We start from the raw sequence: 57,671 nt of genomic DNA, 5'->3' as shown, positions 1-57,671 counted from the left end.
ATCTGTCGCAAGGGTCAGCAGAATACTGTTGACGACCCACCCCCGGCAGATCCGCATGCGAGAGCGGGCATAGTCAGCTCGGGCCGCCAGTGCTGGTTCTTTCGCCAGCTCGAGCCTGGCCTGGGCGTAGGCACGGCTTGTTGCGAACGAAGCTACGCGCAGGCGCCGCCGCACAGGGGCAAGGGCACTGTCGGCGGCGCGGTCGACGACGATGCCGAGTGCGTAGGCGGCGGCGAGTGCAGCCCCGGCAGCTAGGCTGTTGCCGGCGACGCCTGCGATCTTTGCGGTGTTGTCAGGGCCAGCTGCGGCTGCGGCTAGGACTACGATCCCGCTGAGGAATCCAATGCCGACAACGAGGACCTCGATGAACATGGAGGTCGCAGCGACTAGGGCTGGCGGTTCGGGTTGTGGTGCGGTCACAGGGCGGTCCCCCAGATCTTTGCCATGTCTTTAAGCATGCTCTCGGGCAGAGCATTCTCCCAGGTGTCCTGGAGCAGGAAGCTGGCGTTGGCGAGCCTCTCGAATATGATCAAGCTTTCGGGTTGGCTCGCCAGCATGTATCGGCCCTCGTCGAGGAAGTGCTCGCTGGTCGGGCCGTAGTCCTGATAAGCGCTTTGGAGGCGGTCTCGCCAATCCTCGGCGAACTGCACCAGCTGGTCGCCGTAGCCGATGTCGTCCTCGATGGCCGCGAGCAGGACATCGACTACCTCTTCGGAGAGGTCTCTGTTGTAGGGATGGTCGGTGAAGGTGCGGTAGATGCGCTCTACTTCGGCCAGGAGTCGGTTGCTACGAGTGAAGTCCGGGTGCTCGTCCAACAGCTTGACCCCCCGTTCGACCTCCGAGTCGTACAGCTCCACCAGGGCGATCAGACGATATAGCGAGCGTCTGACATCACCGGGGACATCGGAAGTCCCGGACTTGTACATCAGTGCGTGGGACATCCGCGCCCAGACGTCTGCCGCCTCGGTGCGGATCTGCACCTCGCACTCGTACGGGTTACCGTCCGGATCCTTCTCTTCCCCGAAGGAGCGCACTTGAACATGGAGTCGGGGGTACTCCAAGCGCTCTTCGCGGCCGGGGGACGCACGGCCGTCTTTGACTCGCCCGACGATGAGGGACTGCTGGACCAGGTCCAGGGCTTGGTCCAGCAGTCCGGAGTGCGGGACAACAATGCGTATGCCCGCTTTGTCGCGAATCTGAGCCCAAGGATCCTCGTATCCCTTGTGATACGCCTTCTTGACGAAGCTACTGACATCCTTGGCGCGGTGAGAGATCTGGCAGCTGAGATGGCGGCGGGCGGCACGACGACGGAGATGCTCCGCCGTGAGGCGGGCGGCCGTGTCTATGCGGGCCCACTCGCTCTTGTAACGATGAAAGGCTTCATTCGTCGTCAGCGGCACAGTCGTCGGCGCTCTCGTGGTCAGGAACCAGCTTGAGGCTCGCCCTTGGTGCTGCCCTTCCCCGGAGGGCGACCGCCAGAGGCGAAGCTGCTCGTTGAGGTCACGGTTCCGGTCACGGTGACGCTGGTGTGGCCGCCACCCAGGTCTTCGATGGCGATCGTCTCGCCCACGGCGTCGACAGGGGCAACAAGGAAGACTCCGTTGGCGAACTCCACACGCAGCTTGCTCAGGCGGGTGTCAATGAGTTCGGTGTCCTTGTCGAACGTAGCCCGCGCAGGCAGACCCTGCTCTCTGAGGAAACTGGCGAAGTCCTCACGGTGGGGTAGCTTGAGGTGCGTGTTGATGAACACGGCGGGATCCAGGGTCGTGATAGTGCTCTGCAGTTCGACGAGGACTGCCATGAGGTAGTGAACACGGGTGTCCGGATCCGTGATGCGGCTGTTGATCCACTCGACCGCGGCGTCGTGGAAACGGCGGGTGACCTCGCGGGGTTCATCCTTGTGCCGGCAGCCCAAGAACTTCTTCAAGAAGAAGGCCGCCAGCGCCTTCCCGGTCATCTGCTTGTCGGCGGCCCAACCTTCCAGACCGTCCTCGCCGATGCCCTCCTCGGAGAACAGGGCGACCTTGTAGACGCGGGAGGCTTCGGTGAACAGGAGATTGGCGAAGTACTCGACGCTGAAGGTTCGTCGGCCGTCATCGGTAACGATCTGGTTGGCCTGCATGCCGGTTTCTTGCTCGAGCTTGACCATAAGCAGGGCCTTGTGGCCGTCAAGTCGTGCCGCGGCAACGAGCAGCAAGCCTGCAGGGCTGACACCGGATTGGCTATTGCGGAGCAGATGGGCAATCTCACCGGAGACCTCAACGAGGTCCATCCGGTCCTCCAAGAAGTCCTGTACGTATTCGGGAAGCTTCGACTTGGCCTCGGGGTCTTCAACGACTTCGCGACCCAGGCGGGCCATGACATCACGAAGCTTCCCCTGCAGTTCGGTGCGAACCTTCCCGGACAGCTCGCACACGGTGTCGCTGAGCTGTATCTCGGCTTCCACCGGGTCCGTCCTGCGGCTGCGCGGCACCAAGTGCACGATCGCCTCATCGATGGCAAGATCACCGAAGTCGTTGCGCATTCCCACCCCACTCGTGCCCAGTCTGTGCCTCAGTCATGACTACCCCGCAGTACTTGTCCGTCTGTGAGGGCCGCTGAGCACTCCGGTTGGCGGCCATTGTGCAGGGCGAGTCTTAGCGCCGGCTCCGCTCGCGTCACTCCGATGGCTATCGTAGCGGAACGTACAGGGCTGTCTCTGTGCGTAGCGAGGATAATCCGACCGGAACATCTGCCGTAGAGCATGACTGATGTGTTCTCAGGTGACGAGATCGAGCATCGCAGCGGCCGCGCCCAGCCCGCGACAAGATCATGGAAGCGCTGTTCTCCCATGTGCAGCTGGTACTACATGCCGCCGACACCTCGGCTGGGGCGAGTGCGGCTGACACGGCCCTATGGTCCCGCCCACGCCGAACGGTCCTGCCACCTGCCACCTGCCACCTGCCACCTGCCACCTGCCACCTGCCACCTGCCACGACTTCAGTCGAGCCGCCCGTCGTGGTCAATAGCTCGCACTGCCCCATGCCATGGCATTCATGATGCGGAAGGCAGATAACCCCCCGCCTCAAGGCAGCTCGCGCAGCTGGTGATCTACCGGGACAGTGGACGGCGGGAGGGTTGTGATGAGGAGTTCATCAGCATCGCGCTTGCCGGTCTTGCCGCTAGCGGTGTAACGCGTCTTCACCAACCGTTTAGTCAAGGGCCACGAGCGTACGCCGAGCGTCTCCCGGTCCACTCGGCTAGGAGTCATGCGAGCGTGCGCATAGAGCCAATTGCTTTCGGTCAGCATTGGGTTGTTGTCGTAGCTGAGCAGCCAGCGAAACTGCGCCTTGGTGCGCAGATATCCGGCGAGCTGCATGTGGAGCATGTGGTCATCTGATCCCGCCTTGCCACCCCTGTCGCCGCCGTATCCACCCCGGGGGTCGAAAGAGGTTCGGTACAAGTGCGAGGCTTTTTCGATGTAGGGCGGGTCGAGGTAGGCAACAACGCGAGACGGGATCAGCTGCGGGTAGTAATTGGGCACGTCATCGAGTGTCTGCTGCCAGTCCTTGTGCCAGACATCGACGATTCGGCCGGTATCGTACAGGTGACCGACGTATCGAAGCCGTTCCTCTATGGCTTCCGGATTCCACCGGCATCCGATGCCGTACGGGCTCGCTTGCTTGCGTCCACCGATCGGGCCTGCCTTACCATGAAGGATTCCAGAAAAAGTTGTGCGGTTTAGAAATAGGCACTGTGTCGCCAGCTCCAGTCGGACCGTGGCAGGCTTTGCTTTCTGAGTGGGCGCCCAGGAACGCCAATAGTCCCACCGCTCGACAGCGGCTACTCCGCCCAGCTTGACGTATCGGGCCCATTCGTCATGCATACGATCGATCAGCGCCTCTGTATCGGCGGCCGCGGTCTGCCAGAAGGCAGTCACCAACGGATCCACGTCAGCGAGCAGCACTCGGTCGACGAGCCCTTGACCAACGAGTCGCAAGGACGCCGATGCTCCACCAGCGAAAGGCTCGACCAGCAGGTTGATTTCTGGAACGGCCCTCGAACCCTTGGCGGCATCCAAGATTCGGGCGATCACCGGCGCGAGGGACGATTTTGCTCCTGGGTAGCGCAGGGGCGACTGGTACCTGCTCATCATGAGCGCGTGGTCAACGACACCGAGGGGTGAAATGAGTGGGCGGGGGTTGTCGAGGATGTGCGTCGGGATTGCCAGCGGAGCAACATGCGCAGCGTGAGCATCACGGAGGGGGGCGACCGGCAGCACAGCCACATTCTCGATCATGGGGCAAACCGTACCGGAGCCGTTTGTCCACCGGACGAGTCGAGGCCGAGACGCTTGGTGGCTACGAGGCGGAGCACATCGGTGCCCACGCCGATCGGGAACGCGGCCTTCCCGTGCGCGGCCGCCACCGGGATGATGCCATCGACGTACATCGAGGAACCGGTGCGGTCGATCACGTCGAGGATTGCCGGCAGCGTCGGGTAGGCCACCGGGTCGGCTTGGCCGCCGTTAGCATCATACGGTGCACCCGTCGGTGGTGGCACAGTCGGGACGACGACTCGTCCATCGAGCGCGCGATACACGAACTTGCGGCCCCAGTATGTCTCCTTTCCGTAAGCGCGGGCATTGTTGGCGTTTACGACTCGCGCGATGATCTGTTCGTCGCACACCAATAGGTCACCCGGTTCGAGAATGTCGTGCCGGGCCAGCTGGCGCGCGTAGTCAACCAGAACTCCGGACTTCTCAATCCCGCAGATGTATGGCGCGTTGCCCGGAGTAGTGCTGCCCATCGCTTGGAAATATTCAAGGGCTCGCCCGCGCAGCTTTGCTGGTGTGCCGAACACGGCCAGCGGGCCATCGACGATGAACAGCGTCGTAGGCAGGGCCTTCTGGCGCGACTGCTCCCACAGCAGCGTCGCCAGCCCGACCAGCACCAACAGCTCGATCACCGACATGAGCCGTCCGAGAGCGGACTGGTTCGTACCCTCCTCTCCAACCTCCTCGTGGATACGGAGTACGTCGGTGGGAAAAAGGTGCACGCCGCACGCGTCGCAGTCGGCACCAGCGGGCGGCACAGGAATGTCCTTCTTGCAGCCCTGCGTCGGGCAGTTAACCGGCACTGTAGCCGCTGGCGACCCGGGAACGCCGTGGAGAAGGAAGAGCAGGTCCAGCAGCGGTTGGTCGAGGCGATTGACGTCGATCTTCTTCTGCCGAAACAGCTCATTGATGACCTCTCGCCACGAGGTCACGATGTCGGCGTCGGCGCGTGTATACGCGCCGGAGACAGGTAGATCTAGCGTCACGAGGGCGGTGTTGACCGCACGCTCGATCTTGTACGGGTCGACAAACCGCTCGGCCCGCTGCGATTCCAGAACTCCGAGGTCCACGTACGCTGCGGCGGCCTGCGCAAACCCATACAGGACCGATGGCAGGCCGTCACGAACTTGCTCAACGACGTGTGAACCGTCGATCGCCAGCGCGGCGGTGAGTCGCTCCGGTGCAGACGGGGCGGCGAAGTCGCTCCGCGAACGGATTCGCTCGCGGATCGAATCCAAGTCCTGGATCGCCTCCGCCGGAACATGAAAGGTACGCTGGTCCGCGATCGCCCGGATGGCGGCCGCCGAATGCCCCAGTCGCGAGGCGATCTCGTGGGCCCCACCGACAGTCTCGTACGGCATCAGAGCGCCGTCCCGTTCAGCACCAACGGCGGGTCACCAGCCGCTGCTCGTGCTTCGTTGACGAGCGCGATGTCGTATCGATTGATTTGGACGGGAACGATGTACGGCGAGGACAGTGTCTTGAGCCGCACATACCCGCGGTCCTCGGAGGCGATGATCGCATCTGAGAACGCCCCGAAGTCATAGAATTTGGCCAGTTCCCGCACCTCTGTCGTGTTATTCAAGTGGGCGACAACCCAGTTGGCAGTATTCGCCTTGACTTGGTGCGCCACTCCCGAGACCTCCTGCGTTGCATAGGTCATTCCGAGATTGAGCTTGCTCGCTTCTTTGGCGAGCTTGACCCATACATCGAGCTCGTCCTTGTAGCGGTCGGACGAAAATAGGTTGTGCGCCTCCTCAAGCATTACCTGGATGTGCGGAGGCTCCTTCCCGGACGTAAATACCTCTGTCTGCCTAAAAAGCAGACGTCGGGTAATGGACTCACTAAGCGCCTTGGTGATCGCCTCGGCACCAACGTGAAGATCGACGATGACTACTCGGCCCTCGACGAGCTCGTTGTAGATCTCCAGAGCAGGATCTTGCTGTGTGAACGGGCTATGGAACGGGCGCAACGGGTTCAGGTTCTTCCAGCCGCGGACGTTGCGCTTGTCGCTCTTCGTGGTGAAGATCGGCTCAACGCTCTTCCAACGCACGTCTTTTGTAAAGTCGATCGCGTCGGTATCGCCAGCTTCGCGCAATTCGATAATCTTATCCACAACTGCCTCAATATTATCGGCAGCTACGGTCACCAGGTTGGCAGTCTTGCCAGCTTGGCTGAATGGGTTTCGACCTAGGCCTTCCACGGAATTCGGCGCTTGAATTCCTTGCTCGACCTTCAGTTGCAATGCGGAACTGATGTTGGTACGCGCGGCAAACTTCGAAGGAACAGGGAAGCCTGCGCGAATCAAGGCACCATAGAGAACCATCCGGGCGCGACCTGGATTCGGGTTAAACTTATTGACTGGATCATCGGCATACGATGCGCCAGCGAAGTCCTTTACATACCCAGATTCTTCGCCACTCAATTGGTTGGCAATGAGCCCCTGGACGGCATCGATCTGGTTCTCTGCATAAAAATTGACACTGAGCGGCTTAACGTGGGGCTGTGATCCGTCAGCACCAAACTTGAAGATGCGGACATGGTTCGCACCGATTGCCGCAATCTCTGTACCATCCTGCGTATTTGGATTGGCATACTCCCCCTGCGGGTCGAAGATCAGCTGACCGATGGGGCGTCCGCCAGCGGCGCGCTGTCGTTCGGAGACTACGAACGTGCGCGCGATGATGATCTTTGCGGTATTCGACTTACCCATCCGAGTCATGCCGAGCAGGGCGGTCTTGTTGCCAATGAAGTCCCGGATGTTGACTTCAACTGCGGCGTCGGCCTGCTTGGAGGCTTTAGCTCGCCGCCGCGTCGCGGAGTACCGCACCGCACCTATACGCACACGTTCTACCGGGCGCCCGGTCGGTTTGAGATAGGAGGCGATCGTCGCGAGGCCGTCACCTATAGGCTTCAGAACTCGATATGTGGACGTGGCGTAGAAATTGTCCACGTCGGCACCGAACTCCAGCACCTTCTGCCCATCCACGTCATCTTCGTAGAAGGTGCCGAGGATCTTGCACCGCACGCCGGTGAACGACACGCGGTTTTTGGTGAATGGGTCGAGCTCCGCATCGAGCACAGCGGATGGCGATGGGTCTTGGTTGTTAGACAGAGCCGTTCGCAGGGACTCCTCGCGCACGGCGTGCAGGTCGCGCTCAAGCGACAGCGGCGACGTGCCCTCGACACGCAGAAGAAGCACCTCGTCATCGTCGACGCGAGGGTCGTTGACGTCCTGTGCGGTCGCGAGGAGAAATGAGAACTGCGAAATGCCACCGGCGTCGAACTTCCAGCGGTCGTGGGTTAGCACGACGGCCTGGCCGTAGTCGATCTGGTGAATCGCACCTACTCGGGTTGACCGACCATCGGCAAGTAGCTCAGACCGTAGCAAAGACCCAGCGCCAACGCCGGGGATGAATTCCATCATTCTCCACCCTCTCCGAACACTCCCTCCAGAAACCCTCGTTCATCCCACCGACAAGATCAATAACTCCGTAGAGCGCTGTAGGTGACAGTGACGTACGCAGCGTTGCTGGCTGATAGATCAGCGTACTGCCAGGTGGGGCCGCTGAGTGCCGAGTTGAATCGAATGCTGCCCGACAGCTGGCCGCGAGCGCCGTTGGCACCCTGGGCCCCCACACCTGGTTGACGACTACGTCAGCCCACAGATTCGCAACGATGTGGTATAGAGAGTTGCGGTCGGTTGCCACCCTTGCATAAGGGGAGACGATGCCTGGTGGGAGGCACCCATGGAGCACGCACTGACAGGCTTGGGGGCCCTGGGCCTCGTTGCATCCTCGGAGCCGGCGCCAACCACTAATGACCTGCGCGATCTGGCATAACCGCACCACCGGCCGACCCGTCACCCGCTCACTGATCGCCTACGACCACTGACCGACATCGGAACTACTCGTCTAGGCCGGGTCGGCAGCCGTAGCCCAAGCCGGGCGGCTCTCCTCACGTTGACCAGTCCGGTCGAACGGCCGTGCCTGCTGGTGTGGTCTGGCGCTGGCTTCGCAGCCAGCGAGTCACCTTCACATCTGGCCCATGCGCCAGACCGGAGCGATAACCCCGCAGCACACCTTCGACTGCTTGTCGGCCTCCCACAACAGCAGCATCCTACGACCGCCCCACCCAACCGCCGCCCAGCAGTGGTTGTGCAGCGACGGCCGCACAATGGCCGCACATCGCACCCGACAGTGCATCAGATAGAACGCGATCTGCCACAAAGCCGCAGGTCAATGGGATCGCTCAGAAATCAGTGACATCGGGGAACCAACAACCTACGCATTGCGATGCATCGAGTCCAGGTACCCGATTTGTCTGACTCCCATGGTCATCTGAGTGAGAAAACCCCAGGTCAGAGGCCTGACCTGGGGTTTACCTTGGAGCCGCCTATGGGATTCGAACCCATGACCTACGCATTACGAGTGCGTTGCTCTGGCCAACTGAGCTAAGGCGGCACCGCTGCCGGTGACCCGACCGCAGGGGTAAGGGTCGCATCGGCAACGCGCGCCAGTCTACACAGTTTCCTGAGGTGATCCGCACGCGGCCGCCGGTGGGGGCGGGGTCAGGCGGAGGAGACGGCGAGTTTGGCGGCGAAGCCGGCGAAGAGGACGGCGACGGAGGAGGTGAGGCCGGCGGAGAGGCGCTTGCGGCGGCGGAAGGCGTTGGCGAGCGTGGTGCCGGTGAAGATCAGCAGGGAGAGGTAGAGGAAGGAGAAGGCCTGCAGGACGCCGCCGAGGAGGGCGAAGGAGAAGACGGGGGCGCCGTAGGAGGGGTCGACGAACTGGGTGAAGAAGGAGAGCAGGAAGAGGATCGCCTTGGGGTTGAACAGGCTGATCATCAGCGCCCGGCGGAACGGCCGCTCGCCGTTCGCGCCGGCGGCGGCGTCGTCCTCGGCGGCGGGCGCCGCGGCCAGGGCGCGTTCGCGCCACATCTGGCGGGCGGCCCGGAGCATGCCGTAGCCGATCCACAGCAGGTAGGCGGCGCCGCCGAACTTGACCACCGCGAAGACCGCGGGGTTGGTCCGGAGCAGCGAGGCCGCGCCGAGCGCGGTGAGGCTGATCAGGACGAGGTCGCCGAGGAAGACGCCGCAGGCCGCGCGGTAGCCGGTGCGGACGCCCTTGCGGGCGGCGACGGAGAGCACGTAGAGGGAGTTGGGTCCGGGCAGCAGGACGATGGCCAGTGCGCCGAGCACGTAGGTGGCCAGGTCGTGGACTCCGAGCACTGCGGTCTCCAGGGAGCGGGGAGCGGGCGGGCGGTTCGGGGACGCCGAAGGGGCTGCGCCATGGTAGCTGCCAGCCCCTTCAGCCCGGAACACTCCTGTCGGCCCGTGGCGGTCCCGCGGCGGACCGGCCCGTCCGGCGGTCGCTCAGTCCTTGCAGACCTTCCCGTTCGCGGGCGCCTCCCCGCCGAGCAGGTAGCCGTTGACCGCCCCGTCGACGCAGGCGTTCTGCCGCTGGTAGGCGGTGTGCCCGTCGCCCTCGTAGGTGAGCAGCCGCCCGGCCTCCAGCTGTCCGGCCAGCGACTTCGCCCAGGCGTACGGGGTGGCCGGGTCGCGGGTGGTGCCGACGACCACGATCGGGTCGGAGCCCGCCGCGCGGACGGTGTGCGGGGCGCCGGTGGCCCGGTCCGGCCAGTACGCGCAGCCGAGCGCCATCCAGGCCATGTCGCGGCCGAAGTGCGGGGCGGCCTTCTCGAAGGCGGGCACGGCGGCGGCGACCGCGGCCGGGCCGGCGAACGGGGCGGGCAGGTCGAGGCAGTTGACCGCCATGTTGGCGTACATCAGGTTCTCGTAGCCGCCGTCCCGGTCGCGGCCGTAGTAGCTGTCGGAGAGCTTGAGTAGCCCGCTGCCGTCGCCGGCCTGCGCGGTGGTCAGGGCGTCGCGCAGGTAGGACCAGAGCGTCTCGGCGTACATCGCCTGGGCGACGCCGGTGAGCGCCAGCGACTCGGTCAGCGGGCGGTCCTGGTCGGTCGGCAGCGGTTTGGCGTCGAGCCGCGCGAACAGCGCGGTGAGCTTGGCCCCGGCCTCCTGCTCGCTGCGGCCCAGCGGGCAGTCGTCGCGCGCCGCGCAGTCCTTGGCGAACGCCTTCCAGGCGGTCTCGAAGCCGCCGGCCTGGGTGAGGTTGCCGGCCACGGAGTCCAGCGAGGGGTCCATCGCCCCGTCCAGGACGACCTTGCCGACCCTGCTCGGGAACAGGCCCGCGTACGTCGCGCCCAGGAAGGTGCCGTACGACTTGCCGACGTAGTTGAGCTTCCGGTCGCCCACCAGCGCCCGCAGCACGTCCATGTCGCGGGCCGCCTCCACCGTGGAGACGTGGCCCAGCAGCTCGCCGGCCCCGGCCCGGCAGCCGTTCGCGAACTCCTGGTCGGCGGCCACCAGCGCGTCGATCTCGCGCTGGTCGTCGGGGGTGAGGTCGGTGGCGGTGTACGCGTCCATCCGCGGGCCGGTCAGGCAGGTGACCGGGGCGGACCGGCCGACCCCGCGCGGGTCGAAGCCGACCAGGTCGTAGCTGGCGCGCACGCCCGCGTCGTACCGCCCCGCGACCCGCTCCACGTAGTCGACCGCCGAACCGCCCGGGCCGCCCGGGTTGAGCAGCAGCGAGCCGAGCCGGTGCCCGGTGCCGCCCGCGGGCTTGCGGACGACGGACAGCTCCACCTCGCGCCCGTCCCCGGCGGTCGCGTAGTCCAGCGGGACCTTGAAGGTCGCGCACTCGAAGCCGGAGTCGCACGCCTGCCAGCCCAACTTCTGCCCGTAGTACGGGGCCAGGGCGGCGGCCGGCTCGACCGGCAGCGGCTCCAGCGGGGTGGCGCCGGCCGCCGGGACGCCCGGCACGCTGTCCGTCGACCGGCCCGGGGCGCCGGTCGGGGTGCCGGAGCCGGCCGGGTGCCCCGGGGTGCAGCCCGCCAGCAGCAGCGACACGGCGGCGGCCAGCGCGGCGGCGGGCAGCGGCCGGCGGGTGCGGGCGACTGTCATGGCGGTGGGTCCTCTCCCCTGGGAACGGCTCGGCGACCGGGGCCGGCACCGGGAAGCCCGAGCCTAGCGGGCGCCACCGCCCCGCCCGGCGACTCGCCCCGCCCACCACCCCGGCTGGCCGATCATCACACCGCCGATCGCACCACGCCGCACGCCGAACGGCCCACACCCCGCCCCGGCCGCCCCCGGCCCGGGCCCAACCCCTCCGCCGGCCCGGCTACTTGGCGAGCTGTTCCGCCAGGTACTGCACCGCCGCCCGCACCAGCCGCAGCCGCTCCCGCTCCGGCGTGTAGTCCTGCACCACCTCCGACGTCCGCACCTGCGCCCGCGACCTGGCGTCCCGCAGGGCCGTCTGCACGGCCCGCCCGGAGGCCTGCCCGTCCGCGTCCCGCTTCGCCGCCGCCAGCAGCAGCCGCGCCGCCACCGCTCCGGGCGCCTCCGCCGCCGCCCCGGCCAGCGCCCGCGCGTCGTACCGGCCGGAGACCGCCGCGGCCGCCCCGTACAGGTCCGGGCGGGCCAGCCCGGCCGCCGCCGCGCAGGGCGCGCCGCCGTCCACGCCGAGCACGCTCCAGCCTGCGGGACCGGCCGGCAGGGTGCGGAAGGCCGCGCCGACCGCCGACCGCAGCGCCGGGTCGTCCGCGACCGCCTGCGGGGCGGCCGCCACCAGGTCGCAGGGGTGCCCGGTGCCGCCGGGCGCCTCGGGGGCGACCACCACGAACGGGCGCGCCCGGCCCTGCTGCACCGCCGCCGCCACGCCGTCGAACACGTCCGGCAGGTCGGCGTCCGCCGTCCGCCCGGGCGTGCCGGAGTGCAGCACGATCACCGGGAACCGCTCCGCCGACCGCTGCCCGTACTCGGCCGGCAGCCACACCCGCACCGCCCGGGCCCGCCCGTCCGGCCCCGGCACCGAGCCCTGCAGCAGCTCCCCGCCCGCCGCCCGGCCCACGCTCGCGAACGCCACCGGCGCGGCCGGGACCGCCGCCGCGACCGACGGCGCGACCGACGCGGCGGGCGGGGCCGCCGCCCGGTCCGCGCTGCCCGCCTCCGCCGCGACCACCCGCACCGCCCCGCGCCCGCCCCGCTCCCCCAGCAGCACCGCCACCCCCAGCGCGCTCACGCACGTCAGGCACAGCGCAGCCGCCCCCGCCCGCACCAGCACCGGCCGCGCCTCCGCCGCCAACTCGTACGTCTGCGCGGCCCGCAGGTCCCGCCAGCGCACCATCGCCGAACGGGCCAGCCAGCTGCCCGCCACCGCGGCCACCAGCAACAACAGGACGAGGAGCGAACGGGGCATGGGGACGCACCACCTCGGGGAAGGACCGGCCGCCGGACGCGAGCGCGTGGTCAGTGCACAGGGTGCAAGACCACGTGCCCGCTCGCCCGGGGGCGGTACGGGCGTCTCGGCACGTTCACTCGAACGAGCGACGACCGGACGGCCCCGGGGAACGGCCGCTCAGCCCGCCCGCAGCGCCACCGTCATCGCCTCCACCGCCAGCAGCGGGTCCACGTTCCGGTCCAGCGCGCGGCGGCAGGCCAGCACCGCCTCGATCCGGCGCAGCGTGTTCTCCGCCGCGCCCTCCCCGGCGACCCGCTGCAGCGCCGGGCGCTGGTCGTCGTTGGCCAGCGCCCCGCCCGCGCCGAGCTGCAGGGCCAGCACGTCCCGGTAGAAGCCCAGCAGGTCGCCCAGTGCCACGTTCAGCGTCTCGCGGCGGGTCCGGGTGGCCCGGCTCTTCTGTCGCTTCTCCAGTTCCTTCACCGCCCCGGCCATGCCGCGCGGCGCCCGACCGCCCTCCGCCGCGCCGTACGCGGCCCGCAGGTCCTCGGTCTCCCGGGCGTCCTGGGTCTCGGCGAGCGCCTCGGCGTCCGCCTTCGCGGTGTCCACCAGCCGCTGCGCGGCCGCCAGGCAGCCGCCCAGGTCGGCCACCTCCAGCGGGATCCGCAGCACCTCGGCCCGGCGGGCGCGGGCCTGCTCGTCCACCGCCAGGCGCCGCGACCGGTCGATGTCGCCCTGCCCGGCCAGCGCCGCCACCCGGGCCGCCGCCGGCTCCACCCCGTCCCGCCGCACCAGCATGTCGGCGACCGCCTCCGCGGCGGGCGTGCGCAGCACCAGCAGCCGGCAGCGCGAGCGGATCGTCGGCAGCACGTCCTGCACGGACGGCGCGCACAGCAGCCACACCGTCCGCGGCGAGGGCTCCTCGACGCCCTTCAGCAGCGCGTTCGCCGCCGCCTCGGTCAGCCGGTGCGCCGCGTCCACCAGGATCACCGACCAGCGGCCGCCGGTCGGGTAGCTCGCCGCCCGCAGCACCAGGTCGCGCATGTCGCCGACGCCGATCGACAGGCCGTCCGTCCGGACCTGCTTCACGTCCGCGTGGCTGCCCGACAGCACGGTGTGGCAGCCGTCGCAGAACCCGCAGCCCGGCACCCCGCCCAGGTCGAGGTCCGGGCTGGTGCACTGCAGCGCCGCCGCGAACGCCCGCGCCGCCGTCACCTGCCCCGCCCCGGGCGGACCGGTGAACAGCCAGGCGTGCGTCATCAGCGAGGCGTTCCCGGCCGGGGCCTCGCCACGCCCCGCCAGCACGCTCGCCCGGGCCGCCCGCGCCGCCGCCTGCAACTGCTCGACCACCCGGTCCTGCCCGACCAGGTCGTCCCACACACTCACGCCGCGCTCCTCCTCGCCGATCCCACCGCCCCGCCGAGCCTAACCCCGCCCGGAGACAGCACCCCCCGCGCACCGGCCCCGCACGCACCGGCCCCCCGCGTTCCCGGCCCCGCACGCGGCGAGGCCACGAGCCGGACGGTCACCCGCCCGCGCCTCGCGGCCTCGCTGTACTACACGCACGCGCCCGGACGGCTAGTCCTTGCGGCGCCGCCAGCCGCCCTTCTTCTGCGGCTGCTCGTCCTGCTCGCTCCGCTGCTCGTCCTCGGGGTCCGCCGCCTCCCAGCGGGCCCACTCCTCGCGGGAGCCGAGCAGGCTGTCGGTCAGGCTGGGCAGGTCGTCGAGCGGGGTCTCCTCCGCCCAGTCCGGCCGGGGCCGCAGCTCGCGGGTCCGCGCCGAGTCGTCCTCGTCCCGGAACAGCCCCTGCGGCACCCGCCCGGTCGGGCCCGCCGCCGGGTCCACCGCGGGCAGCACGGCCGTCCGCTCGGCCTCCGCCTCGTCCTCGACCTCGACCTTCGGCAGCACCGCGGTCTCGTCGACAGCCGGAGCGGCCGGAGCCGCCGGAGCGGCGGGAGCGGCGTCCTCGCCCAGCACCGGCCGGGGCAGCTCCCGGGTGGTCTCCACGTCCGCCCGGTCCTCGACCTTCGGCAGCACCGCGGTCTCGTCGACAGCCGGAGCGGCCGGAGCGGCGGGAGCGGCCAGCGCCGCCTCCTCGGCCCGCCGCGCGGCCTCCGCCCGCTGCAGCGCCTCCTCGGCGCGCCGCCGCTGCTCCTCCCGCTGCAGTTCGCGCCGGCGGGCCAGCTCGGCCCGGGCGGCCTCCTCCGCGGCGGCCTCGCGCGCGACCTCCGCCGCCGCCTCGGCCCGGGCGGCCTCCTCGGCGCGGCGCTTCGCGTCCTCCTCGGCGCGCCGGGCGGCCTCGGCCTCGGCGGCGATCCGGGCGGCTTCGGCGGCCTTGCGGGCGGCCTCGGCCTCGGCCCGGGCGGCTTCCTCGGCGGCGAGCCGGTCCTTCTCGGCCTGTTCGGCGCGCAGCTGCTCCAGCAGTTCGAGGCGCTTGCGCTCGGCCTCCTCGGCGGCCTTGCGGGCGGCCTCGGCCTCGGCGGCGCGCCGGGCGGCCTCCTCGCGGGCCTTGCGCTCCTGTTCGGCCTTGGCGGCCTTCTCCTGGTCGGAGAGCGGCAGTTCGCGGTCGAGCCGGTGCCGGATGGCGGTGGTGACGGTGGCGGGGGCCTGGGTGCCGTCGACGACCAGGTAGCGGGCGGGGTCGGCGGCGGCGAGCGCCAGGAACCCGGAGCGGACCCGCTGGTGGAACTCGGTGGGCTCGGACTCCAGCCGGTCGAGCGCCTCGGTGAAGCGGTCCCGGGCGGCGGTCGGGTCGACGTCCAGCACGACGGTCAGGTCGGGCACCAGCCCGCCGGTGGCCCAGCGGGAGATCCGGGCGACCTCGGTGGCGGCCAGGTCGCGACCGGCCCCCTGGTAGGCGATGGACGAGTCCATGTACCGGTCGGTGAGGACGACGGCGCCGCGCTCCAGCGCCGGGCGGATCACGTTCTCGACGTGCTCGGCCCGGTCGGCGGCGTAGATCAGTGCCTCGGCCCGGTGCGAGAGGCCGGTGTTGCCGACGTCCAGGACGAGGGCGCGCAACCGCTGCCCGATCGGGGAGCCGCCGGGCTCGCGGGTGAGGACGACCTCGTGGCCCTTGGCCCGGATCCACTCGGCCAGCGCCTGCGCCTGGGTGGACTTGCCGGCGCCGTCGCCGCCCTCCAGGGCGATGAAGTAGCCCTTGCCGGCGGCCCGGTGCGGCGCGACCTCGGCCTGGCCACGGACGGCCTGGGCGAGCTCGCGGCCGAACGGGACGACGCCGCGCTGGTCGTCGGTCTTGAGCAGCACGACGGCGGCCAGCACCAGGGTCAGCAGCCCGGCGGTGGAGACGGCGAGCGCGGCGCCGTCGTGGATGAAGGTGAAGTGGCCGCGGCCGACCTCGCCGAGGCTGACCTGCCCGTAGGCGGCGGCCAGCAGCGGCATGCCGACCAGCGCGCCGCCGACCACGGTCCGCAGCACGGCGTACAGGTGCTCGGTGACCTTGCCGAGCCGGATCTCCTCGATCTCCTGGGCGAGCAGCCCGCGCCCGGTGGCGATCACCACGCCGGCGGCCAGGCCGGCCAGCACGGTGAACAGCAGCACCAGGACGAAGTCGAGGACCAGGCCGGCCAGGATCAGCGCCACGCCGGAGGTGACCAGGCCGAGCGCGAGCAGCCGGCGGCGGGACAGGCCGGGCAGGGTGGCCCGGCTGAGCCGGATGCCGACCGCGGGGGCGCCGGCGGCGGCCAGCACCAGCAGGCCGTAGCCGATCGGCCCGGCCAGGTGCTCGCCCGCGGTGAGCAGGCCGAGCGCGGCGACGCCGGCCATCGAGGCGTACGCGGCGGCGATCGAGAAGGTGAAGTACGGGGCGGCGCCGGTGCGGCCCTTCTTCAGCGAGGAGCCGAAGGAGGGGCGACGCGAAGCGTCTCCGCCGGGGTTGGTGGCGGGCGACGGGAGGGCGTCGGTCGGCGCGCGCAGGCCCTGCAGCGGGGAGCGCGGCGCGGTGTTCCCCGCGGCGGGCAGCTCCTGGAGGTACAGCAGCGCGGCGTTGGCGGCGAACAGCGCGGCGGCGCCGAGCGCGGCGACGGTGAGCTGGTGGGCGTGCAGCCACTCCAGGCCGAGGGCGGCGAGCACGTTGTTGACCAGGGTGAGGGCGATCAGGCCGCCGGCGGCCAGCGGGAGCGCGGCCCAGCCGGTGCGGGCGTCCAGGGTGCGGACGGCGTCCAGCGCGGCGGCGGACGGCGGCCCGGACTGTCCGGGCACGGCCAGCAGACCGGGGACGGCGGCGGCCTTGCCGATCGTCCAGACCCGTTCGGCGGCGCCGGCCAGGAAGACCGTGGCGAGCAGCGGCCAGGTCGCCGAGCCGGGCGTCCAGACCGTCCACCAGGAGGCCAGGCCGATCAGCAGGGCGCGGAACAGGTCGGCGCCGAGCAGGCTCCAGCGCCGGTCGAGCCGGCCGCCGACCAGGGCGTGCACCGGGCCGAGCAGGACCGCGCCGACCAGGCCGGTGGCCAGCAGCCGGGCCGCGAACAGCGCGGCGACCGAGAGTGCGAGCGCCCGGTAGCCGTGCCCGAACTGGCCGCCGAGCACGGCGGCCACCACGGTGAGCGGCACCAGGACCAGGACGGACAGCCGGTCGGCGGCGCCACCGAGCAGCTGGGTGGTCCACAGCTTCCGGTAGGGCCGCAGCCGCAGCAGCGCCCTGGCCCGTTCACCCGGCGTCCCGGCCGGGGCCACCTCGGGCAGGCCCGGGGCGGCGGCACGTGCGGTGGGGGGCAGCTCCTCGCTCGTCATACGGTCAGCGTAGCGAGTGCGGGTGCCCGGACTTAACGGGCCCGCCCGGATTCGAACAGGCCCGTTACGGAGCGTCCGTCAGCTCTCCTCGGAACCGCCGCCCGGAGCGGCCTCGGCGGTGGTCCTCTTCGCCGCGGTCTTCTTCACCGTCGCCGTCTTCTTGGCCGCGGTGGTCTTCGCCGAGGCCGTCTTCTTGGCCGCCGTCTTGGTCGCGGCGGTCTTCTTCACCGCGGCCTTCTTCGCCGGCGCCTTCTTGGCGGTCTTCTTCACCGGCCCGCGGGCCCGCTTCTCGGCCAGCAGCTCGAACGCCCGCTCGGGGGTGATGGTCTCGACCTCGTCGTCCTTGCGGAGCGTCGCGTTGGTCTCCCCGTCGGTGACGTACGGGCCGAACCGGCCGTCCTTGACCACCACCGGCTTCTCGCTGACCGGGTCGTTGCCGAGCTCCTTCAGCGGGGCGGCCGCGGCGGCCCGCCCGCGCTGCTTGGGCTGGGCGTAGATGGCCAGCGCCTCGTCCAGGGTGATGGACAGCAGCTGGTCCTCGCTGGTGAGCGAGCGCGAGTCGGTGCCGCGCTTGAGGTACGGGCCGTAGCGGCCGTTCTGCGCGGTGATCTCGTTGCCCTCGGCGTCGGCGCCGACCACCCGCGGCAGCGAGAGGAGCTTCAGCGCGTCCTCCAGCGTGACGGTGTCCAGGTCCATCGACTTGAACAGCGAGGCGGTGCGCGGCTTGACCGCGTTCTTGCCGGTCTTCGGGGTGCCCTCGGGCAGCACCTCGGTGACGTACGGGCCGTACCGGCCGGCCTTGGCGACCAGCGGGTTGCCGCTGACCGGGTCGGTGCCGAGCTCGCGCTCACCGCTGGGCTTGGCGAACAGCTCCTCGGCCAGCTCGACGGTCAGCTCGTCCGGCGGCAGGTCCTCGGGCACGTCGGCGCGCTGGCCGGTCTCGCCCTCGGGGGCGGGCCGCTCGACGTACGGGCCGTAACGGCCGACCCGGAGGACGACGCCGTCGCCGACCGGGAAGGAGCTGATCTCCCGGGCGTCGATCGCGCCCAGGTCGGTGACGAGCTCCTTCAGGCCGCCGAGGTGGTCGCCGTCGCCGTTGCCCGCGTCCGCGGCGCCGCCGACGGCGGCGCCCGCCTCGCCCGCGCCGAAGTAGAAGCGCTTGAGCCACGGCACGGACTCGGCCTGGCCGGCCGCGATCCGGTCGAGGTCGTCCTCCATCTTCGCGGTGAAGTCGTAGTCGACCAGGCGGCCGAAGTGCTTCTCCAGCAGGTTGACCACCGCGAAGGACAGGAAGGACGGCACCAGGGCGGTGCCCTTCTTGAACACGTACTTGCGGTTGATGATCGTGTCGATGATCGAGGCGTAGGTGGACGGGCGACCGATCTCCCGGTCCTCCAGCTCCTTGACCAGCGAGGCCTCGGTGTAGCGGGCCGGCGGCTTGGTGGCGTGGCCCTCCGGGGTGAGCTTCTCGGCGGCCAGCGGGTCGCCCTCGGTGACCTGCGGCAGCCGGCGCTCGCGGTCGTCCAGCTCGGCGTTCGGGTCGTCGGCGCCCTCGACGTACGCCTTCAGGAAGCCGTGGAAGGTGATGATCTTGCCGGAGGCGGAGAACTCGGCGTCCCGCCCGTCGGCGGCCCGGCCGCCGACCCGCACGGTCACCGACTGGCCGACCGCGTCCTTCATCTGGGAGGCGACGGTGCGCATCCAGATCAGCTCGTACAGCCGGAAGTCGTCGCCGCCGAGACCGGTCTCGGCGGGCGTCCGGAAGCGGTCCCCGGACGGGCGGATCGCCTCGTGCGCCTCCTGCGCGTTCTTCACCTTCGAGGCGTACGTGCGCGGCGCGGAGGGCAGGTAGTCGGCCCCGTACAGCTGGGTGACCTGGGTGCGGGCCGCGGTGATCGCGGTCTCCGACAGCGTGGTCGAGTCGGTGCGCATGTACGTGATGAAGCCGTTCTCGTACAGCTTCTGCGCCACCTGCATGGTCCGCTTCGCGCCGAAGCCCAGCTTGCGGCTGGCCTCCTGCTGGAGCGTGGTGGTGCGGAACGGCGCGTACGGGGAGCGGCGGTAGGGCTTCGACTCGACGCTGCGGACGCTGAACGCGGTCTGCTGCAGCGCGGCGGCCAGCGTGCGGGCGGCCTGCTCGTCGAGGTGCAGGGTGGTCGCGGCGCTCTTCAGCCGGCCGTCCGGGCCGAAGTCGCGGCCGGTGGCGACCCGCTTGCCGTCGACCGAGACCAGCCGGGCGCCGAAGGACTCCGGGTTGGTCGCGTCGGCGGCCGCGCGGCCGGTGCCGAAGGTGCCGACCAGGTCCCAGTACGAGGCCGAGGTGAAGGCGATCCGCTCGCGCTCGCGCTCGACCACCAGGCGGGTGGCCACCGACTGGACGCGGCCCGCCGAGAGCTTCGGCATGACCTTCTTCCACAGCACCGGGGAGACCTCGTAGCCGTAGAGGCGGTCCAGGATGCGGCGGGTCTCCTGGGCGTCGACCAGGCGCTTGTTCAGGTGCCGCGGGTTGCGCACGGCCTCCTGGATCGCGTCCTTGGTGATCTCGTGGAAGACCATCCGGTGCACCGGCACCTTGGGCTTGAGCACTTCCTGCAGGTGCCACGCGATGGCCTCGCCCTCGCGGTCCTCATCGGTGGCGAGGAAGAGCTCGTCGGACTCCTTCAACAGCGACTTCAACTTGGTGACCTGGGACTTCTTGTCCGGGTTCACCACGTAGATCGGGGCGAAGTCGTGGTCGACGTCGACACCGAGGCGACGCACCTCACCGGTGTACTCGTCCGGGACCTCGGCGGCAGTGCCGGGCAGGTCGCGGATGTGACCGACGCTGGCCTCGACGATGTAGCCGGGGCCGAGGTAGCCCTTGATCGTCTTGGCCTTGGCCGGCGACTCGACGATGACGAGTCGCTTGCCGTGCGCGGTCTCGCTGCTCGGGGACACCTTCGCTCTTCTCTCCCGGTCGTTCACCAAAGCTCCTGGGCTGCCGCAGCGCGACGGCCCCACCAGCGGAGTGTGACCGTACCCTGGCCACCCTTGTCAAACGGACGGATCCTGCTTTTTCACCGGCAAGGCCGACCGACGCCACTCGAACGGTAACCCGATGGCAGGCCCCGGGGCATGTCTTTCCCCGGCAAGCACGCCCCGCAGCCCGCTCCGCCGGGCCCGCGCCGCACCCCGTCGGGCCGCCGCCGAACGGCCGGAACCCGCCCTCCGGGGCCTCCCCGGCCCGCCTCCCGGGACCCCCGCGACGCGCCTCCGGGGGCCCGGGCACGCATCCCCTCCGCGCCCGCTCCGGGCCGGGTCAGCGCAGCCCGACCGCCAGCAGCGTCAGGCCTCCGGCCAGCGCGGACGTGGCGAGCAGCGCCCAGAACAGGTCGGCCGGCAGCGAGGGCAGCTCCTCGTGCGCGGCCAGCACCACCCGGTCCGGACGGCGCGGGTCGTAGGCGACCTGGACGGCCGCGCCCGGGGCCAGCCGGACCGGTCGCCGCAGCGGCGTGTTCCCGCGCGGCCGGGCCAGCACCAACCGGTGCGGTCCGGCCGGACCGGCGGCCGGACGCAGTTCGTGCACCGTCCCGGCCCCGGCGCCGATGGGACCGCCCGGCCCCTCCACCGGGTAGGAGAGCAACGGGCTGCTGTCCATCGCGCCGGCGGTGTCCGGATCCGCCACCACCTGCGCGGTGGCGGGCACGCCACACCGCCGCAGGTGGTGGCGAAGGCGCAGTTCCACGGCGCACCAGAGCAGCAGCGCGCTCCCGAGGACCGTCAGGACCGCCCCGCCCACCAGCGTCGTCGGCGTCTCCACCCGGTCCTCCCCCGCAGCGCTTCCACGGCCTGTGGACAGCACCATGGCAGCCGGTGGACAACCGGCGGCGGACACCCGGGGTACGCCCGGCCACGCGGAGGGAACGGCGAGGTGAACGCGTCACGGCTCGGGTCACCGGGTGACCAATGTCACCGCCGCGCCCGCGGCCCCCGCGGCAACGGGCCGAGGACGGCGTGGTCCCAGCGCACCGGCTCAGCGCACCGGCTCGACGAACCCCTGCTCGGTGAGCAGCCGCAGCGACTCGGGCACCCGCTCGCGCAGTTCGGCCGGGTCCTCGCCGAGCAGTTGGGCGATCGCGTCGACGATCTCCCCGGCGGCGAGGGTGCCGTCGCAGACTCCGACGAAGCCCGCGCCGACCGTGTCGACCTTGGTGGCCCGGCGCATGCCCCGGTTGTGCCGGAGGACCACGTGCTCCGGGTCCTCCGAGCCGGGGTCGCCGATCTGCTCCTGGACGACCTCGTCGGCGAGCAGGTAGCGGGCGGCGAGCAGCCCGGCGTCGTCGTGGGCGCGCAGGAAGTCCTGCCGGGCGAACCACTCCTCGATGTGCGGGCCGAGCGGCTGCTCGACGGGGTGCGGCCACTCCTCGATCCGCACCACGGGCTCGGCCGCGCCGGAGGCCCGCAGGGTGATCCAGCCGAAGCCGACGCCCTCGACCCCGGCCGCCTCGAAGTCGTCCAGCCACTCCTCGTACCGGGCGGTGTACTCCTCGCCCCGGTGGTCGCCGCCGTCGCGCAGCCACAGCTCGGCGTACTGGGCGACGTCCTGCACCTCGCGCTGCACCACCCAGGCGTCCAGGCCGGTGCCGGCCACCCAGCCGGCCAGCCGGTCGCGCCAGTCCTCGCCCTTGACGTGCTGCCAGTTCGCCAGCAGCTGGCAGTAGCCGCCGGGCTCCAGGTGGGCGGCCGCGCCGCGGACCACGCGGCGGCACAGCTCGTCGCCGGCCATCCCGCCGTCCCGATAGGTGAACCGGCCGGCCGGGGAGATCACGAACGGCGGGTTGGAGACGATCAGGTCGAAGCGCCGGTCGCCGACCGGCTCGTACAGGCTGCCCCCGGCGGTCTCCACCCGGTCGAAGCCGGAGAGCGCGGCGGTCAGCCGGGTGAAGTGCAGGGCGCGCGGGTTGAGGTCGGTCGCGGTGACCCGCTGGGCGTGCCGGGCCGCGTGCAGGGCCTGCACGCCGGAGCCGGAGCCCAGGTCCAGCACCTCGCGCACCGGGCGGCGCACCGTCAGGTTGGCCAGCGTGGTGGACGCCCCGCCGACCCCGAGCACCAGGTCGCGCCGCTCGACCCCGGCGGCCGTCCGGCCCGAGCCGATCCCGCCCGCGCCGCCGACGGCGCAGCCCAGGTCGGACACCACCCAGGCGTCGGCGCTGGGCAGCCCGGCGACCTCGTCGGCGTACGGCCGCACGTCCACGGTGGCCCGCAGCTCGTCACCGTCACCGGTACCGTCGGCGCTCAGCCAGCCGTCGGCGAGCAGCCCGTCGAGCAGTCCGCCGGCTGGCAGCGCGGCGGCGGCCGCGGCCCGGGGGACGGCCCGCTGCAGCAGGAACAGCCGCACCAGGGTCTCCAGCGGGGAGCCGCCGCGGGTCGCCCGCAGCGCGGGGACGGCCTCGCTGCGGGCCAGCGCCGCGTACGCGGTCGGGCCGAGCAGGTCCAGCAGTCCGTCAGCGGTGAAGGAGGCGCGCAGCAGGGCCTCGCGGAACTCCGCGATCCGGCCGGCGTCAAGAGCGGGGCTGTTCGTCACAGCGCCATTCTCCCCCGCCCGGAGCCCGCGCCGCGCCGCCCGCCCACGGCTCGGCCCGCCCACGGCTCCGCTCGGCCGCGGCGCGGTCCGGCCGCGGCACGGTCCGGCCGCGGCACGGTCCCGGCGGCGGAGGTGGGGCGGCGGGGTCAGCTCTTGCCGGGCGAGGGCGAGCCGGACGCCGCCGGGTCGGCCGGGGAGGCGCCGTCGCCGGGGGCCGCGCTGCCGGTCGCACCGGCCGACGGGGCACCGGCCGACGGGGCGGCGGAGGACCCGCCGGTGGGCGCGGCACCGGCCTTGCAGCCGGGCTGCTTCTTCATCGCGTCGCCGAGGTCGCCGCTCTGCAGGGCGGCCAGCGCCGAGGTGGACACCTGGGAGAGCTGCTGCACCTGGTCGCCGACGCTGCGCAGCCCGTCCGCGAACTTGGCCTGGTCCGCGTTGGTCAGCCCGTCGAGCTTCTTCTGCGCGTCCAGGTAGCCCTGCGAGACCTGCTTCAGCTCGTTGACGGCGTCCTGCTGGACCTTCGCCCCGTCGCTGACCTTCGGGGCACCGGCCTTCTGCACGGCGTCGGCCAGCTGCTGGTTGGTGGTCGCGAGCGAGGCGAGGTCGACGGAGAGCCGCTTCTGCAGGTCGACGGGGGACTCGCCGGCCTTGACGTCCGCGGTGTCCGCGAGGGCCGTCCGGGACTGCGCGATCGGGTCCTTCGCCGCGTCGCAGACGCTCTTCGCCCAGCCGTCGAGCTTCGCCGAGGAGTCGTCGGCGGAACAGCCGACCGCAGCGAGCGCGAGCAGCGCGCCGAGCACGGGGACGGTCACCAGTCGCTTCTTCACCGGGGCCCTTTCGGTCACTGACACCCGGCTCCGGGCATCCCCCGCTGAACCTACACGCCCGCCCGCGGCACCCCGCCGGGAAGGCCACGGCCCACGACATCGGCGCAGCTCAACGCCGACCGACCCCGCCCGACACCGTCCGACGCCCGGTCGGCACGCGGGCGGGCGACGAGCGACAAATCGGAAAGCGACGGAGCAGGAGGGAACGCCACCCCGCGCGGAGCACCCCGCACGCGGGACGACAGCCGGGCCGGGTCAGACGGTGAGGGACGCCGGGGAGACCGGCCAGCTCATCCGGATCACGCCGCCGTCGGAGCCGTTGCCGACCTCGACGTCCTCGACCAGACCGGTGATCACCGCGAGGCCGAGCGCGTCCTCGTCCTCCGACTCCCCGGCCGTCCCGGCGGCGCCGGCGGCGTGCGCCGGCCCGGCCTCGTCCGCGACCTCGATGAGGAACCGCTTCTCCTGCTCGGTCAGCGCCACCCGGACCGCGCCGTCCATGCCGTTGCGCTGGTGCAGCGCCACGGCGCGCGAGCAGGCTTCACCGACGGCGAGGCGCAACTCGTCGAGCACCGACTCGTCCACCCCGGCCCGTCTGGCCACCGCGGCGGCCACCAGCCGGGCGGTGCGCACGTGCTCGGGAAGCGCGCTGAATCGAAGTTCGACGGTTGCCATGTCTCCCCTCCGGGGTTGCTCCCCGCCGCCGGGCACACCGGCCCGCACGGCGGAAGCGGGTACACCGACCTCGCCGGTCGGGCAGGGCGACGGCCCGGCCGACCGGCGACGGTCGATCGAAGTGATGCGGTTGGAACGGCCGGTCGACGACGGATCGTCAGTCGGTCGCGGCGACGGCCTCGTCCACGGAGTTGTGGATCGGGAACACCTTGGTCAGACCGGTGATCCGGAAGATCTTGAGGATGCGCTCCTGGTTGCACACCAAGCGCAGCGAACCCTCGTGCGCACGCACTCGCTTCAGACCGCCGACCAGCACGCCGAGGCCGGTGGAGTCGAGGAAGTCGACGCCCTCCATGTCCACGACCAAGTGGTAGTTGCCGTCGTTGACGAGCTCGACAAGCTGCTCGCGCAACTTGGGCGCGGTGTACACATCGATCTCGCCGCCAACCTCGACGACCGTGCGATCGCCGACAGTACGGGTCGACAGGGACAGGTCCACGGAACCTCCAGCACCTTGCCTTGCTACGTCATTGCGATCTTCAACCCGGCGGCTGCCACCGCAGGGTCGCAGGGCCGGGGCGCGGCGAACCGGCAGGTCGGAGCCTCGGCGTCGCGGCTCTCGGCCGTGCGGCCGTCACGGGCTTCATTCAACCACCTGCGGCCACGGGCGCACGATGGTTAACAGCGATTCTCCGTCACGCCGGTGACACACTGGGTCTTCATGCCGCCCCGTCACCACCAGCCCGAGGCCCTGCTCGCGTCCCTTTCCACCGAGCGCGGCAGGTCGGACCGCCTCACCCATACGGAGCACCTGCCCGCCCGGGCGGCCCGGTATGCGCCTTGGCCGGAAGGAATCCGTCAGGAAGTGGTCGCGGCGGCCTCCGGACTCGGCGTGGTGCTGCCCTGGGCCCACCAGGCCGAGGCGATGGACCTGGCCGCCGCCGGACGGACCACGGTGATCGCCACCGGCACCGCCTCGGGCAAGTCGCTGGGCTATCTGGCCCCGCTGCTCAGCGACCTGCTGGCCGGCACCGAGGCCCGCAACGGACGCGGCGCGACCGCCCTCTACCTGGCTCCGACCAAGGCGCTGGCCGCCGACCAGCGCCGCCGGGCCGCCGAACTCGTCCCCGACCGCGTCCGGGTCGCGCTGTACGACGGCGACACCCCGCCGCAGGAACGCGAGTGGGTCCGCCAGTACGCGTCCTACGTGCTGACCAATCCGGACATGCTGCACCGCGGCATACTCCCGGCCCACCCGCGCTGGTCCTCCTTCCTGAAGACGCTGCGGTACGTCGTGGTCGACGAGTGCCACACCTACCGCGGCGTGTTCGGCTCGCACGTCGCCCAGGTGCTGCGCCGGCTGCGGCGGCTGTGCGCCCGCTACGGCTCCGAGCCGACCTTCCTGCTGGCCTCCGCGACCACTGCGGAGCCCGCCGTCACCGCCGAACGGCTCACCGGCCTGCCGGCCACCGCCGTCACCGAGGACTGCTCGCCGCGCGGCCCGATGGTGTTCGCGCTCTGGGAGCCGCCGCTGACCGAGAACACCGGCGAGCACGGCGCGCCCGTCCGCCGCAGCGCCACCGCCGAGGCGGCCCACCTGCTCACCGACCTGGTGCACGGCGGCACCCGGACGGTGGCCTTCGTCCGCTCCCGGCGGGCCGCCGAACTGGTCGCCCTGCAGGCCCAGGAGCAGCTCGGCCAGCCGCTCGCCGCCCGGGTCGCCGCCTACCGCGGCGGTTACCTGGCCGAGGAGCGCCGCGCCCTGGAACGCGCCCTGCACTCGGGCCGGCTGCTCGGCCTCGCTTCCACCTCCGCTCTCGAACTCGGCGTGGACGTCTCCGGCCTGGACGCCGTCCTGCTGGCCGGCTACCCCGGCACCCGGGCCTCGCTGTGGCAGCAGGCCGGGCGCGCGGGCCGGGAGGGCCAGGGCGCGCTGGCGGTGCTGATCGCCCGGGACGACCCGCTGGACACCTACCTCGTCCACCACCCGGAGGCGCTGTTCGCCACCCCGGTGGAGGCCACCGTCCTCGACCCCGACAACCCGCACGTCCTCGCCCCGCACCTGTGCGCCGCCGCGGCCGAACTCCCGCTCACCGACGCCGACCTGGAGCTGTTCGGCCCGTCCGCCGCACCGCTGCTGCCGGTACTGGAACGGCGCGGCCTGCTCCGGCGGCGCCCGGACGGCTCCTGGTACTGGACCCGCCGCGAGCGCGCCGCCGACGGCGTCGACCTGCGCGGGAGCGGCGGCAGCCCCGTGCAGATCGTCGAGGCCGACACCGGGCGGCTGCTGGGCACCGTGGACGCCGAGGCCGCGCACACCGCCGTGCACACCGGCGCGGTCCACCTGCACCAGGGCCGCACCTACCTGGTCCGCGAGCTCGACCTCGACTCCTCGGTCGCCCTGGTCACCCCCGCGAACCCGCCGTACACCACCTCCGCCCGGGACGTCACCTCCATCGCGGTCCTGTCCACCGACACCACCGAGGAGTGGGGCGAGGCCCGGCTCAGTTTCGGTTCGGTGGAGGTCACCAACCAGGTCGTCGGCTACCTCCGCAAACGGATCTCCACCGGTGAGATCCTCGGCGAGAGCAAGCTCGACCTGCCGCCCCGCACGCTGCGCACCCGAGCCGTCTGGTGGTCCGTCACCGAGGACCAACTCCTTGACGCGCTCATCCCGTTCGACCAGCTCCCTGGCGCGGCCCACGCCGCCGAACACGCCTCCATCGGCCTCCTCCCGCTCTTCGCCACCTGCGACCGCTGGGACATCGGCGGCGTCTCCGTCCCCCTGCACCCCGACACCGGCCTGCCGACCGTCTTCGTGTACGACGGCCACTCCGGTGGCGCGGGCTTCGCCGAACGCGGCTTCCGGCGCGCCGTCGAGTGGCTGACCGCCACCCGGGACGCCATCGCCGCCTGCGAGTGCGACCGCGGTTGCCCGTCCTGCGTCCAGTCCCCGAAGTGCGGCAACGGCAACGAACCGCTCGACAAGGCCGCCGCCATCCGCCTCCTCACCACCCTCCTCGCCAACGCTCCGACCAACTTGGCCGACCCGGCCGATCCGACCGATCCGAGCGGGAAGGACTGACCCACCCGCCACGGCTCCCGCCGAACCCGCCGGCCGCTCGGACGGCACCCGTCCGGCGGGGCGGTCCAGGCCGGCGCCCGGGCTGACGCGCGGGTCGGTGGACGCGATCCCCTCGGTGCCCTCCTCGCCCCAGGCCCAGACCGGCCCCGCCCGGGCACGGGCCAGGGCCGGAGGCAGCGGCACCGGCACTCCCCGGATCGGGACCCGGACCACCACCTCCACCGCGTCCTGCCCCGGGAGCACCCGGCAGGAGACCAGCTCGACCCGCTCCTGGGCCCGAGTCAGCTCCGCGGCCCGCCCGCAGCCGCCGTCCTCGTCGAGCAGCAGCCGGTCGGCGGCGGCCAGGGCGGCGAGGTCGGCCGCCGACTCCGCGCGGTGGCGGGCCGCCACCGCCGCGCCCAGCATCAGGCAGGCGGAGAAGACCACCACCCCGAGCGAGCCCAGGGCCACCAGCCACACCGTCGCCGAACCCCGTTCACCCGCCGCTCCCGGCGACGGCGTTCCGCTTCCCCGCACGACGCCCCCTCCCTCCGTTCCGTCCTCGCCGATCACCGACCACCACCCGCCTCCCGTCGCCCCTCACTCCTCACTCCTCACCCGCCGACCCTCGCTCGTCCTCGGGCAGCACGTCCTCCCTGGCACCGACCGCGGTGGCCGTGAGCCGCACCGACAGCAGGTCGGCGAGGCGGCCCGGGCCGGGGCAGGGGGCCTCGACGGTGGCCCGGGCGGTGGTGGCGTCCAGGTCGATGGCGACCTTCGCGCCGCGCGGGGCCGCCGCGACGGCCCGGGCCAGCGCGTCGGCGTCGCCCCGGGCGGCGGCCCGGGCGCCGACCCGGGCCGCGTCCACGCAGCGGATCTGGGCACCGGCCGCCACCACGCCCCAGGTCAGCATCGCCGCCAGCAGCACCAGGGCGGGCAACCCGACCGCCGTCTCCGCCGTGACCATGCCGGCGTCCGCCGCCCTCCGCTCAGACCCCATGCAGGGACCGTTCGAGCAGCCCGGACAGCGCCCCGGAGACCGTGTCGCTGGTCACCACCTTGTAGAGCACGGCGGCGAAGGCGCAGGCCGCGACGGTGCCGATCGCGTACTCGGCGGTGCTCATCCCGGCGTCCGGCGGGCCGGCCACCACCCTCCGGTACCGCCGGCGGAGCCAGCCCGCCAGCCTGCGGACGCCGAGCACCGCAGTGGTCGACCGGACGGCGTGCACAAACTTGATCATGCTGAAACCCCTTCTACGGAATCGGACTCGGAATGTGGTCCGCCGTGCAGCGGACCGGCGGAGCGGGACGCCCGACCGGGGTCCGCTCCGCGCACAGGAGGGCGGCTCACAGGCGCTGGGAGAAGGCGGTGGTCAGCCCCGTGACCACCGGCACCACCCCGATCAGCACGAACGCGGGCAGGAAGCAGAGCCCGAGCGGCGCGGTCGCCAGTACGCCCGCCCGCCGGACCCGCGCGTGCGCCGCCCGGGCGGCGGCCGCCCGCTGGGAGTGGGCCAGACCGGCCAGCGCGGTGGCCGGCGGGGTGCCGCTCAGGCTGGTGCGGGCCAGGCAGCGGGCGAGCGGGGCCAGTGGCGGGCAGTCGGCGGCCAGTTGCTCCCAACAGCGCTCCGGACCCGCGCCGAGGGCGAGTTGGGCCGCGACGGTGGAAAGCCGGTCCCGCATCGGGGACGGGACGCTGTCCGCGACGGCGGCTGCCGCCTCGGCCGGGGAGCCGGACGACCCGAGGCAGGCCGCCAACAGCTCGGCGGTCAGCGGGAGCTGACGAGTCAGCCAGTCGTGCTCCGCCGCCCGGCGGCGCTCGTCCGGCGACCGCACCCGGGGCAGCAGCCGCCAGGCCGCCCAGCAGGCCAGCGGACCGACCACCAGCCCGGCCCGACCGCCGACCAGCACTCCGGCCGCCGCACCCAGCAGCACCGCCAGCGGCCGCTCGCCCGCCAGCCACCCGAGCACGCGCCGCGTCGCCACCGCCACCCGGCCGGGAGCTCCACCACGCGCCCCGGCAGTCGAGACGGCCGGCACGCACCGGACGACCCGCCGCCGCACCACCCGCCACCGCCGCACCGCCCACACCTCCCCGACCAGTCCCGCGACCGCCACCGCCCCCAGCCCCGCCACCCCGCTCATCCCACTTCCCCTCTCCCGTCCGCCGTCTCCAGCCACCGGCCACCGACCACCGACCGGCAGCCACCCGCCACCGGTCACCCGCCCGCCCTGCCCGGCCCCGGCCTCGAAGAGACCGGAGCCCTTGGTGGCGCCCGAATGCCCCACCGTCCGCACCCGCCGACCGTGTTCACCCCCATCGCTGCGCCCGGCCCCCCGTCGGTGACGGGCGGTCCGCGAACCGGGGATCACGGCGCGTCCGGGAGATCCCGCAGCGGGCGGTGCCGGTCCGCGCCGGACGGGGACGGGCCGGGGCGTCCTCGGCGGACCGGACGATCCGGGCCGTCCAGACGAGCCCGGCCGCCTCCAGGGCGGCCCCGACCAGCAGCCCGAGCAGGCCCGCCGGTGTGTGCAGCAGGACGTGGACGGGGTGGGCCCCGAGTGCCGCGCCCAAGCCGAGACCGACGGCGGGCAGGGCCACGAGCACCACCACCGTGGTGCGCGGGCCCGCGAGTTCACCCGCGACCTCCTCGGTGAGGGCCCGTTCGGCCCGCAGCGCCTCCGCGACCTGGTCGAGTCCGCCGGCCAGCCCGCCACCGCTCTCGGTGCTCACCCGCCAGCAGGCCGCCATCGCCGCCGCGCCCTCCCCGCCCGGCAGTTCGGCTACCAGCCGGAGTGCCGCCGGCAGGTCCGCCCCGTAGCGGCCCGCCACCAGCCGGGCTGCTGGCTCGGCGCCGAGGCGCCGGCCCCACTCGGGGGCGGCCCTGGCCAGGACGGCGTGCATGGCCTGCTCGGGCGTGGCCCCGCTGCGCAGTTCGGCCGCCAGGCCGGTGCACAGGTCGATCACCGCCGAGGCCCGCCGCCGCGCCGCCTGGGCCGTTCGCCGCCGCACCCGCCAGCGCCGGAGCGGGACCACTCCGCAGGCCGCCCCGAGCACCGGGAGCGCCGAGGAGGCGCCGTGCCCGGCCACCGCCCCGAGCGGGAGCAGCAGCAGCTCGGGGCCCCACCGGCCCGGCCACCGGCGCCCCCACAGCGCCCGTGCCCACGCCCGCGCTCGACCGAGCGGACCCCGTTGCCCGTGCAGCAGTCGCCGCGCCCGGCCGCAGCCACGTGCCCGGAGCCCCAGCCCGCGCAGCCAGACCGTCCCGGACAGGCCGCCCAGCAACCCGGCGACCGTCCCGGTCGGGCTCACCGCCCAGGCCGCGCCGTACGGCCGGAGCGCTCCCGCCGCCGCGAACCCGCCGACCACTCCGCCCGACACCACCATCACGGCCTCCTGACCGCGGAGCGCAGCAGGTGCCACGCCACCGCCCCGATCACGCACAGCGCGAGCACCCAGCCGCATTCCAGTCGGCTCACCGTCACGCCTCCTCCCCGGCGGGCTCGGTGCCGCCCTCCGGCCGGCCCGCTCCGGCGGGCTCGGGGTGCGGCGGCAGGACGACGCCGCGTTCGGCGCACAGCTCCCGCAGCCGGGGCCAGCCGGGGCCGGGTCGGGCCCGGCCGTCGCGGTCGAAGTGGACGGCCGGGGTGGTGGCGGTCAGTCCGTCGGACCCGCCGGCCAGCAGGTGCAGCCCGGTGACCCGGCGGTGGCCGTCGGCGCGGTCCCGGCCGAGGTGGACGACCGTGTCGAGGCCGGCCCGGAGCTGGCTGTGCAGGGCGTGCCGGTCGAGTCCGGCGAGCGCGCCGAGGGCCTCCAGCCGGGCGGGCACGTCGGCGGCGGTGTTGGCGTGGACGGTGCCGCAGCCGCCCTCGTGGCCGGTGTTCAGGGCCGCCAGCAGGTCGACCACCTCGGCGCCGCGCACCTCGCCGACCACCAGCCGGTCGGGCCGCATCCGCAGCGCCTGCCGGACCAGGTCGCGCAGGGTCAGTTCGCCCAGCGACTCCTGGTTGGGCGGGCGGGACTGCAGCCGGACCACGTGCGGGTGGTCCGGGCGCAGCTCGGCGGAGTCCTCGGCGAGCACGATGCGTTCGTCGTCGGGGACGAGGCCGAGCAGGGCCGCGAGCAGGGTGGTCTTGCCGGTGCCGGTGCCGCCGGAGACCAGCAGCGAGAGCCTGGCCCGCAGGACGGCGGCGAGCAGGTCGGCCCCGGACGGCGGCAGCGCGCCGGCGGCGACCAGCTCGGGGAGGGTGAAGGGCTCGCTGCGGCTGGTGCGCAGCGAGATGTGGGTGCAGTCGGCGGCGATCGGCGGGAGGACGGCGTGCAGCCGGGTGCCGTCGGGCAGCCGGGCGTCCACCCAGGGGCGGGCGTCGTCGAGGCGGCGGCCGGCTGCGGTGGCCAGCCGGTGGGCGAGCCGGCGGACGGCGTCGGTGTTGGGGAAGCGCACCTGGGGGGCGCGTTCCAGGCCTCGGCCGCGGTCGACCCAGATCCGGTCGGGGCCGTTGACCAGGACGTCGGTGACGCCCTTCTCGGCCAGCAGCGGTTCGAGCGGGCCGGCGCCGACGATCTCGGCGCGCAGGTCGCGCACCGCGTTCAGCACGTCGGCCCCGCCGAGCGGGGGCCCGGCCGCGCGCAGGGCGGCCGCGACCGACCCGGCGGTGGGCGGCGCCCCCGCCTCGGCGAGCCGGATCCGGACGGCGTCCACCAGCTCGGCGGCCTCGCCCGGGGCCGGCCCGCCGCCCGGGCCGGCCACCGGTTCGACGGTCGACGGATCCGGGGGCGGCTGGCGCCGCACCAGGAAGCGCACCGGCGGGGCCTGCCGCCGGTCGGGACCGGGCGGCCCCTCGCCGGTCGGCAGCGCGTGCTCCGCGGGCCCTGACGGGGCGCTGGAGAGGCTGCGGGGGCGCGGCACGGCGATCCGGCGGTGGGTCCGGGCGATCGGCCGCCGGGAGGCCCGCCGGTCGCCCTGGTGGCCCTGCTGCTCCTCCGCCGTCCGGCTGTCCGTGCCGTGCGGGTCGGAGAGGTGGGCGTCGGTGGCGCGGGTGCCGCCGGGGCGGAGCCCGGTGGCGTGGGCGTCCACGGCCCGGAGATCGACGGCCCCGGGGTCCGCGGCCCGGGGATCGTCCGTCCTGGGATCCACGGCCCTGGGGTCGAGGGCGCGGGGGTCCACCGCGCGGGGGTCGACGGCGTGCAGGTGGTTGGTCACGGTTGCTCCTCAGGCCGCCACGACGGGCGGCATCGCTTCGGTCAGGAATCGCCCGCAGAACCGGGCGAGCGGCCCGCGCTCCCGCAGGCCCGGCGGAACGCCCCGTTCGACGTCCAGGGCGAGGCCCGGCTCGGGGGCGAGCTCACCGGCCAGCCGCAGGCGCAGTCCGCGGGCGACGTCGGCGGCGGTGAGGCCGGCCGGGCCCGGGGTGCGGACGACGGCCCGCAGGTCGGTGAGCCGCATCCGGACGGCCGCGGTGACCCGGTCGGCGGCCGCCAGGGCGCGCAGTTCGGCGGGGACCACGAGCAGCCCGGTGTCGGACTGCTCCAGGGCCCGGGCGGCCGCCGCGTCGAGCTGTCTGGGCAGGTCGAGGACGACCAGTCCGCCGCGTCTGCGGGCGGCCGCCAGGACGCTGTCCATGGCTTCGGCCGGGATGGCCAGGGTGTCCGACCTGTCCCAGGACAGGGCGCTGAGCCGGTGCGGCTCGGGCAGCGCCCTGGCCAGTTCCGCGCCGCTGATCCGGCCCCGGGAGGCGGCCAGGTCGGGCCAGCGCAGCCCGTCGGCCAGTTCGGCGCCGAGCAGGACGTCGAGCCCGCCACCGAGCGGGTCGCCGTCGATCAGCATGGTGCGGTGCCCGGCCCGGGCGGCGCAGACCGCCAGGGCGCAGGCCAGCGTGGAGGCCCCGGCGCCGCCGCGCCCGCCGAGCACGGCGACGGTGAGGGCGGGTGGTCCGACGCCCTCGGTGGCGTCGGCGATCCGGTCGAGCAGCCAGGGCTGCGCGTCCGGCAGGAAGAGCACGTGCTCGGCGCCGAGCCGGACGGCCCGGACCCAGATCTCCCCGTCGTCGAGGTCGAGGCCGAGCAGCAGGACGCCGGGCCGGCGCGGCAGCCCCGCGCACCGCTCGGCGAGGTCGTCGCCGACCAGCACCAGCGGGGCGGCCTCCCACAGCCGGACGGGTGGCGGGGCGGCGCCGAGCAGCCGTGGCTCGGCCCCGGCGGCGGCGCACAGCCGGGTGAGCTGTTCGGCGAGCGCGGCGTCCCCGGTGAGGATCAGCGGCCCGGGCGGGGGCTCGGGCGCGGTGGCGTGCGGGTCGGTGACGGAAGCGGTCAAGGCGGTCCTCCCGTGGTGCGGGAACGGTCTGACGGCGCGTCGGGCGCGGTTCCCCGGAGGGTGGCCGCGCGGCGTCGTGGACACCACGGTGAAGGACGGTGGGGAATGCGTCAGCCGACTTCCGATTGCCTGTGGATAACTCGCCCCTGTGGATAACCGGGGTCACTCGGACGGGGGCTAAAGCAGTTCGGAATTGACGCGCCGGGTATACCGATATGACACTCGGACAACTACTCAGAGTGACAGAAACTTGGGGTGCGAAGAAACCTCGACAGCGACTCGCCGACCGCTGGAGCGCCCCCGGACCCACTGGCACCACCACTCCCTGGCGGCTCAACTGCCAAGGGAAATGGGCCCGGACATGCGACGACCCCCGCCGGGGGGGAGAGCGGGGGTCGTCTATCCACGGCCCGACTCGGGGGGGAGGAGCCGGACCGGGTTAGCACGGTCGCGCGAACGATCCGTGACTTCCATGGTGTACCCGACCGGCCAGAAACACAAACCCGCACGCCCGCGGGTCCACCGAATGGCCCTCCCATTTGATCGCCCCTCTATCCTCGGTTCCCGTGGACACCACCGAGAACGCCGACGAGAACGCCGACTTCGCCGACCGCGGTGCCGACGCCGGGTCCGACACGGGCGCCGAGACCGCCACCACCCCCGGGAGCGAAGCCGCCGCCGTGGCGAACACCGCGACCGGCTCCGAGCCCGGCACCGACCCGGGCGCCGCCCCCGCCCGCCGCCCGGACCGGGGCACCTACGGCGTGCCCCGCACCGCCGCCTTCTTCGACCTCGACAAGACGATCATCGCCAAGTCCAGCGCGCTCGCGTTCAGCCGCCCCTTCTACCAGGGCGGCCTGATCAACCGCCGCTCGGTGGTGAAGAGCGCCTACACCCAGTTCATCTTCCTGGTCGGCGGCGCGGACCACGACCAGATGGAGAAGATGCGGGCCTACCTCTCCGCGCTCACCCGGGGCTGGAACGTCCAGCAGGTCCGGGAGATCGTCGCGGAGACCCTGCACGGCATGATCGACCCGATCATCTACGACGAGGCCGCCTCGCTGATCGAGCAGCACCACGCAGCCGGACGCGACGTGGTGATCGTCAGCAGCTCGGGCTCCGAGGTGGTCGAACCGATCGGCCAACTCCTGGGCGCGGACCACGTGATCGCCACCCGGCTGCACGTCGAGGAGGGGCGCTACACCGGCGAGATCGAGTACTACGCGTACGCCGAGAACAAGGCCTCGGCGATCCGCGAGCTGGCCGAGCGGGAGGGCTACGACCTCGCCAACTGCTACGCGTACAGCGACTCGTCGACCGACCTGCCGATGCTGGAGGCGGTCGGCCACCCGGCCGCGGTCAATCCGGACCGGGCGCTGCGCAAGGAGGCGACGGCCCGCGAGTGGCCGGTGCTGGCGTTCAGCCGGCCGGTCGAACTGACCCGCAGGCTGCCCGAGTTCCACGCGCCGAGCCGTTCGGTGGTGGCCGCCGTGGCGATCGGTGCGGCGGTGCTCACCGCCGGGGTGCTCTGGTACGGCGCGCGCCGACGGCGTCCGACCGCGGCCTGAGCGGCCGGCGGACCGGCCGGGACCCGCTCGGGCCCGGCCGGTCCGCCAAATCGGACAAAACTCTACGCAAACCACCAAAGGCGCCGTTTTCGGGTTCCTCTTTCGGGCGATCTGCGGTAGAAATGGGTTACGGCCCGCGAGACCCGGTCAGGACCTACAAGAGGTCGAACCGACAACGCAGTTCAGGCCCACGGACCGATGTACGGACAATCGGGCACCCACATGCAGCCGACCCGCTGACGGGCCGCCGCACCAGGCGAACGGGAACAGGACCCCGCCTGATGGGCACTGAAACGGTGCATGCTCTGGTAACCCGGTTTCTCCGTGCCAGCGGCGGCGCCCGGAAGCCTCGGACGCCGCCGCAACCCCGTCCGGGGCCAGGCGCCGGTCAGACCATGCCGCGCTGCATCGCCTCGCACACCGCGGTGCTCTCCCGCACGCCCAGGCCGAGCGCGGCCGCGCAGTGCGTCAGCCAGCGGGACACGCCCTCGGGGGTGCCCTCCAGGTAGCCGAGCAGGGCCCGGCGGTAGGCGGCGGTGCCGAGTTCGGCGAGGCCGACCTCGGCGGGGCAGATCGCCTTCGGGTCGAGTCCCTCGGCGGTCAGCACGATCCGCTGGGCGGTCCGGGCGACCAGGCCGTTGGCCGAGCCGAAGGGGCGCAGCGCGAGCAGTTCGCCGTGCACCACGGCGGCGACCACCAGGGCGGGCGCGCCACCGGTGGGGCGCTCGGCGCGGGCGGCGAGCAGCCCGGCGAGCTGGTCGAGGCGGGCGGTCACCTCGGCGGGCGGGGGCGGCGGCGGGAGTTCGCCGACCGGACCGTCGGGGGCCCGGCCCTCGGTGGCGGCGAGCTCGCGCGGGAACAGCGGCGCGACCGGTTCGCCGTCGTGGCGCGGGCGCCCGGCGGCGGGGTCGCCGTCGCCGACGGCGAGCAGGTGGAGCCGGGCCAGCACCTGCAGCGGGGAGGTGCGCCAGACGCTGAGCAGCTGGCCGGCCTCGGCGGACAGCCGCAGCGCGGCGCCGACCGTGCGGGCCTCAGCGTCGGCGCCGAAGTCGGTGCGGCGGCGGACCTCCTCCAGCGGCCAGTCGGCGCCGTCCAGGGCGGCCGAGGCGCGGGCGCCGCGCAGGGCGGATTCGGAGGTCACCTCGCCCGCCCGGCGGCGCATCACGCGGTGGCCGTAGAGGCGGTCGACGTTCTTGCGCACTTCGGCGACGGCCTCGGGGACCCCGGCGAGCTGGGCCAACGGGGCGAGCGGGTCAGTTCCTGTGGTCACCTACCCGAGAGTAATGAATCCACCGGGCGACCGGGGGACAACCCCTGGGTCACCCTTTCGTGGCAATCCTCAATTCCCCTGCGCGCGGCACCCCAAACCACCGCTAGCATGACCACTAATCGGTGACGATAACGGTTTCCAACAAGCGTCAACCAGCTTCCGGGCCGCCAAGGGCCGTCGGACGCCAGAGCCCAGAGAGCCGGAGACTCAGAGATGAAGATCGCCTTCGTCGGCAAGGGCGGCAGTGGCAAGACCACGCTGTCCGCGCTGTTCATCCGCCACCTGGCCGCGGCCGGCCACCCGGTGGTCGCCGTCGACGCCGACATCAACCAACACCTCGGCCCGGCGCTCGGCCTGACGGACGGCCAGGCCGCCGCGCTCCCCTCGCTCGGGGCGCACCTGCCGGAGATCAAGGAGTACCTGCGCGGCGACAACCCGCTGATCCGCTCCGCCGAGGAGATGATCAAGACCACCCCGCCCGGCCCGGGCTCCCGGCTGCTGCGGATCGTCGAGGAGAACCCGGTGTACGCGGCCTGCGCCCGCCCGGTCGCGCTGGACGAGGGCTCGGTGCGGCTGATGGCGACCGGCGCGTTCACCGAGGAGGACCTCGGGGTGGCCTGCTACCACTCCAAGGTCGGCGCGGTGGAGCTGCTGCTCAACCACCTGCTGGACGGCCCGGACGAGTACCTGGTCACCGACATGACGGCCGGCTCCGACTCCTTCGCCTCCGGCCTGTTCACCCGCTTCGACCTGACCTTCCTGGTCGCCGAGCCGACCCGCAAGGGCGTCTCGGTGTACCGCCAGTACAAGGAGTACGCCCAGGACTTCGACGTCCACCTGCGGGTGGTCGGCAACAAGGTGCAGGGGCCGGACGACCTGGACTTCCTGCGCCGCGAGGTCGGCGAGGACCTGTACGCCTGCTTCGGGCAGTCCGGCTGGGTGCGCCGGCTGGAGCGCGGGGACGAGCCGCCGCTGCGCGAGCTGGAGCCCGCGAACCGGGAGGTGCTGGCCCGGCTGCGGACCGCCGCCGACGCCGCGCACGGGCTGCGCGACCCGCGCCGGTACAGCGCCCAGGCCGTCCGCTTCCACCTGCGCAACGCGGAGAGCTGGGGCAACGCCAAGGTCGGCCTCGACCTGGCCACCCAGGTCGACCCGGACTACGTGCTGGGCGCCGAGCAGCCCCGGACCGCCGGGGTCTGAACCCGCGCCCGCCCGCCGACCCCCCGGGGCCGGTCCGACCACCACGGCCGGACCGGCCCCCCGGCGTTCCCACCAGGAAATTCCCGCTCGACCGGGCGCCACACGATGTGGTGAACGCCCCTATTTGTACTGGCGCTCGATGCACACGCTGTGCAAAGGTTCCATTACTCTCGGTTTACCAACTCTTGAACTCCAGGTCGCCGCAGGCCGTCGCCGCGCGCCCACCCCCTGCGGCAGCCATCACCGCACCTGCGGCACCCAGCCGCACCTGCCCCACCCGCCACACCCGCTGTGACCCACGACAGCCGATCCGACCAGGCACACCCGCCGGACCTGACTGCGTTCGTTCCCCCGGAAGAAGACGGGAAGACCCCATGACCATCGACGTCTCCAGCGCACCCATCGCCTCCGACACCACCGACCACGCCCCGCCGCAGGGCGGCGCCCCCGCCGGCCGGGCCCGCACCCTGCTGGCGCACGACCTGCCCGCCTCCCTCGCGGTGTTCCTGATCGCGGTGCCGTTCTCGCTCGGCATCGCCCTCGCCACCGGCGCCCCGCTGACGGCCGGCCTGGTCGCCGCCGCCGTCGGCGGCCTGGTGGCCGGCTTCCTCGGCGGCACCCGGCTCCAGGTCAGCGGCCCGTCCGCGGCACTGACGGTGGTCACCGCCGGGGTGATCGCCCAGTACGGCTGGCCGACCGCCTGCCTGGTGACCGTCGCCGCCGGCCTGCTGCAACTGCTGCTCGGCTCGCTGCGGGTGGCCCGGGCCGCGCTCGCCGTCTCGCCGGCCGTGGTGCACGGCATGCTGGCCGGTGTCGGCCTGACCATCGCGATCGCCCAGCTCCACGTCATCCTCGGTGGCACGCCGCACAGCTCGGCGCTGGCCGACCTGCTCTCGCTGCCCGGCGAGCTGGCCGGCCCCCACCCGCCGGCCCTGCTGGTCGGCCTGCTGGCGCTGGCGGTCCTGTACGGCTGGCCACGGCTGGACCGGCTGCCGGGCGCGGCCGGCCGGGTCGGCGCCCGACTGGCCCGGCTGCCCGCCGCGCTGGTCGCGGTGGCCGCCGCCACCACGCTGTCGCTGATCGCCGAACTGCGGCTGGCCCGGGTCGAGCTCCCGGTCTGGGAGCACCACCAGTTCTTCGCCCTGCCACCGCTCGGCCTGCTGACCGACCACTGGGCGGCGCTGCTCGGCCTGGTGCTGACGGTCGCCGCGGTGGCCGGCGTGGAGTCGCTGCTGTCCTCCGTCGCGGTCGACCGGATGACCCGCAGCAGCAGCGACCTGGACCGCGAGCTGCGCGCGCAGGGCGCCTCCAACCTGGCCTCGGGGCTGCTCGGCGGCCTGCCGGTGGCCGGCGGCGCCGTCCGCTCCACGGCCAACGTGCAGGCCGGCGCGGCCACCCGGGCCTCCGCGGTGCTGCACGGCTGCTGGGTGCTGGTCGCCGCGCTGGCGCTGACCGCCGGGCTGCGGCGGATCCCGCTGGCCGCGCTGGCCGCGCTGGTGCTGGTGGTCGGCGTGCAGATGGTGAGTTTCGCGCACATCCGCCGGGTGCACCGGCACCGCGAGTTCCCGGTGTACCTGGCCACCGTGCTCGGGGTGGTGCTGCTCGGCGTCCCGCTCGGGGTGCTGCTCGGTGGCGCGGTCGCGGTGCTGCTCGCCCTCTACCGGCTGACCCGCGCGCACGTCGACGTGCTGGCCGGGGACGACGGCTCGCACACCGTCCGCACCCACGGCCCGCTGACGTTCGCCGCCGTCCCCAAGCTGAGCCGGGCGCTGGGCCGGATCCCGGCCGGGGCACGGGTGACGATCCACCACGACGGCTCGTTCCTGGACCACGCCGCGTTCGAGGCGCTGCACGCCTGGCGCTCCGGCCACCAGGCGACCGGCGGGCAGGTCACGATGGTGACGGAACGCCAGCCGAAGGACGTGCTGGACCCCGACGGCACCGTCCGCGCGGGCAGCTCGCCGGGCCCGCACCGCTGCCGGGCCTGGACGCCCTGGGTCGGCCACCACTGCATCGAGCAGAACGAGGACGACCCGCACGTGCGCCTGCTCGACGGCGTCCGCGGCTTCCAGCAGCACACCGCCCCGCTGGTCCGCCAAGAGCTCGCCCGGCTGGCCCGGGACGGGCAGACGCCCTCGCAACTCTTCCTGACCTGCGCGGACTCCCGGATGGTCACCAGCATGATCACCAGCTCCGGCCCCGGAGACCTGTTCACCGTCCGCAACGTCGGCAACCTGGTGCCCGCCCCCTACGAGCCGGGCGCGACGGACGACTCGGTGGCCGCCGCCGTCCAGTACGCGGTGGAGGTCCTGGAGGTCGCCTCGATCACGGTCTGCGGGCACTCCGGCTGCGGCGCGATGAAGGCCCTGCTGGACGGCGTCACCGAGGCGGCCGGCCCGCCCAGCGCGCTGGCCCGCTGGCTGCGCAACGGCCGCAGCTCGCTGGACCGCCTGCGGCGCGCGCCCGCCGAGTTCGAGGGCCGCCCCGCGACGGACGTGGTGGAGCAGCTGTGCCTCACCAATGTGGTGCAGCAGCTCGACCAGCTGCTGGCCAACCCGGCGGTGGGGCGCCGGGTCGCGGACGGCTCGCTGCGGCTGGTCGGGATGTACTTCGACTTCGCGACGGCGCAGGCGTACGTGCTGGACGCCCGGACGGGCCGCTTCGCACCGGTGCACGCGCGGGTCGAGCCGGAGCAGGACCTGGCGGCCTGAGCGCCGCCGCCCCGGCCGCCCTGCAGCGGCCGACCGCCCCGGCCGCCACCGTCAGGAGAGCAGCCGGGCCAGGTCGGCCGGGGTCACGTAGCCGGGCCAGCGGTGGTCGGTGAAGAGGTGGACCCCGGCGTCCTGGTAGCACTGGTCGACGAGTTGGGAGCAGATCATGTGCTTGCTGCTGGCGACGAAGCGCCGCAGCGGGGCTCCCGCCGGGAGGCGCAGCCGGGCGGCGGCGAGGGCCAGGTAGTCGGCGAAGCTGTAGGGGGTGCCGAGGTAGGAGCGGGCGGCCGCGACGACGGCCGCGCGCTGCTCGTCGGTGAGCGGGATCCGTCCGGTGGACCAGAGCGCCGGGCGGCCGTCGTAGTCGGAGAGCGGGCGGAGTAACGCGCCGCCGGGCTGGGCCTCGACGAGCCGTCCGTCGCCGACGTGCACGAAGGCGTGCTCGTAGTCGGCGAATCCGTCGCCGTTGAGGAACTGGGCGATCCGGATCAGTCGGCCGCTGCGGCCGCCCATCGGGACGACCGCGAAGTCGCCGGGGCGGGGGGTGGGGAGGGGAGCGGAGGGGGGAGGGGTGTCAGGCATGGCGTTGCCCCCATGGTCGTCTCGCACCGTGATGGCGTGCTCACTCTCAGTGGAGTACCGGTGGGCGGGGCCGTCAAGGTGCCGTACGGGATTGACCGGCTCGGGCGACGGGAAGACGTCGGGAGGGCCGGTGGGACGGCCGGGCCCGCCTCCACCTGCGGCGGAGCCCCACTCCGGTCAAAGGTCTACACCAATTTCCCGGCAGCTCTTGTCAACGGAGCTGTCGGCCTGGTGAGCTGTGCGCTGGGACACACGGGACAATCCCTCCGCACGGGGTTCCCCGGTATTTGAGACTCGATGAGGAGTGCGCGTTGAGCAACGAGAGCCTGGCCAATCTGCTCAAGGAGGAGCGGCGTTTCGCCCCGCCCGCGGAGCTCGCCGCCTCCGCCAACGTCACCGCCGACGCCTACGCGCAGGCCTCCGAGGACCGGCTGGCCTTCTGGGCCGAGCAGGCCCGTCGGCTGAGCTGGGCGGTCGAGCCCACCGAGACCCTGGACTGGTCGAACCCGCCGTTCGCCAAGTGGTTCGCCGACGGCAAGCTGAACGTCGCGTACAACTGCGTGGACCGCCACGTCGAGGCCGGCAACGGCGACCGGGTCGCCATCCACTTCGAGGGCGAGCCCGGCGACAGCCGCGCGATCACCTACGCGCAGCTCAAGGACGAGGTCTCCAAGGCCGCCAACGCCCTGCAGTCGCTCGGCGTGGCCAAGGGCGACCGGGTCGCCGTCTACCTGCCGATGATCCCCGAGGCGGTCGTCGCGATGCTCGCCTGCGCCCGGATCGGCGCGGCGCACTCGGTGGTCTTCGGCGGCTTCTCCGCCGACGCGGTGGCCTCCCGGATCAAGGACGCCGACGCCAAGCTCGTCATCACCGCCGACGGCGGCTACCGCCGGGGCAAGCCGTCCGCGCTCAAGCCGGCCATCGACGAGGCGCTGACCAAGGTCGACGGCGTGGAGAACGTCCTGGTCGTGCGCCGCACCGGCGAGGAGGTGGCCTGGACCGAGGGCCGCGACGTCTGGTGGCACGAGCTGGTCGACGGCCAGTCCGCCGAGCACGCCCCCGAGGCGCACGACGCCGAGCAGCCGCTGTTCATCCTGTACACCTCGGGCACCACCGGGAAGCCCAAGGGCATCCTGCACACCTCGGGCGGCTACCTCACCCAGGCCAGCTTCACCCACAACGCGGTCTTCGACCTCAAGCCGGAGACCGACGTCTACTGGTGCACCGCCGACATCGGCTGGGTCACCGGCCACTCGTACATCGTCTACGGCCCGCTCTCCAACGGCGCCACCCAGGTGATCTACGAGGGCACCCCGGACACCCCGCACCAGGGCCGGATGTTCGAGATCGTGCAGAAGTACGGTGTGACCATCCTCTACACCGCGCCCACCCTGATCCGGACCTGGATGAAGTGGGGCGACGACATCCCGGCCGGGTTCGACCTCTCCAGCCTGCGGGTGCTGGGCTCGGTCGGCGAGCCGATCAACCCCGAGGCGTGGGTCTGGTACCGGGAGCACATCGGCGCGGGCAGGACCCCGATCGTCGACACCTGGTGGCAGACCGAGACCGGCGCGATCATGATCAGCCCGCTGCCGGGCGTCACCGAGACCAAGCCGGGCTCCGCCCAGCGCGCGCTGCCCGGCATCGCCGCCACCGTGGTGGACGACGAGGCCCGCGAGGTGCCCAACGGCTCCGGCGGCTACCTGGTGCTGACCGAGCCGTGGCCGTCCATGCTCCGCACCATCTGGGGCGACGACCAGCGCTACGTGGACACCTACTGGTCGCGCTTCGAGGGCCGCTACTTCGCCGGCGACGGCGCCAAGAAGGACGAGGACGGCGACATCTGGCTGCTCGGCCGGGTGGACGACGTGATGCTGGTCTCCGGCCACAACATCTCCACCACCGAGGTCGAGTCGGCGCTGGTCGGCCACCCGGCGGTCGCCGAGTCCGCCGTGGTCGGCGCGACCGACGCCACCACCGGCCAGGCGATCGTGGCCTTCGTGATCCTGCGCGGCACCGCCGAGGACAGCGCGGAGCTGATCGCGGACCTGCGCAACCACGTCGGCCGGACGCTCGGCCCGATCGCCAAGCCGAAGCAGATCAAGGTGGTCTCCGAGCTGCCGAAGACCCGCTCCGGCAAGATCATGCGCCGCCTGCTGCGCGACATCGCCGAGGGCCGCGAGGTGGGCGACACCACCACGCTGGCCGACTCCACGGTGATGAACCTGATCCAGTCCCAGCTGCCGGCCGCCGGCGCCGAGGGCTGATCCGACGCCCCGCGGGGCCGGGCCCCGCTCCGCCGCGCGCGGAGCGGGGCCCGGCCCGTTCGACGGGTCAGCCCGTCAGCGCCCGCAGCGTGTCGTGCGCGGTCTGGACGAAGCGGCGGCGCCCGGTGGCGAGCGGTCCGGCCAGCGCCACCAGGCCGGTCTGCGCGGCCCGGTCGAAGCCCACGAAGGCGGTGCAGCGGCCGGTGGAGCCCTGGTGGAAGACCACCTCGCGGTCCTCCTCGGCGGGACGGTGCTGCCAGCTCAGGCCGATCCGCTGCCCGGAGCCGCGCCGGGCCACCCGGGGCAGGCAGACCTCGCGCAGCGCGGTGCGCAGGCTGGCCGCCGCGCCGGTCCGCTCCGGGATCGGCACCGCGTCCACCGCGAGGTGCGCCTGCAGGTAGCGCAGCATGTCGTCGGCGGTGGAGCGCAGCGCGGCCGCGCCGGGCAGCGCCGGGACCTTGAACGAGGGGATCCAGCGGCCGCGCCGGTAGCCGGTGGTCTCGTCCCGGCCGGTGCCGCAGGAGGTGTCGACCAGCCCGAGCGGCTCGCAGACCCGCCCGGCCAGCAGCTCCTGGTAGCGCTGCCCGGCGGCCCGTTCCAGCACCAGGCCGAGCAGTCCGGCGCCGAGGCTGGAGTACCGCACCCGAGTGCCGGGGGTGCCGCGCACGGGGGTGCGGGGCAGCGCCCGCAGCAGGTGCGCGGCGCTGAACGTGGCGTACGGGCTGGTGAACCAGCGGGGCACCGCGGCGGGGACCAGGCCGACCGGCAGCCGGGGCAGCCCGGAGGTGTGGGTGGCCAGGTGCAGCAGGGTGATCGGGCGCTCGTGCGGGTAGCCGGGGACCGCCTCCAGGGGCAGGTAGCGGTCGATCGGGTCGTCGTAGCCGACCTCGCCGCGGGCGACCATGTCGGCGAGCAGCAGACCGGTGAAGGTCTTGGTGACCGAGCCGAGTTCGAACCTGGTGTCGGCCCGCACCGGGCGCTCGCCGGCCCGGTCGGCGTAGCCGCGGCAGGCGACCGTGCGCTCGGTGCCGCGGATCACCGCGACGGCCAGGCCGCCCTCGGGCGCGGCGGCGGCGAACAGCGGGCGCAGCAGGTGGTCGAGGTCCGGGTCGGCTAACGGGGGCTGGGCGGTGTCAGCGCCCACGGCTCCCCTCCCCTGCGGCCCCACGGCCTGCACCGGTATGGGTTCGGTCTCCTGACTGGGCATCGCGTCCTCCATGACGGGGCGGGCGCCCGACGGCGGCCCGCTTCTGCGCCCGACCCTAGGAAGGCGGCGGATCGTCCGCATCCGGCCGAACCCATCCGGGTCAGGCCGCCGCAGCCCGCCCGTCGAACCGTCCGCAAGGCTCATAAAGTGGGACGAACCGATTGGCCGCTTGTCACGCGCCGCTAGGATGTCGAGGAAGCAGCAGGAACCTGAGGCGCGCCGGGAAGTCTGGTCGGCACCGCACCACCCGTGTGTCCGCATGCCGCCCGCCCCTCAGGAGGTCCACCGCCGTGGCCAGCCCGTCCGACGACCGCCGCCAGTTCCTCGGCCTGCTGTCGCTGCCCGAGCGCCGCTACCTGACCGACGCGCTGCGCACCGAGACGGTCGGCGGCGTGCTGCTGCTGGCCGCCGCCGCGCTCGCGCTGCTCTGGGCGAACCTGTGGCCGCACGCGTACGAGGCGGTGCTGGAGTACACCGTCGGGCCGAGCCGGCCGCTGCACCTGGACCTGCCGCTGGAGGCCTGGGCGCAGGACGGGCTGCTGACGATCTTCTTCTTCGTGGCGGGCATCGAGCTGAAGCGCGAGTTCGTGGCCGGGGAGCTGCGCACGCCGAGCGCGGCGGCGCTGCCGGTGGTGGCGGCGGTGTGCGGGGTGCTGCTGCCGGCGGTGCTGTTCACGGTGGTCAACGTGGCCGCGCCGAACGGCCACCCGGCGGGCTGGGCGATCCCGACCGCGACGGACATCGCCTTCGCGTTGGGCGTGCTGGCGGTGGTGGGCAGTCACCTGCCGTCCGCGCTGCGGGCGTTCCTGCTGACCCTGGCGGTGGTGGACGACCTGATCGCGATCCTGATCATCGCGGTCTTCTACTCGTCCGGGATCGAGTTCTGGGCGCTGGGCGCGGCGCTGGCCGGGCTGGTGCTGTTCTGGTTTCTGCACCGGCGCGGGGTGCACGGCTGGTGGCTGTACGTGCCGCTGGCGGTGGTGATCTGGGCGCTGATGCACGAGAGCGGGGTGCACGCGACGGTGGCGGGCGTGGCGATGGGGCTGCTGCTGCGCTGCCACCGCGAGGAGGGCGAGGAGCAGTCCCCCGGCGAGCACATCGAGCACCTGGTGCGGCCGCTGTCGGCGGGCCTGGCGGTGCCGGTGTTCGCGCTGTTCGCGGCGGGCGTACCGGTGTCGGCGAAGATCCTGGGCGAGGTGTTCACCCAGCCCGCGCCGCTGGGCATCGTGATCGGCCTGCTGGTCGGCAAGTCGGTCGGCATCTTCGGCGGCACCTGGCTGGCCGCCCGCTACACCCGGGCCACCCTGAACCCGCAGCTGACCTGGTCGGACCTGGTCGCGCTGGCCACCGTCGCGGGCATCGGCTTCACCGTCTCGCTGCTGATCAGCGACCTGGCCTTCCCGGACGACCACCACCTGGCCGAGCTGTGCAAGGAGGCCGTCCTGGTCGGTTCGCTGGCCTGCGCGGTGGTCGGCTCCCTGCTGCTGAAGCGGCGCAACCGGTACTACCGGGAGCTGTGCGCGGACGAGGACCGGGACGAGGACGGCGACGGCATCCCCGATGTGTACCAGCGGCAGGGGTGACACGCCGCCGGGCGGGTACCCGGAGTGGTGCCCGACTCGCCGGTAGGGGCATGATGCTGAGCTGACAGACACTCGCGTGACGCCCGCTCAGGACGCCCCGCCGGCACGCCCAGCCCGCCCGTTGAACGGAGACCTCCCGATGGCCGCAGGAGCCGCACCCCCGAACGGCCGCACCCCGCACGAGGGCGAGCGGACCGTCGGCGAGCTGTTCGCCGACGCCAGCGCCGAACTGTCCAGCCTGGTGCACGACGAGATCGCGCTGGCCAAGGCCGAGATCAAGGCCGACGTGGTGCGCGGTGGCATCGGCACCGCGGCCGGCGTGGTGGCGGGCGTGGTGGCGCTGGCGGCCGTCCCGATGTTCTCCTTCGGCTTCGCCTGGGGACTGCAGGCGCTGGGCATCACCACCGGCTGGTCGTTCACCATCGTCGGCGGGGCGTACGTGCTGATCGCCGCCCTGCTGGCGTTCCTGATGATCCGCTACTTCAAGAAGGTCAAGAAGCCGGAGCGCACCATCGCCGGCGCCCAGGCCACCGCCAAGGTGCTGAAGAACGCCAAGCCGCGGCCGGCGACCAAGGAGGAGATCGACCGGGCGCTGGGCCGGATCCAGTGAGCACCGGCCGGTAACGGTTGCGCGCGTGCGTGAGTGCCGGGCGGGTGCGGGGAGGGCGGGTATGACAGGCTGCGGGTATGTCGTTGGACCAGAAGCCAGTGGATGAGACCACTCCCGCCCCCGTCCCGCCCGTGCCCGGGGAGCCGTGGGACGTCCGCTCGGCCGGGCCGTGGACGCACCGGGACCTGGCGGCGAACGGCGCGCGCTTCCACATCGCCGAGCTCGGCGAGGGCCCGCTGGTGCTGCTGGTGCACGGCTGGCCCGAGTACTGGTGGGCCTGGCGGCACCAGCTGACGGCGCTGGCCGCGGCGGGCTTCCGCGCGGTCGCGCTGGACCTGCGCGGCATGGGCGGCTCGGACCGCACCCCGCGCGGCTACGACCCGGGCAACCTGGCGCTGGACGTCACCGGCGTGATCCGCTCGCTCGGCGAGCGGCGGGCGCACCTGGTCGGCCACGCCACCGGCGGCACGCTGGCCTGGGTGGCGGCGGTGATGCGCCCCTCGGTGATCCGCAGCCTGACGGTGGTCTCGGCCGCGCACCCGCGGCACCTGCGCCGGGCGCTGCTGACCGACCGCCGGCAGATCGCCGCGTTCGAGCACGTGCTGGGCTTCCAGCGGCCGTGGATCCCGGAGCGCCGGCTGGTCGCGGACGACGGGGCGCTGGTCGGCGAGTACCTGCGGGCCTGGACCGGGCCGAACATGCTGCCCGCCGAGGCGGTGGCGGGGTACCGGAAGGCGATCCAGGTGCCGAGCACCGCGCACTGCTCGATCGAGCCGTACCGCTGGCTGATGCGGTCGATGGCGCGGCCGGACGGCATCCAGTTCGCCCGGCGGATGAAGCGGCAGATCACCGCGCCGGTGCTGCACGTGCAGGGCGCCTCCGACCCGGTGCTGCTGCCGCGGACGGCGCTGGGGGCGGGCGAGTTCGTGTCGGCGCCGTACCGGTGGCGGCTGCTGCCGGGGGTCGGGCACTTCCCGCACGAGGAGGTCCCGGAGGAGTTCACCGCGGAGCTGATCGAGTGGGTCCGGCAGCACCGGGAGGACTGAGCGGCGGCGGGCCAACCGGCCGCCGCCCCGACCCAGTTGAATACGTTCATATGACAAGCGCATAGGCCAGTCGGCGGGTTCGGGGGCGGTTACTCCGGGCGGCCCAGGGGAATCCCTCCGGTATGACCTGGATGCCCGATCGAGAAGCCCAGCCGCGCCGACGCCGCCGTGGTAGCAGCAGCTCGCAGCAGCACGCCCCGCAGCCGGAGTGGCCCTACGAGCCCACCGGGCGGACGCCACGCAGCGCGGGGTACCGGCTCGGCATTCCCAAGATCATCGGACGGCGCGCCCGCTGGGTCGGCGCCCGGCTCCGCCGGGAGGGGTGACAGCACCCCTGATCCGCCAGGGGGGACCCGTCGACACGGAGAACGGCCGGGGCCGGTACGGAGGAGTTCCGTACCGGCCCCGGCCGTTCTCCGCGCCGGCCTCAGCTCAGCACGCCCGGCGAGATCGCGGTGGACCACAGCAGCAGCGCGAACGTCGCCAGCGTCATCACCGGCACCAGGATCTTGGTCTCGACCTTGTTGCCGGTGCGCTTGATCAGCACGATCTCGTAGCGCTCCTTGTGCGGCCACAGCAGCGGCGAGCCCTGCTTGGTCAGGCAGTCGCCGAGCAGGTGCGCCAGGGTGCCCAGGGCCACCGCGTACGGCAGCCAGACCGGGGCGCTCGGCAGCCACTGGAACATGCCGAAGGTGCCGAGCGCGGCCAGGCCCATCACGGTGATCCAGCCCTGCGGCCCGTCCCCCGGCGGGTGCAGGTGCAGCGCCTTGATCGCCATCGCGAGCAGGAAGAACGTCAGGCCGATGGTGAAGTTCCGGCCCAGGTAGGTGATGCCGGCCCAGCTGCCGCCGCCCATCAGCGCCACGAACAGCAGCGAGTGGGTGGCGTGCCGGTGGCCGCCGGAGACCCAGCCCACGAACTGGCAGAGCACCTTGGAGATGGGTCCGAGGAAGTTGGCGATGGTGCCGTCGTGGTGGTCCAGGTCGGGCAGCAGGGCCGCGCCCGCGCACAGCACGGTGCCCATCAGCACGTCGGCCGGCTGCAGGTGCATGCCCATCAGCGGCGGGACGAACGGCGCGGTGGCCGCGAACAGCAGGGCGCCGCTGACCGCGTGCGAGTGACCCATCATGACGTGTGTCCGACCTCCCGGAAGGCTCCTGCCACGGCGGCCCGGTTCGGCCGTTCGGGTGAGCTCGGCCGACGCTACCAGGAGCGGCGGACGGCCCGTCAGGGCGTGTTCGGCACCGGGCCGGTCACAGCGCGCAGCCCTCGGTGCTGACCTTCCCGGCCGCGGCGGTGCCCTGGACGACGTCCTCCCGCACCTCGGCGGCGGTCAGCACGTACCCGGTGTCGGAGCTGTCCAGCGACTTGGCGAACACCACCCCGTACACCTGCCCGTCCGGGGTGAGCAGCGGCCCGCCGCTGTTGCCCTGGCGGACCAGCGAGCGCACCGAGTAGACGTCCCGGACGACCTGGCCCCGGTGGTAGATGTCCGGACCGTTGGCCTGGATCCGGCCGCGGACCCGGGCGGGCTGGACGTTGAACGCGCCGTTCTCCGGGAAGCCCGCGACGATCGCCGAGTCGTTGGAGCGGGCCTCGCCCGCGAAGGACAGCGGCGGGGCGTTCAGCTTCGGGACGTCCAGCACCGCGATATCGCGCTGCCAGTCGTAGCGGACCACCGTCGCGTCGTACAGCTGCCCGGTGCCGCCGATCTGCACGGTCGGCTCCTCGACGCCGCCGACCACGTGGGCGTTGGTCATCACCCGGTGCGGGGCGAACACGAAGCCCGAACCCTCCAGGGTCTTGCCGCAGGCCGTCGCCGTGCCGAGCACCTTCACCAGCGAGCCCTTGGCCCGCAGCACGCCCGGACTGTTGGCCAGTTCCGGGTCGGGCGGCTCCACCTCGGTGATCGGCTCCTGCTCGAACGGGTTGAACACCTGCGGGAAGCCGTTGCGGGCCAGGTCCTGGCTGAGGTCGGAGAACCAGTTCGGGGCGCTGTCCGGCAGCGCCTCCTGCACCGTGCCGAGCACCTTCGAACTGCGGACCTGCTTGGAGACGGTGGGCAGCGAGGTGCCCGCCAGCGCCGAACCGATCAGCCAGGCCACCAGCAGCATCGACAGCACGTTGACCAGCGCGCCGCCCACCGCGTCCAGGGTCCTCACCCGGTCCCGGCCGATCCGGCCGCGCAGCTTCCACCCGAAGTGCGTGGTGACCGCCTGCCCGACCGCGGCCAGCACGATCACCACCACCACCGCCACCACCGAGGCCGTGGTGCCCGGCGAGAGGTGGCGCAGCAGCAGCGGCAGCAGCTGGACGGCGACCAGGCCGCCGCCCAGGAACCCCAGCACCGAGAGCGCGCCGACCACGAACCCCTGCCGATAGCCGGACACGGCGAAGCCGAGCGCGGCGGCGATCAGCAGCAGATCCAGGACATTCACCCGAACACCCTCCCACGTCCCGCCGGGCGGGGGACAGCGCTCCCCGGCGGTCGCCCGATCGGGTCAACCCGGCGGGCGGCCCGCCCCCGGAAGTTGCGACGGTCTGACCATCCGACCTTCCCGCAGCACCGACCGGTGCGACCGGCGATCAGGAGCCGAACCGTGGAACAACCCAGGTGGGACGTCCCCGTGGTGGACCGCACCGAGTTCCAGCCCGCCCTGGACATGCCCCCGCCCGGCCCGCAGAACCGGCTCACCGTCCTGCTCCGCCTGCTGCTGCTCGTCCCGCAGTACGTGGTGCTCTGGGTGCTGTCGCTGGTCGCCTTCGTGGTCGTGGTGATCGGCTGGTTCGGCGCCCTGTTCGGCGGCCGGCTGCCGCGCTTCGCCGTGGACTGGCTGAGCGGCTACCTCGGCTACCAGACCCGGGTGCACGCCTCCTCGCTGCTGCTCACCGACCGCTACCCGCCGTTCCGGTTCGCCGCCCCGGACCACCCCGTCCGGATCGAACTGCGCCCCGGCGGCCCGCTGAACCGGCTCGCGGTGTTCTTCCGGCTGCTGCTGGCGATCCCCGCCGCGATCGTCCAGGGCCTGCTGCTGACCGGCTGGTGGACGCTGTCCTTCGTCAGCTGGCTGGTCGTCCTGGTGCTCGGCCGGATGCCGCGGGCGCTGTACGGGGCCACCGCGGCGGTGCTGCGCTACTGGATGCGGTTCCAGGCGTACCTGCTGATGCTCACCGCGGCCTACCCCAAGGCCGTGTTCGGCGATCCGGCCGGCTCCGAGCCGCCCCGCTCCGCGACCCGGCCGCTGGTGCTGACCGGGGCCGCGAAGGCGCTGCTGGTGGTCTACCTGGTGCTCGGGGTGATCGGGTCGGCGGCGAGCTCGGTCACCACCGACTGGGACGCGTACGAGGACGGCGGCTCCGTCTCGACCCTGGCGCCGCTCGACCGCTGAGGGCCCGGCCCGGGCTCAGGAGCCGTGGCGCCGCGCCAGCGTCACGGCCTCCTCGGACAGCTCGACGGTGCGCCGGCTGTCCCAGGGCCGCTCCAGGCCGCTGAAGTGCAGCACCCGGTCGATCACCCCGGCCGTGAAGCCCCACACCAGCCGGCCCGCCACCTGGAACGCCGGGCCGGTGAACCCCGACGGGTGGCGCAGCCTCGCCCGGTTCGCCGGATCGGTCAGCTCGGCCAGCGGCACCCGGAACACCGCGCCGGTCTCCGCCGGATCGACCACCGCGACCGGCGACTCCTCCCGCCACCAGCCCAGCACCGGCGTCACCACGAACCCGCTGACCGGGATGTACAGCGCGGGCAGCCGGGCGAACAGCTGCACGCCGGACGCGTCCAGGCCGGTCTCCTCGACCGCCTCGCGCAGCGCCGCCGCGAGCGGGCCGCCGCCCGCCGGGTCGCCGTCCTCCGGGTCCAGCGCGCCGCCCGGGAACGACGGCTGCCCCGCGTGCGACCGCAGGCCGCGGGCCCGCTCGATCAGCAGCAGGTCGGGACCGGCCGGACCCTCGCCGAACAGCATCAGCACCGCGGACGGACGACCGCCCTCGGCCGGCGGCAGGAACCGGCTCAACTGCTCGGGCACCGCCCGCTCGGCGGCCTCCCGCACCGGCACCAGCCACGCCGGCAGACCGTCCCGGACCAGCACCGGTGTCGGCGTCGTCACGAGCCCTCCCCCGCGTTCTCGGTGTCCGGCAGCGGACGGCCCGCCGCAAGTTCGGCCCTGGCCGCGGCCTCCCCGGGGAAGTCCGCCGGGGGCCGCAGCCGCTGGCCGGGCTGACCGGCCAGCTCGTACTTGAGCAGCTTCCGGGCCCGCTCCGGGTCGGTCTCCCCCACCCCGTACGACGGGCACAGCGGCGCGATCGGGCAGGCGCCGCAGGCGGGCTTGCGGGCGTGGCACACCCGGCGGCCGTGGAACACCACCCGGTGCGAGAGCATCGTCCACTCCGACTTCGGGAAGATCGCCATCACGTCGGCCTCGACCTTCTCCGGGTCCTCCTCGGCCGTCCAGCCGAAGCGGCGGGCGAGGCGCCCGAAGTGGGTGTCCACGGTGATGCCCGCCCCGCCGAACGCGTTCCCGATCACCACGTTGGCGGTCTTCCGGCCCACGCCCGGCAGCGTGACCAGGTCCTCCAGCCTCCGCGGCACCTCGCCGTCGTAGCGGTCGCGCAGCGCGATCGCCAACCCGATCAGCGACTTCGCCTTCGCCCGGAAGAACCCGGTCGGCCGGATGATCTCCTCCAGCTCCTCCGGCACCGCCACCGCGAGGTCCTCCGGCTCCGGGTACCTCGCGAACAGCGCCGGCGTCGTCTGGTTCACCCGCAGGTCGGTGGTCTGCGCCGACAGCACCGTCGCCACCAGCAGCTGGAACGGCCCGTCGAAGTCCAACTCCGGGTGCGCGTACGGGTACAGCTCCGCCAACTCACGGTTGATCCTCCGGGCCCGCCGCACCATCCCCAGGTGCGTCTCGGGCTTCTTCCGCCCGGCCTTCGCGACCTTGCTCTCTGCCATGCACGAAGGCTACGCCGAAGCGGCCGGACCACGGCCGGAATTCGGCTGCGGTCCGGCCGCTGCCCGGAGGGGCGGGGCGACGGGTGCGGGCTCAGCGGGGACGGGAGCGGAGGGTGAGGAGGGAGGCGAGGGCGCCGAGGAGGGCCAGGGCGGCGGCGCCGAGGAAGGCGGTGGAGAAGCCGTGGGTGAGGGCGGCGGGGTCGGCGAGGTCGCGGGCGCCGTTGGCGGCGGCGACGGCGGTCATGGCGGCCAGGCCGAGGGCGGAGCCGACCTGGTAGGAGGTGTTGACGATGCCGGAGGCGAGGCCGCCCTCGGCGGGGTCGGGGACGGCGAGGGCGGTGCCCAGGGAGGGGATGAACGCCAGCGACATGCCGACCGCGGCGAGCAGCGAGGCGGGCAGCACGTCGACCGCGAAGCTGCCGTCCGGGCGGGCCAGGGAGAGCCAGTACATGCCGGCCGCGAGGGCGGCGAGGCCGGTGACGATCAGCGGTTTGGGGCCGAAGCGGGCGATCAGCCGGGGCGCCAGGACGATCATCATCAGCATGATCGCGGCGGTCATCGGCAGCAGCGCCGCGCCCGAGGCGAAGGCGCCCAGGCCGAGCACCTGCTGCAGGTAGAGGTTGAGGAAGAACCACATCGGGATCCAGGCCGCCGCCATCAGCAGCTGCGCCAGGTTGGCCCCGGCCAGGTTCGGGCTGCGCCAGATGCCGAGCCGCATCAGCGGCTCGCGGCGGCGGGACTGCAGCAGCACGAACCCCGCGATCAGCAGCAGGCCGGCGGCGAGTACCAGCCAGGTCTCCGCCGAGCCCCAACCCGCCTGCGGGGCGCGGACGATCGCGAAGACGGTGACGGCCAGTCCGGCGGTGACGGTGGCCGCGCCGAGCCAGTCGACCGCGCCCCGGCGGACCGCCCCGGCGGGCAGCACGGCCGGGACGGCGGCGAGCACGGCCAGCGCCACCGGGACGTTGATCCAGAACACCCACTGCCAGCTGGCGTACTGGGTGATCAGGCCGCCCAGGAACACGCCCGCGGTGCCGCCGGCCGGGGCGGCCGCGCCGTACAGGGCGATGGCCCTGGGCAGTTCGGTCGGACGGGGGCCGAAGAGCGTCATCAGCAGGGCGAGCGCGGCGGGGGCGATCAGGGCGGAGCCGGCGCCCTGCACGGCGCGGCCGGCCAGTTCGACCCAGGCGGTGCCGGCCAGGCCGGCCAGCAGGGAGCCGGCGGCGAGGACCGCCCAGCCGGTGGCGAAGACCCGCCGGGCGCCGAGCAGGTCGGAGAGCCTACCGCCGAGCAGGAGCAGACCGCCGAAGGCGATCACGTACGCGTTGAAGACCCAGGACAGGTTCTCCTGCGAGAACCCGAGCGCGGACTGCATCTCGGGCAGGGCCACGCCGATGATCGAGGTGTCCATGATCACCATGAACTGGGCGAGGGCGATCAGGGCGAGCGCCGTCCAGCGGCGCGGTGCGGGTGGTGCGCTGAGGTCGGACATGGCCGGGGCTCCTCTGGAAATATACCGGGAGGGGGTATGTGGGAGACGGACGGGTGCGCGGCGGACGGGGATCCGTCAGTGCTGGTGGGCAGGGGTGGTGGTGGCGGTGGGAGCGGTGGCGGGGGCGCTCGTGGCGGCCCCGGCGGTGAGGGTGAAGGCGGCGGTGTGGACGGTGCCCCCGTGCTGGAAGTCCAGGAAGAGGCGGTAGTCGCCCGGACTGGGGGCGGTCGCGGTGAAGTCGACCTCCGGGCCGGGGGCGGTGGCGCCGTCGCCGGGCTCGCCCTCGGGGTGGACGTGCAGGTAGCCGAGGTCGCCGGCGCGCAGGACGACCAGGTGGCCGTACGCGGCGAGGTAGGGGTCGAGGTCGGTGACCGGGCGGCCGTCCCTGGTCACGGTGAAGGCCAGCCGTCCGGGCCGTCCGGGGGTCAGGTCGCCGGCGAGGGTGAGGGTGTAGCCGTCGACGGTGACGGTGCGGCCGGTCTGCGGGAGGGCGGCCGGGCGGTAGTCGCCGGCGGCGTGCAGGTCGGCGCCGAGGGTGAGCGGGTCGGCCTCGGCGGCCGGGGTGAAGTCGGCGAAGACCCGGTAGTCGCCGGCCTCGGGGATGGTGGCCGGGGCGCTCCAGGTGCCGTCGGCGGCGCGGACGGGGTGCAGGTGCTGGAAGTCCGTCAGGTCGCGGTTGGCGACGATCAGGTGGAGCTCCTTCTCGTGCGCGGGCCGGTACGCGGTGAGCGGGCTCCCGTCCGGGGCGAGCACCCGGAAGCTCAGCTCGGTCGGGCCGCCGGCCGGGACGACGGTGCGCTGCAGGCTGAGGACGTAGCCGCGGTCGGCGATCCGCAGGCCGCCGACCGCGTGGTCGGCAGCGTCCGGGGCGGTAGCCCCGCCGCGGCCGGCATCCCCGCCGTGGGCGGCGTGCGGCTGGGCGGCGGGTGCCGGGGTGGGGCCGACCGCGTGGCCGACCCCGTACGCGGCGGTGAAGGCGGCGGCGAGTCCGGTGGTGAAGGCGGCGATCTTGAGGGCGGTGTTCACGGCGTGCTCCTGAGGGCGTGCGGGCGGATGGCCACGGGGGTGGTCACGGGGGCGGCCACGGGGGCCGAACCGTTCCGACGCAGCGAGTAGATACCCCCAGGGGGTATGTGTCAATCGGCGAGGCGCGGCGGCCGGCCCCATCCGGGGCGGCATTCGCGCAGGTCAGGGCAGCGGCGAGCCGGGGTGAAAATTCGTCCGCTGGACGGCGGGGTGCAGAGGAGTTCGGGGAGATGCTTGCGCGGCATACCCCCCAGGGGTATAACTGAGGCATCAAAGCGATACCCCCACTGGGTATCGCCGGACCGCACCGGAGGTTCCCGTGTCCTGCTGCTCCACCAACGGCACCTGCTCCACCACCGCGACCGAGGCCGCCGCCCCGGCCCCCGTCACCACCGTGTTCACCGTCGCCGGGATGACCTGCGGCCACTGCGAGCAGGCCGTCGGCAAGGCGGTCGGCGCGCTGGAGGGCGTGCTGGCCGTCCGGGTCGACGTGCGGAACGGCCTGGTGAGCGTCGACTCGGCGGCCGCCCCGGACGACGCGGCCGTGCGCGCCGCCGTCGACGAGGCCGGCTACGAGCTGACCGGCCGGGCCTGAAAGACACCCGCAGCACCCCGGCCCCCGCCGGGAAGAGACCACGAGGAGCCCTGATGACCACCCAGGCAGCACCCGCCTCCACCGAGGTGGAACTCCGCATCGGCGGCATGACGTGCGCGTCCTGCGCCGCGCGGATCGAGAAGAAGCTCAACCGCATGGACGGCGTCCGGGCCAGCGTCAACTACGCCACCGAGAAGGCCAGGGTGGTCGTCGAAGGGCCCGTGGACGTCGCCGACCTGATCGCCACCGTCGAGGCCACCGGCTACACCGCCGCCCTCCCCGCACCCCCCGCCACGGCCCCCGGCGGCGAACCGGCCGCCGGGGCCGAACCCGCCGACGGACTGGCCCCGCTGCGGCAGCGGCTGATCACGGCCGTCGCGCTGGCCGTGCCGGTGATCGCGATGGCGATGGTGCCGGCCCTGCAGTTCGACAACTGGCAGTGGCTCTCGCTGACCCTGGCCGCGCCGGTCGTCACGTACGCCGCCTGGCCGTTCCACAAGGCCGCCTGGACCAACGCCCGGCACGGCGCCGCCACCATGGACACCCTGGTCTCGCTCGGCACCGGCGCCGCGTTCCTCTGGTCGCTGTGGGCGCTGTTCTTCGGCGACGCGGGCATGACCGGGATGCGGCACGGCTTCGAGTTCACCATCGCCCGCTCGGACGGCGCGTCCAACATCTACCTGGAGGCGGCGGCCGGCGTCACCGCGTTCATCCTGGCCGGACGCTACTTCGAGGCCCGCTCGAAGCGGACCGCGGGCGCCGCCCTGAAGGCCCTGCTCGAACTGGGCGCCAAGGACGTCGCCGTGCTGCGCGAGGGCCGCGAGACCCGCGTCCCGGTCGGACAGCTCGCGGTCGGCGACCGGTTCGTGGTGCGCCCCGGCGAGAAGATCGCCACCGACGGCACCGTGACCGAGGGCAGCTCCGCCGTCGACGCCTCGATGCTCACCGGCGAGTCCGTCCCCGTCGAGGTCCGCCCCGGCGACAGCGTGAGCGGCGCGACCGTCAACGCCGGCGGCCGACTCGTCGTCGAAGCCACCCGGATCGGCGCCGACACCCGACTCGCCCGGATGGCCAAACTCGTCGAGGACGCCCAGAACGGCAAGGCCGCCGCCCAACGCCTCGCCGACCGGATCTCCGCCGTCTTCGTGCCGATCGTGATGACCCTGGCGCTGGCCACCCTCGGCTACTGGCTGGGCACCGGCGAGGGCTGGAGCGCCGCCTTCACCGCCGCCGTCGCGGTGCTGATCATCGCCTGCCCCTGCGCCCTCGGCCTGGCCACCCCCACCGCCCTGCTGGTCGGCACCGGACGCGGCGCCCAGCTCGGCATCCTCATCAAAGGCCCCGAAGTCCTGGAGAACACCCGCAAGGCCGACACCATCCTCCTCGACAAGACCGGCACCATCACCACCGGACGCATGACCCTGCTCGCCGTCCACCCCACCGAAGACACCACCGAGGACGAAGCCCTGCGCCTGGCCGGCGCCCTCGAACACGCCTCCGAACACCCCATCGCCCAAGCCATCGCCACCGCCGCCCGCGAACGCCTCGGCACCCTCCCCCCCGTCGAAGACTTCGAGAACATCCCCGGCCTCGGCGTACAAGGCCTGGTCGAAGGCCACGCGGTCGTCGCCGGACGCGAAGCACTGCTCGCCGACTGGGCCCAGCACCTGCCCCCCGCCCTCGCCGCCGCCAAGGACACCGCCCAACGCGCCGGACGCACCGTGATCGCGGTCGGCTGGGACGGCGCGGCCCGAGCGGTACTGGAGGTCGCCGACGCACTCAAGCCCACCAGCGCCCAAGC

At 73.1% G+C, this 57,671-nt stretch carries 44 protein-coding genes, 1 tRNA gene and 1 pseudogene (1 of these 46 running past the window's edge); 12 read left to right on the top strand and 34 right to left on the bottom strand.

Translation table 11 applies throughout. The features are described from left to right. The 18 genes from ACZ3J7_RS24390 to bldG all read right to left on the bottom strand — a co-directional run. Positions 1-372: the 5' portion of a hypothetical protein gene (locus ACZ3J7_RS24390; RefSeq protein WP_465624663.1), read on the bottom strand. 219 nt of this gene lie to the left of the window's left edge; the window shows 372 of its 591 coding nt (coding positions 1-372); its start codon is at positions 370-372; the stop codon falls past the left edge of the window. Positions 373-416: 44 nt separating this feature from the next. Continuing rightward, complete coding sequence (locus ACZ3J7_RS24385; protein ID WP_465624661.1) at positions 417-1,400, bottom strand: hypothetical protein; 984 nt, start codon at positions 1,398-1,400, stop codon at positions 417-419. 20 nt (positions 1,401-1,420) lie between these two features. Further along, positions 1,421-2,524, bottom strand: coding sequence for a nucleoid-associated protein (locus tag ACZ3J7_RS24380; protein ID WP_465624659.1), 1,104 nt, complete (start codon positions 2,522-2,524; stop codon positions 1,421-1,423). Between the two features lie 540 nt (positions 2,525-3,064). Then, positions 3,065-4,279: a DNA adenine methylase gene (locus tag ACZ3J7_RS24375; protein ID WP_465624657.1), complete on the bottom strand. Its 1,215-nt coding sequence runs from the start codon at positions 4,277-4,279 to the stop codon at positions 3,065-3,067. Beyond that, entirely contained in the window at positions 4,276-5,676 is a 1,401-nt protein-coding gene (locus ACZ3J7_RS24370; RefSeq protein WP_465624655.1) for a hypothetical protein, read from the bottom strand. The genes ACZ3J7_RS24375 and ACZ3J7_RS24370 overlap by 4 nt, the downstream gene beginning before the upstream one ends. Next, on the bottom strand, positions 5,676-7,742 hold the full coding sequence (locus ACZ3J7_RS24365) for a helicase HerA domain-containing protein (protein WP_465624653.1): 2,067 nt from the start codon (positions 7,740-7,742) through the stop codon (positions 5,676-5,678). The genes ACZ3J7_RS24370 and ACZ3J7_RS24365 overlap by 1 nt, the downstream gene beginning before the upstream one ends. Positions 7,743-8,701: 959 nt before the next feature. Continuing rightward, positions 8,702-8,778 (bottom strand) — tRNA-Thr (locus ACZ3J7_RS24360). Positions 8,779-8,885: 107 nt separating this feature from the next. Next, positions 8,886-9,545: a leucine efflux protein LeuE gene (leuE, locus tag ACZ3J7_RS24355; RefSeq protein WP_465624651.1), complete on the bottom strand. Its 660-nt coding sequence runs from the start codon at positions 9,543-9,545 to the stop codon at positions 8,886-8,888. A gap of 144 nt (positions 9,546-9,689) precedes the next feature. Next, positions 9,690-11,294 carry an alpha/beta hydrolase gene (locus ACZ3J7_RS24350; protein ID WP_465624649.1) on the bottom strand — a complete coding sequence of 535 codons (1,605 nt, stop codon included), beginning with the start codon at positions 11,292-11,294 and terminating at the stop codon, positions 9,690-9,692. Between the two features lie 217 nt (positions 11,295-11,511). Next, the gene (locus ACZ3J7_RS24345; protein WP_465624647.1) at positions 11,512-12,588 is read right to left on the bottom strand and encodes an alpha/beta hydrolase; all 1,077 of its coding nucleotides are present in this window, start codon (positions 12,586-12,588) and stop codon (positions 11,512-11,514) included. A gap of 159 nt (positions 12,589-12,747) precedes the next feature. After that, on the bottom strand, positions 12,748-13,953 hold the full coding sequence (locus ACZ3J7_RS24340) for a DNA polymerase III subunit delta' (protein ID WP_465624645.1): 1,206 nt from the start codon (positions 13,951-13,953) through the stop codon (positions 12,748-12,750). 192 nt (positions 13,954-14,145) lie between these two features. Beyond that, on the bottom strand, positions 14,146-17,319 hold the full coding sequence (tmk, locus tag ACZ3J7_RS24335; RefSeq protein WP_465624643.1) for a dTMP kinase: 3,174 nt from the start codon (positions 17,317-17,319) through the stop codon (positions 14,146-14,148). 78 nt (positions 17,320-17,397) lie between these two features. Further along, on the bottom strand, positions 17,398-20,256 hold the full coding sequence (topA, locus tag ACZ3J7_RS24330) for a type I DNA topoisomerase (RefSeq protein ID WP_465624641.1): 2,859 nt from the start codon (positions 20,254-20,256) through the stop codon (positions 17,398-17,400). A 361-nt stretch (positions 20,257-20,617) separates the two neighbouring features. Next, entirely contained in the window at positions 20,618-21,118 is a 501-nt protein-coding gene (locus ACZ3J7_RS24325; protein ID WP_465624639.1) for a hypothetical protein, read from the bottom strand. A gap of 213 nt (positions 21,119-21,331) precedes the next feature. Beyond that, positions 21,332-22,882 (bottom strand): DUF7059 domain-containing protein, encoded by a 1,551-nt coding sequence (locus ACZ3J7_RS24320; RefSeq protein WP_465624637.1) that lies wholly within the window; start codon positions 22,880-22,882, stop codon positions 21,332-21,334. Between the two features lie 146 nt (positions 22,883-23,028). After that, entirely contained in the window at positions 23,029-23,694 is a 666-nt protein-coding gene (locus ACZ3J7_RS24315) for a small secreted protein (RefSeq protein WP_465624635.1), read from the bottom strand. Positions 23,695-23,964: 270 nt separating this feature from the next. Further along, positions 23,965-24,384 carry an ATP-binding protein gene (locus ACZ3J7_RS24310; RefSeq protein WP_465624633.1) on the bottom strand — a complete coding sequence of 140 codons (420 nt, stop codon included), beginning with the start codon at positions 24,382-24,384 and terminating at the stop codon, positions 23,965-23,967. A gap of 157 nt (positions 24,385-24,541) precedes the next feature. Next, positions 24,542-24,883, bottom strand: coding sequence for an anti-sigma factor antagonist BldG (gene bldG, locus ACZ3J7_RS24305; protein WP_014136695.1), 342 nt, complete (start codon positions 24,881-24,883; stop codon positions 24,542-24,544). Between the two features lie 222 nt (positions 24,884-25,105). Here bldG and ACZ3J7_RS24300 point away from each other — a divergent pair, with 222 nt between their 5' ends. Then, positions 25,106-27,469, top strand: coding sequence for a DEAD/DEAH box helicase (locus ACZ3J7_RS24300; RefSeq protein ID WP_465624630.1), 2,364 nt, complete (start codon positions 25,106-25,108; stop codon positions 27,467-27,469). A gap of 201 nt (positions 27,470-27,670) precedes the next feature. Here the strand turns inward: ACZ3J7_RS24300 and ACZ3J7_RS24295 are convergent. From ACZ3J7_RS24295 to ssd, 7 genes and pseudogenes are all read right to left on the bottom strand, one after another. Continuing rightward, positions 27,671-27,895, bottom strand: a pseudogene (locus tag ACZ3J7_RS24295) (Rv3654c family TadE-like protein); the annotation flags it as partial. Positions 27,896-28,055: 160 nt separating this feature from the next. Beyond that, positions 28,056-28,448, bottom strand: a complete 393-nt coding sequence (locus ACZ3J7_RS24290) for a TadE family type IV pilus minor pilin (protein ID WP_465624628.1) — start codon at positions 28,446-28,448, stop codon at positions 28,056-28,058. Then, entirely contained in the window at positions 28,438-28,689 is a 252-nt protein-coding gene (locus ACZ3J7_RS24285; protein WP_465624626.1) for a DUF4244 domain-containing protein, read from the bottom strand. Before ACZ3J7_RS24285 ends, ACZ3J7_RS24290 begins: the two co-directional genes overlap by 11 nt. A gap of 106 nt (positions 28,690-28,795) precedes the next feature. Further along, positions 28,796-29,593: a type II secretion system F family protein gene (locus ACZ3J7_RS24280; protein WP_465624624.1), complete on the bottom strand. Its 798-nt coding sequence runs from the start codon at positions 29,591-29,593 to the stop codon at positions 28,796-28,798. A 166-nt stretch (positions 29,594-29,759) separates the two neighbouring features. Further along, positions 29,760-30,836 (bottom strand): type II secretion system F family protein, encoded by a 1,077-nt coding sequence (locus ACZ3J7_RS24275; RefSeq protein WP_465624622.1) that lies wholly within the window; start codon positions 30,834-30,836, stop codon positions 29,760-29,762. Positions 30,837-30,930: 94 nt separating this feature from the next. Next, positions 30,931-32,199: a TadA family conjugal transfer-associated ATPase gene (locus ACZ3J7_RS24270; RefSeq protein WP_465624943.1), complete on the bottom strand. Its 1,269-nt coding sequence runs from the start codon at positions 32,197-32,199 to the stop codon at positions 30,931-30,933. 462 nt (positions 32,200-32,661) lie between these two features. Further along, on the bottom strand, positions 32,662-33,762 hold the full coding sequence (gene ssd, locus ACZ3J7_RS24265) for a septum site-determining protein Ssd (RefSeq protein ID WP_465624620.1): 1,101 nt from the start codon (positions 33,760-33,762) through the stop codon (positions 32,662-32,664). 764 nt (positions 33,763-34,526) lie between these two features. On the opposite strand from ssd, the gene ACZ3J7_RS24260 reads away from it, so the two are divergent. Next, the gene (locus ACZ3J7_RS24260) at positions 34,527-35,330 is read left to right on the top strand and encodes an HAD family hydrolase (protein ID WP_465624941.1); all 804 of its coding nucleotides are present in this window, start codon (positions 34,527-34,529) and stop codon (positions 35,328-35,330) included. 388 nt (positions 35,331-35,718) lie between these two features. Here ACZ3J7_RS24260 and ACZ3J7_RS24255 read toward each other — a convergent pair whose 3' ends face one another. Next, complete coding sequence (locus tag ACZ3J7_RS24255; RefSeq protein ID WP_465624618.1) at positions 35,719-36,600, bottom strand: Fic family protein; 882 nt, start codon at positions 36,598-36,600, stop codon at positions 35,719-35,721. Between the two features lie 213 nt (positions 36,601-36,813). On the opposite strand from ACZ3J7_RS24255, the gene ACZ3J7_RS24250 reads away from it, so the two are divergent. Together ACZ3J7_RS24250 and ACZ3J7_RS24245 are read left to right on the top strand one after the other, a co-directional pair. Then, the gene (locus tag ACZ3J7_RS24250) at positions 36,814-37,800 is read left to right on the top strand and encodes an ATP-binding protein (RefSeq protein ID WP_465624616.1); all 987 of its coding nucleotides are present in this window, start codon (positions 36,814-36,816) and stop codon (positions 37,798-37,800) included. A 374-nt stretch (positions 37,801-38,174) separates the two neighbouring features. After that, positions 38,175-40,511 (top strand): SulP family inorganic anion transporter, encoded by a 2,337-nt coding sequence (locus tag ACZ3J7_RS24245; RefSeq protein ID WP_465624614.1) that lies wholly within the window; start codon positions 38,175-38,177, stop codon positions 40,509-40,511. A gap of 51 nt (positions 40,512-40,562) precedes the next feature. Here ACZ3J7_RS24245 and ACZ3J7_RS24240 read toward each other — a convergent pair whose 3' ends face one another. Continuing rightward, positions 40,563-41,093, bottom strand: coding sequence for a C40 family peptidase (locus tag ACZ3J7_RS24240; RefSeq protein ID WP_465624612.1), 531 nt, complete (start codon positions 41,091-41,093; stop codon positions 40,563-40,565). A gap of 311 nt (positions 41,094-41,404) precedes the next feature. On the opposite strand from ACZ3J7_RS24240, the gene acs reads away from it, so the two are divergent. Beyond that, positions 41,405-43,360: an acetate--CoA ligase gene (gene acs, locus ACZ3J7_RS24235; RefSeq protein ID WP_465624610.1), complete on the top strand. Its 1,956-nt coding sequence runs from the start codon at positions 41,405-41,407 to the stop codon at positions 43,358-43,360. A gap of 67 nt (positions 43,361-43,427) precedes the next feature. Here the strand turns inward: acs and ACZ3J7_RS24230 are convergent, their stop codons facing one another. Continuing rightward, complete coding sequence (locus ACZ3J7_RS24230) at positions 43,428-44,504, bottom strand: serine hydrolase domain-containing protein (RefSeq protein ID WP_465624608.1); 1,077 nt, start codon at positions 44,502-44,504, stop codon at positions 43,428-43,430. Between the two features lie 353 nt (positions 44,505-44,857). On the opposite strand from ACZ3J7_RS24230, the gene nhaA reads away from it, so the two are divergent. The 4 genes from nhaA to ACZ3J7_RS24210 all read left to right on the top strand — a co-directional run bounded on the left by nhaA (position 44,858) and on the right by ACZ3J7_RS24210 (position 48,132). Then, the gene (gene nhaA / locus ACZ3J7_RS24225) at positions 44,858-46,150 is read left to right on the top strand and encodes a Na+/H+ antiporter NhaA (RefSeq protein ID WP_465624606.1); all 1,293 of its coding nucleotides are present in this window, start codon (positions 44,858-44,860) and stop codon (positions 46,148-46,150) included. A 139-nt stretch (positions 46,151-46,289) separates the two neighbouring features. Further along, positions 46,290-46,760 carry a phage holin family protein gene (locus tag ACZ3J7_RS24220; protein WP_465624604.1) on the top strand — a complete coding sequence of 157 codons (471 nt, stop codon included), beginning with the start codon at positions 46,290-46,292 and terminating at the stop codon, positions 46,758-46,760. A gap of 77 nt (positions 46,761-46,837) precedes the next feature. Continuing rightward, the gene (locus ACZ3J7_RS24215; RefSeq protein ID WP_465624602.1) at positions 46,838-47,806 is read left to right on the top strand and encodes an alpha/beta fold hydrolase; all 969 of its coding nucleotides are present in this window, start codon (positions 46,838-46,840) and stop codon (positions 47,804-47,806) included. Between the two features lie 122 nt (positions 47,807-47,928). After that, positions 47,929-48,132 carry a hypothetical protein gene (locus ACZ3J7_RS24210; protein WP_465624600.1) on the top strand — a complete coding sequence of 68 codons (204 nt, stop codon included), beginning with the start codon at positions 47,929-47,931 and terminating at the stop codon, positions 48,130-48,132. A gap of 101 nt (positions 48,133-48,233) precedes the next feature. Here the strand turns inward: ACZ3J7_RS24210 and ACZ3J7_RS24205 are convergent, their stop codons facing one another. Further along, positions 48,234-48,935, bottom strand: coding sequence for a metal-dependent hydrolase (locus ACZ3J7_RS24205; RefSeq protein WP_465624598.1), 702 nt, complete (start codon positions 48,933-48,935; stop codon positions 48,234-48,236). Between the two features lie 124 nt (positions 48,936-49,059). After that, positions 49,060-50,244, bottom strand: coding sequence for a MarP family serine protease (locus ACZ3J7_RS24200; RefSeq protein ID WP_465624596.1), 1,185 nt, complete (start codon positions 50,242-50,244; stop codon positions 49,060-49,062). A gap of 162 nt (positions 50,245-50,406) precedes the next feature. On the opposite strand from ACZ3J7_RS24200, the gene ACZ3J7_RS24195 reads away from it, so the two are divergent. Then, positions 50,407-51,195 carry a DUF4389 domain-containing protein gene (locus ACZ3J7_RS24195; RefSeq protein ID WP_465624594.1) on the top strand — a complete coding sequence of 263 codons (789 nt, stop codon included), beginning with the start codon at positions 50,407-50,409 and terminating at the stop codon, positions 51,193-51,195. A gap of 15 nt (positions 51,196-51,210) precedes the next feature. On the opposite strand, the gene ACZ3J7_RS24190 is transcribed toward ACZ3J7_RS24195, so the two are convergent. The 4 genes from ACZ3J7_RS24190 to ACZ3J7_RS24175 form a co-directional block, all read right to left on the bottom strand. Continuing rightward, complete coding sequence (locus ACZ3J7_RS24190) at positions 51,211-51,912, bottom strand: NUDIX hydrolase (protein WP_465624592.1); 702 nt, start codon at positions 51,910-51,912, stop codon at positions 51,211-51,213. After that, entirely contained in the window at positions 51,909-52,757 is an 849-nt protein-coding gene (nth, locus tag ACZ3J7_RS24185; protein WP_465624590.1) for an endonuclease III, read from the bottom strand. Before nth ends, ACZ3J7_RS24190 begins: the two co-directional genes overlap by 4 nt. 91 nt (positions 52,758-52,848) lie before the next feature. Further along, a complete protein-coding gene (locus ACZ3J7_RS24180) occupies positions 52,849-54,249 on the bottom strand; it encodes an MFS transporter (RefSeq protein ID WP_465624588.1) in 1,401 nt (466 codons plus the stop codon). Between the two features lie 75 nt (positions 54,250-54,324). Continuing rightward, the gene (locus ACZ3J7_RS24175) at positions 54,325-55,275 is read right to left on the bottom strand and encodes a hypothetical protein (RefSeq protein ID WP_465624586.1); all 951 of its coding nucleotides are present in this window, start codon (positions 55,273-55,275) and stop codon (positions 54,325-54,327) included. A 319-nt stretch (positions 55,276-55,594) separates the two neighbouring features. On the opposite strand from ACZ3J7_RS24175, the gene ACZ3J7_RS24170 reads away from it, so the two are divergent. Then, positions 55,595-55,870: a heavy-metal-associated domain-containing protein gene (locus ACZ3J7_RS24170; RefSeq protein WP_465624584.1), complete on the top strand. Its 276-nt coding sequence runs from the start codon at positions 55,595-55,597 to the stop codon at positions 55,868-55,870. Between the two features lie 53 nt (positions 55,871-55,923). Continuing rightward, the coding region (locus tag ACZ3J7_RS24165; RefSeq protein ID WP_465624582.1) for a heavy metal translocating P-type ATPase at positions 55,924-57,671 on the top strand (1,748 nt) is incomplete at its 3' end.

The organism is Kitasatospora sp. NPDC015121, assembly GCF_055562955.1.
This window is presented reverse-complemented; position numbering and strand designations above follow the sequence as displayed.

Bases quoted from the DNA above. Each gene is read 5' to 3' on its own strand.
- ACZ3J7_RS24380 (WP_465624659.1), bottom strand. From the start codon at position 2,524: ATGCGCAACGACTTCGGTGATCTTGCCATCGATGAGGCGATCGTGCAC.
- ACZ3J7_RS24375 (WP_465624657.1), bottom strand. From the start codon at position 4,279: ATGATCGAGAATGTGGCTGTGCTGCCGGTCGCCCCCCTCCGTGATGCT.
- ACZ3J7_RS24370 (WP_465624655.1), bottom strand. From the start codon at position 5,676: ATGCCGTACGAGACTGTCGGTGGGGCCCACGAGATCGCCTCGCGACTG.
- ACZ3J7_RS24365 (WP_465624653.1), bottom strand. From the start codon at position 7,742: ATGATGGAATTCATCCCCGGCGTTGGCGCTGGGTCTTTGCTACGGTCT.
- ACZ3J7_RS24350 (WP_465624649.1), bottom strand. From the start codon at position 11,294: ATGACAGTCGCCCGCACCCGCCGGCCGCTGCCCGCCGCCGCGCTGGCC.
- ACZ3J7_RS24345 (WP_465624647.1), bottom strand. From the start codon at position 12,588: ATGCCCCGTTCGCTCCTCGTCCTGTTGTTGCTGGTGGCCGCGGTGGCG.
- tmk (WP_465624643.1), bottom strand. From the start codon at position 17,319: ATGACGAGCGAGGAGCTGCCCCCCACCGCACGTGCCGCCGCCCCGGGC.
- ACZ3J7_RS24310 (WP_465624633.1), bottom strand. From the start codon at position 24,384: ATGGCAACCGTCGAACTTCGATTCAGCGCGCTTCCCGAGCACGTGCGC.
- ACZ3J7_RS24300 (WP_465624630.1), top strand. From the start codon at position 25,106: ATGCCGCCCCGTCACCACCAGCCCGAGGCCCTGCTCGCGTCCCTTTCC.
- ACZ3J7_RS24290 (WP_465624628.1), bottom strand. From the start codon at position 28,448: ATGGGGTCTGAGCGGAGGGCGGCGGACGCCGGCATGGTCACGGCGGAG.
- ACZ3J7_RS24285 (WP_465624626.1), bottom strand. From the start codon at position 28,689: ATGATCAAGTTTGTGCACGCCGTCCGGTCGACCACTGCGGTGCTCGGC.
- ACZ3J7_RS24280 (WP_465624624.1), bottom strand. From the start codon at position 29,593: ATGAGCGGGGTGGCGGGGCTGGGGGCGGTGGCGGTCGCGGGACTGGTC.
- ACZ3J7_RS24275 (WP_465624622.1), bottom strand. From the start codon at position 30,836: ATGGTGGTGTCGGGCGGAGTGGTCGGCGGGTTCGCGGCGGCGGGAGCG.
- ACZ3J7_RS24250 (WP_465624616.1), top strand. From the start codon at position 36,814: ATGAAGATCGCCTTCGTCGGCAAGGGCGGCAGTGGCAAGACCACGCTG.
- ACZ3J7_RS24245 (WP_465624614.1), top strand. From the start codon at position 38,175: ATGACCATCGACGTCTCCAGCGCACCCATCGCCTCCGACACCACCGAC.
- ACZ3J7_RS24240 (WP_465624612.1), bottom strand. From the start codon at position 41,093: ATGCCTGACACCCCTCCCCCCTCCGCTCCCCTCCCCACCCCCCGCCCC.
- ACZ3J7_RS24220 (WP_465624604.1), top strand. From the start codon at position 46,290: ATGGCCGCAGGAGCCGCACCCCCGAACGGCCGCACCCCGCACGAGGGC.
- ACZ3J7_RS24215 (WP_465624602.1), top strand. From the start codon at position 46,838: ATGTCGTTGGACCAGAAGCCAGTGGATGAGACCACTCCCGCCCCCGTC.
- ACZ3J7_RS24210 (WP_465624600.1), top strand. From the start codon at position 47,929: ATGACCTGGATGCCCGATCGAGAAGCCCAGCCGCGCCGACGCCGCCGT.
- ACZ3J7_RS24205 (WP_465624598.1), bottom strand. From the start codon at position 48,935: ATGATGGGTCACTCGCACGCGGTCAGCGGCGCCCTGCTGTTCGCGGCC.
- nth (WP_465624590.1), bottom strand. From the start codon at position 52,757: ATGGCAGAGAGCAAGGTCGCGAAGGCCGGGCGGAAGAAGCCCGAGACG.
- ACZ3J7_RS24180 (WP_465624588.1), bottom strand. From the start codon at position 54,249: ATGTCCGACCTCAGCGCACCACCCGCACCGCGCCGCTGGACGGCGCTC.